Source organism: Akkermansia sp. KLE1798 (genome assembly GCF_001580195.1).
In the GTDB taxonomy this organism is placed as follows: domain Bacteria; phylum Verrucomicrobiota; class Verrucomicrobiia; order Verrucomicrobiales; family Akkermansiaceae; genus Akkermansia; species Akkermansia biwaensis.
This window is the reverse complement of record NZ_KQ971067.1, coordinates 1-57,671: the sequence shown is the minus strand read 5'-3', so window position 1 is coordinate 57,671 and position 57,671 is coordinate 1. Positions and strand designations below refer to the sequence as shown.

At 60.0% G+C, this 57,671-nt stretch carries 46 protein-coding genes and 1 pseudogene (1 of these 47 running past the window's edge); 31 read left to right on the top strand and 16 right to left on the bottom strand.

Annotation, left to right across the window (positions count from 1 at the left end):
* The 15 genes from HMPREF3039_RS01075 to menD form a co-directional block, all read left to right on the top strand.
* Positions 1-497, top strand: the final stretch of a protein-coding gene (locus HMPREF3039_RS01075) for a glycosyltransferase family 4 protein (RefSeq protein ID WP_067573565.1). It extends 634 nt beyond the left edge of the window; 497 of the gene's 1,131 nt are visible here — the last part of the coding sequence; its start codon lies off the left edge, out of view; its stop codon occupies positions 495-497.
* Between the two features lie 10 nt (positions 498-507).
* Positions 508-1,656, top strand: a complete 1,149-nt coding sequence (locus HMPREF3039_RS01070; RefSeq protein WP_067573567.1) for a glycosyltransferase — start codon at positions 508-510, stop codon at positions 1,654-1,656.
* Complete coding sequence (locus HMPREF3039_RS01065) at positions 1,653-2,210, top strand: LbetaH domain-containing protein (RefSeq protein WP_067573569.1); 558 nt, start codon at positions 1,653-1,655, stop codon at positions 2,208-2,210. The genes HMPREF3039_RS01070 and HMPREF3039_RS01065 overlap by 4 nt, the downstream gene beginning before the upstream one ends.
* Entirely contained in the window at positions 2,203-3,105 is a 903-nt protein-coding gene (locus tag HMPREF3039_RS01060; RefSeq protein ID WP_067573571.1) for a glycosyltransferase family 2 protein, read from the top strand. The genes HMPREF3039_RS01065 and HMPREF3039_RS01060 overlap by 8 nt, the downstream gene beginning before the upstream one ends.
* 8 nt (positions 3,106-3,113) lie before the next feature.
* Positions 3,114-4,145, top strand: coding sequence for an acyltransferase (locus tag HMPREF3039_RS01055; RefSeq protein WP_067573573.1), 1,032 nt, complete (start codon positions 3,114-3,116; stop codon positions 4,143-4,145).
* A 123-nt stretch (positions 4,146-4,268) separates the two neighbouring features.
* Positions 4,269-5,327, top strand: a complete 1,059-nt coding sequence (locus tag HMPREF3039_RS01050; protein WP_067573575.1) for a glycosyltransferase family 2 protein — start codon at positions 4,269-4,271, stop codon at positions 5,325-5,327.
* 4 nt (positions 5,328-5,331) lie between these two features.
* On the top strand, positions 5,332-6,330 hold the full coding sequence (locus tag HMPREF3039_RS01045; protein ID WP_067573577.1) for a glycosyltransferase family 2 protein: 999 nt from the start codon (positions 5,332-5,334) through the stop codon (positions 6,328-6,330).
* A 30-nt stretch (positions 6,331-6,360) separates the two neighbouring features.
* Positions 6,361-7,896: a lipopolysaccharide biosynthesis protein gene (locus HMPREF3039_RS01040; protein ID WP_067573579.1), complete on the top strand. Its 1,536-nt coding sequence runs from the start codon at positions 6,361-6,363 to the stop codon at positions 7,894-7,896.
* Entirely contained in the window at positions 7,886-9,139 is a 1,254-nt protein-coding gene (locus HMPREF3039_RS01035) for a polysaccharide pyruvyl transferase family protein (RefSeq protein ID WP_067573582.1), read from the top strand. Before HMPREF3039_RS01040 ends, HMPREF3039_RS01035 begins: the two co-directional genes overlap by 11 nt.
* Positions 9,140-9,405: 266 nt before the next feature.
* Positions 9,406-10,284: a hypothetical protein gene (locus HMPREF3039_RS01030; protein ID WP_067573584.1), complete on the top strand. Its 879-nt coding sequence runs from the start codon at positions 9,406-9,408 to the stop codon at positions 10,282-10,284.
* Positions 10,285-10,362: 78 nt separating this feature from the next.
* A complete protein-coding gene (locus HMPREF3039_RS01025; protein WP_067573586.1) occupies positions 10,363-11,511 on the top strand; it encodes a phosphotransferase enzyme family protein in 1,149 nt (382 codons plus the stop codon).
* Positions 11,512-11,592: 81 nt separating this feature from the next.
* Entirely contained in the window at positions 11,593-12,012 is a 420-nt protein-coding gene (fucU, locus tag HMPREF3039_RS01020) for an L-fucose mutarotase (RefSeq protein ID WP_067573588.1), read from the top strand.
* Between the two features lie 20 nt (positions 12,013-12,032).
* Entirely contained in the window at positions 12,033-13,214 is a 1,182-nt protein-coding gene (locus HMPREF3039_RS01015; protein WP_067573590.1) for a MalY/PatB family protein, read from the top strand.
* Between the two features lie 349 nt (positions 13,215-13,563).
* The gene (gene metG, locus HMPREF3039_RS01005) at positions 13,564-15,177 is read left to right on the top strand and encodes a methionine--tRNA ligase (protein WP_067573594.1); all 1,614 of its coding nucleotides are present in this window, start codon (positions 13,564-13,566) and stop codon (positions 15,175-15,177) included.
* Positions 15,178-15,182: 5 nt separating this feature from the next.
* Positions 15,183-16,781: a 2-succinyl-5-enolpyruvyl-6-hydroxy-3-cyclohexene-1-carboxylic-acid synthase gene (gene menD / locus HMPREF3039_RS01000; protein ID WP_067573596.1), complete on the top strand. Its 1,599-nt coding sequence runs from the start codon at positions 15,183-15,185 to the stop codon at positions 16,779-16,781.
* A gap of 1,350 nt (positions 16,782-18,131) precedes the next feature.
* Here the strand turns inward: menD and HMPREF3039_RS00990 are convergent.
* Positions 18,132-19,442 (bottom strand): malic enzyme-like NAD(P)-binding protein, encoded by a 1,311-nt coding sequence (locus HMPREF3039_RS00990; protein WP_067573598.1) that lies wholly within the window; start codon positions 19,440-19,442, stop codon positions 18,132-18,134.
* A 173-nt stretch (positions 19,443-19,615) separates the two neighbouring features.
* Here HMPREF3039_RS00990 and HMPREF3039_RS00985 point away from each other — a divergent pair, with 173 nt between their 5' ends.
* Positions 19,616-24,007: a DUF6288 domain-containing protein gene (locus HMPREF3039_RS00985; RefSeq protein ID WP_067573600.1), complete on the top strand. Its 4,392-nt coding sequence runs from the start codon at positions 19,616-19,618 to the stop codon at positions 24,005-24,007.
* Positions 24,008-24,326: 319 nt separating this feature from the next.
* Here the strand turns inward: HMPREF3039_RS00985 and pepT are convergent, their stop codons facing one another.
* Positions 24,327-25,559: a peptidase T gene (pepT, locus tag HMPREF3039_RS00980; RefSeq protein WP_067573602.1), complete on the bottom strand. Its 1,233-nt coding sequence runs from the start codon at positions 25,557-25,559 to the stop codon at positions 24,327-24,329.
* A 118-nt stretch (positions 25,560-25,677) separates the two neighbouring features.
* Here pepT and HMPREF3039_RS00975 point away from each other — a divergent pair, with 118 nt between their 5' ends.
* From HMPREF3039_RS00975 to HMPREF3039_RS00930, 10 genes are all read left to right on the top strand, one after another.
* Positions 25,678-28,425, top strand: a complete 2,748-nt coding sequence (locus HMPREF3039_RS00975; protein ID WP_082770131.1) for a tetratricopeptide repeat protein — start codon at positions 25,678-25,680, stop codon at positions 28,423-28,425.
* A 27-nt stretch (positions 28,426-28,452) separates the two neighbouring features.
* Positions 28,453-29,286 carry an NAD(P)-dependent oxidoreductase gene (locus HMPREF3039_RS00970; protein WP_067573606.1) on the top strand — a complete coding sequence of 278 codons (834 nt, stop codon included), beginning with the start codon at positions 28,453-28,455 and terminating at the stop codon, positions 29,284-29,286.
* Between the two features lie 14 nt (positions 29,287-29,300).
* Positions 29,301-30,887 (top strand): hypothetical protein, encoded by a 1,587-nt coding sequence (locus tag HMPREF3039_RS00965; RefSeq protein ID WP_067573608.1) that lies wholly within the window; start codon positions 29,301-29,303, stop codon positions 30,885-30,887.
* 203 nt (positions 30,888-31,090) lie between these two features.
* A complete protein-coding gene (locus HMPREF3039_RS00960) occupies positions 31,091-32,578 on the top strand; it encodes a carbohydrate porin (RefSeq protein WP_067573610.1) in 1,488 nt (495 codons plus the stop codon).
* 87 nt (positions 32,579-32,665) lie between these two features.
* Positions 32,666-33,886 carry a hydrogenase small subunit gene (locus tag HMPREF3039_RS00955; protein WP_231863811.1) on the top strand — a complete coding sequence of 407 codons (1,221 nt, stop codon included), beginning with the start codon at positions 32,666-32,668 and terminating at the stop codon, positions 33,884-33,886.
* 23 nt (positions 33,887-33,909) lie between these two features.
* Positions 33,910-35,667 carry a nickel-dependent hydrogenase large subunit gene (locus tag HMPREF3039_RS00950; protein ID WP_067573612.1) on the top strand — a complete coding sequence of 586 codons (1,758 nt, stop codon included), beginning with the start codon at positions 33,910-33,912 and terminating at the stop codon, positions 35,665-35,667.
* Positions 35,664-36,836 (top strand): cytochrome b/b6 domain-containing protein, encoded by a 1,173-nt coding sequence (locus HMPREF3039_RS00945; RefSeq protein WP_067573614.1) that lies wholly within the window; start codon positions 35,664-35,666, stop codon positions 36,834-36,836. The genes HMPREF3039_RS00950 and HMPREF3039_RS00945 overlap by 4 nt, the downstream gene beginning before the upstream one ends.
* Positions 36,837-36,852: 16 nt before the next feature.
* Positions 36,853-37,398 carry a HyaD/HybD family hydrogenase maturation endopeptidase gene (locus tag HMPREF3039_RS00940; RefSeq protein WP_067951843.1) on the top strand — a complete coding sequence of 182 codons (546 nt, stop codon included), beginning with the start codon at positions 36,853-36,855 and terminating at the stop codon, positions 37,396-37,398.
* The gene (locus tag HMPREF3039_RS00935; RefSeq protein ID WP_067573616.1) at positions 37,391-37,732 is read left to right on the top strand and encodes a hydrogenase maturation nickel metallochaperone HypA/HybF; all 342 of its coding nucleotides are present in this window, start codon (positions 37,391-37,393) and stop codon (positions 37,730-37,732) included. The genes HMPREF3039_RS00940 and HMPREF3039_RS00935 overlap by 8 nt, the downstream gene beginning before the upstream one ends.
* 143 nt (positions 37,733-37,875) lie before the next feature.
* Positions 37,876-38,823, top strand: a complete 948-nt coding sequence (locus HMPREF3039_RS00930) for a hypothetical protein (protein ID WP_067573618.1) — start codon at positions 37,876-37,878, stop codon at positions 38,821-38,823.
* Positions 38,824-39,300: 477 nt separating this feature from the next.
* Here the strand turns inward: HMPREF3039_RS00930 and HMPREF3039_RS13440 are convergent, their stop codons facing one another.
* On the bottom strand, positions 39,301-39,879 hold the full coding sequence (locus HMPREF3039_RS13440) for a DUF4870 domain-containing protein (RefSeq protein WP_147549739.1): 579 nt from the start codon (positions 39,877-39,879) through the stop codon (positions 39,301-39,303).
* 175 nt (positions 39,880-40,054) lie between these two features.
* Between HMPREF3039_RS13440 and HMPREF3039_RS00915 the strand changes: the two genes are divergently transcribed.
* The 3 genes and pseudogenes from HMPREF3039_RS00915 to HMPREF3039_RS13985 all read left to right on the top strand — a co-directional run bounded on the left by HMPREF3039_RS00915 (position 40,055) and on the right by HMPREF3039_RS13985 (position 41,243).
* Entirely contained in the window at positions 40,055-40,813 is a 759-nt protein-coding gene (locus tag HMPREF3039_RS00915) for a hypothetical protein (RefSeq protein ID WP_067573318.1), read from the top strand.
* Between the two features lie 73 nt (positions 40,814-40,886).
* A pseudogene (locus HMPREF3039_RS14560) lies at positions 40,887-41,027 on the top strand (hypothetical protein); the annotation flags it as partial.
* 12 nt (positions 41,028-41,039) lie between these two features.
* A complete protein-coding gene (locus tag HMPREF3039_RS13985; RefSeq protein ID WP_197457143.1) occupies positions 41,040-41,243 on the top strand; it encodes a hypothetical protein in 204 nt (67 codons plus the stop codon).
* 215 nt (positions 41,244-41,458) lie between these two features.
* On the opposite strand, the gene HMPREF3039_RS00905 is transcribed toward HMPREF3039_RS13985, so the two are convergent.
* From HMPREF3039_RS00905 to HMPREF3039_RS00880, 7 genes are all read right to left on the bottom strand, one after another.
* Positions 41,459-41,998, bottom strand: coding sequence for a cysteine hydrolase family protein (locus HMPREF3039_RS00905; RefSeq protein WP_067573314.1), 540 nt, complete (start codon positions 41,996-41,998; stop codon positions 41,459-41,461).
* 93 nt (positions 41,999-42,091) lie between these two features.
* On the bottom strand, positions 42,092-44,362 hold the full coding sequence (locus tag HMPREF3039_RS00900; protein WP_167506755.1) for a beta-hexosaminidase: 2,271 nt from the start codon (positions 44,360-44,362) through the stop codon (positions 42,092-42,094).
* Between the two features lie 227 nt (positions 44,363-44,589).
* Positions 44,590-45,234, bottom strand: a complete 645-nt coding sequence (locus tag HMPREF3039_RS00895) for an NAD(P)H-dependent oxidoreductase (RefSeq protein ID WP_067573310.1) — start codon at positions 45,232-45,234, stop codon at positions 44,590-44,592.
* A 32-nt stretch (positions 45,235-45,266) separates the two neighbouring features.
* Positions 45,267-46,358, bottom strand: a complete 1,092-nt coding sequence (hisC, locus tag HMPREF3039_RS00890) for a histidinol-phosphate transaminase (protein WP_067573307.1) — start codon at positions 46,356-46,358, stop codon at positions 45,267-45,269.
* Positions 46,359-46,500: 142 nt separating this feature from the next.
* Positions 46,501-47,148: a GrpB family protein gene (locus HMPREF3039_RS00885; protein WP_067951838.1), complete on the bottom strand. Its 648-nt coding sequence runs from the start codon at positions 47,146-47,148 to the stop codon at positions 46,501-46,503.
* Positions 47,149-47,242: 94 nt separating this feature from the next.
* Entirely contained in the window at positions 47,243-47,380 is a 138-nt protein-coding gene (locus tag HMPREF3039_RS13435) for a hypothetical protein (protein WP_156469852.1), read from the bottom strand.
* Complete coding sequence (locus HMPREF3039_RS00880) at positions 47,377-47,589, bottom strand: hypothetical protein (RefSeq protein ID WP_067573305.1); 213 nt, start codon at positions 47,587-47,589, stop codon at positions 47,377-47,379. The genes HMPREF3039_RS13435 and HMPREF3039_RS00880 overlap by 4 nt, the downstream gene beginning before the upstream one ends.
* Positions 47,590-47,744: 155 nt before the next feature.
* Between HMPREF3039_RS00880 and HMPREF3039_RS00875 the strand changes: the two genes are divergently transcribed.
* Both HMPREF3039_RS00875 and HMPREF3039_RS00870 read left to right on the top strand, forming a co-directional pair.
* Positions 47,745-48,197, top strand: a complete 453-nt coding sequence (locus HMPREF3039_RS00875) for a helix-turn-helix domain-containing protein (RefSeq protein ID WP_067573303.1) — start codon at positions 47,745-47,747, stop codon at positions 48,195-48,197.
* 253 nt (positions 48,198-48,450) lie between these two features.
* Positions 48,451-50,097: a fumarate hydratase gene (locus HMPREF3039_RS00870; RefSeq protein ID WP_067573301.1), complete on the top strand. Its 1,647-nt coding sequence runs from the start codon at positions 48,451-48,453 to the stop codon at positions 50,095-50,097.
* Positions 50,098-50,465: 368 nt separating this feature from the next.
* On the opposite strand, the gene HMPREF3039_RS00865 is transcribed toward HMPREF3039_RS00870, so the two are convergent.
* The 6 genes from HMPREF3039_RS00865 to HMPREF3039_RS00840 all read right to left on the bottom strand — a co-directional run.
* The gene (locus tag HMPREF3039_RS00865) at positions 50,466-51,302 is read right to left on the bottom strand and encodes a glycosyltransferase family 2 protein (RefSeq protein WP_067573299.1); all 837 of its coding nucleotides are present in this window, start codon (positions 51,300-51,302) and stop codon (positions 50,466-50,468) included.
* 23 nt (positions 51,303-51,325) lie between these two features.
* Positions 51,326-53,482 carry a hypothetical protein gene (locus HMPREF3039_RS00860; protein WP_067573297.1) on the bottom strand — a complete coding sequence of 719 codons (2,157 nt, stop codon included), beginning with the start codon at positions 53,480-53,482 and terminating at the stop codon, positions 51,326-51,328.
* A 21-nt stretch (positions 53,483-53,503) separates the two neighbouring features.
* Positions 53,504-55,975 (bottom strand): coiled-coil domain-containing protein, encoded by a 2,472-nt coding sequence (locus tag HMPREF3039_RS00855; protein WP_067573295.1) that lies wholly within the window; start codon positions 55,973-55,975, stop codon positions 53,504-53,506.
* A 36-nt stretch (positions 55,976-56,011) separates the two neighbouring features.
* Entirely contained in the window at positions 56,012-56,464 is a 453-nt protein-coding gene (locus tag HMPREF3039_RS00850; RefSeq protein ID WP_147549736.1) for a hypothetical protein, read from the bottom strand.
* Between the two features lie 84 nt (positions 56,465-56,548).
* Complete coding sequence (locus HMPREF3039_RS00845) at positions 56,549-56,971, bottom strand: hypothetical protein (RefSeq protein ID WP_067951837.1); 423 nt, start codon at positions 56,969-56,971, stop codon at positions 56,549-56,551.
* A gap of 13 nt (positions 56,972-56,984) precedes the next feature.
* On the bottom strand, positions 56,985-57,671 hold a 687-nt coding region (locus HMPREF3039_RS00840), incomplete at its 5' end, for a hypothetical protein (RefSeq protein ID WP_231863810.1).

Sequence of the window (57,671 nt, the reverse complement as noted above, 5' to 3'; positions counted from 1 at the left end):
GGGACGGTTTTTCCCGCCTGGACATCATCGGTAGAGGGCCTTTGGAAACGGAAGTGGAGCGGCGCGCCTCCGCCTGCGCCCAATTCCATTTCCTTGGCGTAAAAACAAACCGGGAGGTTCAGGAACGGATGCGGGCCGGAGACCTCCTCGTCCTGCCCAGTTTATATGACGGCTGGGGCACCGTCGTGAACGAAGCCCTGCAAAACGGCATGCGGGTTCTATGTTCCGACGCCTGTGGAGCTTCCGTCCTGCTGGACGGCCGCGTCCGGGGAGCCTCCTTCCCCGCCGCCAGCCGTGAAAACATGAGGGAAGCTCTCCGGCACTGGATTGCCGTAGGGAAAATCTCCACTGAAACGCGCCGCTCCATTTCCGAATGGAGCATGGACCATATTTCCGGAGAGGCCGCCTCACGCTATTTTGAACAGATCTGCGGCTTCCTGCGCGAAGAAAGGGAAAAGCGGCCGGAAGCGCCGTGGATGGAAAAGGCAGAGAACTGAAAGACGGAACATGAACATTCTCCATACCATTGCATCACTCAACACCCGTTCCGGAGGGACAAGCACCTGCACCTACGATCTGGTGAAGGCCCTGAACGGAAACGGCTGCCGCACGGACATCCTCACGCTGTCCCCCGCCGACGCGTCAGACGTGATGATCGGGCAGGATTCCTTCATCCACGCCCTTCCGAACGATGCTGTTTCCCCCCTGTCCCTTTCCCGCGGCATGCGCGGCTTTCTGAAGAGGGAAACGGAATACGACCTCTACCATACCAACGGACTGTGGCAGGACGTCAACCATGCCACGGCGGCCATCGCCCGCACCAAAGGAAAGCCTTGCGTCATTTCCCCGCATGGCATGCTTTATCCTGGCGCACTTCTGCGCAGCAAGTGGAAAAAAAGCCTGATGCTGAACCTGGGGCACCGCCGGGACCTGGAGCGGGCCGACTGCATCCACGTGACATGCCGCCGGGAAATGGAACATTGCCGCGCCCTTGGGCTCCTCAACCCCATGGCCGTCATTCCCAATCCCGTGGCCGTTCCCGATTTTCTAGAGGAGCTGAACCGCTCGAACAACCGCTTCAGAATCGGCTTCCTGGGCCGCTTCCACCCCATTAAGAATATTGACCGCCTGATCCGTGCATGGAGCGCAGCCGGAAAGGCCGCGCAGGACGGAGAACTGGTGCTGATGGGAGACGGCCCCCCTGAATACACTTCCTATCTCCAAGACCTCGCCCGCAGCCTGCACCTTGACAACGTACGTTTTACCGGTTTTTTGACAGGACGTGCCAAATTTGAGGCGCTTGCCTCCCTGACAGCCCTGTTCGTCCCCAGCGAATCGGAAAACTTCGGAATGTCCGTTCCGGAAGCCCTGCTGGCGGGGACTCCCGTCATGGCCTCCCACGGGACGCCATGGGAGGACCTGTCCCTGCACAACTGCGGCTGGTGGAGGCCCAACGATACGGACACACTGGCGCAGACAATTGAGGAAGCGGCAGCGCTCAGCGGGGAGGACCTGAAAAACATGGGAGACGCCGGAAGACGGCTCGTGCTTGACCAATACACGGCTCCCCGCGTGGCAAAAAACATGATCCTTCTTTACGAATACCTCCTGCGCCAGCGGCCGGACCAGCCAGATTTTCTCCATTACCAGTCATGAATACTCAGCAAGTGGACCTCTCCAAATACCAAAATAAACTGGGACTGAAAAACAAAATGCAGCGGCTGCTCTGGCGCTGTGCCTGCCTGTTTTTCTTCCGGCCTTTCTTTCCCGGCATCCTGATGCCGTGGCGCCGCCTGGTTTTACGCTTTTTCGGCGCAAAAATGGGAAAAGGGGCGGTAGTCCATGCATCCGTGCGCATCTGGGCTCCCTGGAATCTAGAAATGGGGGAATTCAGCTGTCTGGCCGGAGACGTCGACTGCTACAACGTCGACAAGGTCGTGGTCGGTTCCCATACCACCGTCTCTCAAAAATCCTACATCTGCACGGCTTCCCACGACGTTACCCACCCCCGGCACCCTCTTGTCACGGCGCCCGTTTTCATTGAAGACCAGGCATGGATTGCCGCAGACGCCTTTGTCGGCATGGGAGTCCGCATCGGACAGGGAGCTGTCGTCGGCGCCAGGGCTGCCGTTTTCCGCGACGTCGCCCCGTGGACAATCGTGGGCGGCAACCCGGCCCGCTTCATAAAAAATCGTTCTCTCCATGATTGATCTCTCCGCCATCATCCTGACCAGGAACGAACAGGTGCATATCCGCCGCTGTTTGGAAAACATCCTTCCGCTCGTACGGGAGGTTTTCGTCATCGACTGTTTTTCCACGGATGAAACCGTCCGCATCTGTTCCTCCTATGACCGCGTGCATGTCATCCACCATGAATGGCCCGGCACACAGGCTGCGCAACTGAACTGGGCTCTTGATCATTTGCAGGTCTGGACGGAATGGATTCTGAGGCTGGACGCGGACGAATACCTCCCGCCGGACACCAAAATCCATTTGGAGCGCATGCTTCCCTCCATGGAGGAGGATGTCTCCGCACTCTCTCTGGACCTTTCCCGTTATTTCCTGGGCCGTCCCATCCGGCACGGCACGCCGCCCGTCCGCCTGGTCCGCATTTTCCGGAAAGGAAAAGCCAGGTGCGAGGTGCGCGCCATGGACGAGCACATGGTGGTTCTTAAAGGCCGCGTATGGGACCTGAACGCCAATTTCGTGGACGACAACCTGAACAACCTGAGCTGGTGGACCCAGAAGCACGTCGGCTACGCCATCCGGGAAGCCGCACAATTGCTGGATCAGGAATACGGCCTGAGTTCGCCCAAAGAGCAATGCGGTTACCTGAGCGGGCAAACGCTGAAAAAACGGGCCATGAAACGCACGTACGCCCGGCTTCCCCTTTTCTGGCGCGGATTCGCCTACTTCTGCTACCGCTACATCCTGCGCTTCGGCTTTCTTGACGGAAAGGAAGGATTTCTGTGGCATTTCCTGCAAGGCTGGTGGTACCGGACCCTGGTGGACGCCAAGGTCATGGAAATCAAAAAAGCCTGCGGGGAAGACCCCGGAAAAATGAAAACATTCCTGAAAACGGAATACGATCTGGTTCTCGACTGACCTCCCTCATGAGTACGAAACGCGTTTTTTATCTGGACAACATCAGGTTTTGCGCCAGCTTCCTCGTCATCCTCGGCCACTCCCATCCGGAATATGCGGCGGGCATGTCCCCAGAGGGCCTGACCCAGGCAGGAATATGGCCTTCCCTGTTCGGATTGATGTCCTCACCTTCTTCCGAACTTTTCATGACCATATCGGGTGCTATTCTTCTGCCCGTCAGGATACCCGACAAGGAATTCTTCAAAAAAAGATTTTCCAAGGTTCTGTTTCCCCTTCTCATCTGGTCACTGATTTATCTCGCAGCCGGACTCGGTCCGAAAGACAGAACCGCCGTCGAATCCCTGCTCGCGCTGCCATTTACGCCGGTACTGGACGTATTCTGGTTCATGTACGTCATTTGCGGTCTCTACCTGTTCGCCCCCATCATCTCCAAATGGATCCTTGATGACGACAGAGCGTCCATGAGGTTCTATCTGGGTATTTGGACGTTCATTTCCTTTCTTCCCCTGCTCAACCTCATTTCGCCCGGATTCTACAACTCCCAGGGCAGCCACTATTTTGTTCTCAACAGCTTCGGCGGTTTTTTGGGCTACATGGTATTGGGTACCTATCTGAAGCGCTACCAGACGTCCGTCAGCAAAAGCAGGTTTTTGACATGCTGTGCAGCCGTCCTTTTATTCAGCGCCCTTCTCTTCGTACTCAGGTCTTTCTTGCACATTCTTCCGGCCGGTTTCATTTACGACAACCTCTGCTTCATCTCCATTGTGTACGTTTACACCATATTCACCATCATCCAGTACGCTTCCAGGTTCATCACCCGCGTTCAGCCCGTGTTTACGGAACTGTCCAAACATTCCTTCGGCATTTATCTTTCCCACATCCTCATTATCCATTTCATTACCCAGCCGCTAATATCCTCCCTGGCGCTTCCGCCTTATGCAGCCATCCCGCTGATGGCCGTCATTACCTATCTTTGCTGCTACATTTCCATCAAACTGTTGACTTTCCTTCCGAAAAGCAAGTACATCGTAGGCATATGACAAGTCCGGTCCCCACGACTCCATGTTCCCATCCCTGTCTCCCGGCATTGAACATTCAGCCGTGACAAGGGGAGAAGCCCCCATTATTCATTCCTCCATTCCCTGCCGTTCAATCTCAATACCATGTTCCAGTCCCAGCCGCCGGAATGCCCCTGCATCAGCATCATCATTCCCGTCTACAATGCAGCCCCCTATCTTGGGGAATGCCTGGATTCCCTCCTGTCCCAGACCTTCCAGGACTGGGAGGCCATCTGCATTGACGACGGCTCTTCCGACGAAAGTCCGGCACTGCTGGACAAATACGCGGCCATGGACCCCAGATTCAAGGTCGTCCACCAACAAAACGGAGGCGTCTCCAACGCCAGGAACCGGGGACTGGAACATATCCGCGCGCCTTACCTTCTTCTGGTGGATTCGGACGACTGGCTGGAAGCGGACGCTCTGGAACAGTTATACGGCTCCGTCCGGGAAAATGGAGGAGACCTGGTCATTTTCGGCCACTACTTTCATGAATTCCACCGCCCCGAGCCGCGCACATGCCTGCCGTGGTTTTCCCCGTCCGGACCGGAAAAAAGGAAGGAGCCTCTCGGCTTCCGCTCCATGACCCGCATCACCTCCTACGCATGCGACAAACTGTTCCGCAGTTCCATCATCCGGGAACAGGGCATGCGCTTCCAGGAAGGGGTCGGTATAGGTGAAGACCTGAAATTCATTCTGGAATATCTGGGATACAGCCGGACCATCCTTTTCATCAACAGGCCCTTTTACCATTACCGGTACGGAGCGGGCATCACCGGCTCCCATCAGACGATCTGGAAAAGAATGACTCCTCAGGGCCTGCTGCAATCCCTGGATGCACTGACCCCCCTGTGCGCCTCCCTTCCTCTCAGTTTTTCCGCCGCTGCAAGGCGGCAGGGAATGTCCGCCCTGCTTTACTGGAGTCTGCGCCACCGCAAATACATGCGCTCCATCATCAACTGCATGCCGCGAAAGGAGCGCCGCACCATTCTTTCCCGGTCCCGCCTTCCCTGGTGGCCCCTGCTCCTGAAATCCTCCCCCGTTCACACATCATCCGTCCTCCTGCGCCACTATGCCGTGCAGCCGGTCAGGGCATTCCTGGTCCGTGCAAAGGCGGCCGCCCGCCGTTTGGCGCGCCGAGCCCCAGCCTCCATTCATGAATAAGGCCATGTCAATCCCAACCGTCAGCATCATCATTCCCGTCCATAACGTTGCGCCGTATCTGGAGACCTGCCTGGATTCCCTGCTGTCCCAGACATTCCTAGACTGGGAAGCCGTCTGCATTGACGACGGCTCTTCCGACGAAAGCCCGGCCATGCTGGACAGATACGCAGCCCGGGACGCCAGATTTAAGGTCGTCCACCAGAAAAACGGAGGCGTCTCCAACGCCAGGAATACGGGATTGAAGCTGGCCCGCGGAACCTATATTCAAATGCTGGATCCGGATGACTGGGCGGAACCGGACATGACGGAACGCCTGCTCCGGATGATGGAGTCCACTCATGCAGAACTGGGAGTCTGCGGCTGTTTTTATCACCACACCGCCACGGGGGAAACGGGACGGCGCATGCCGGACAAATTTTCCGCCGGGCCGGACAGCGTCAGCATACACGGACTTGACAGCCGCGTTACCGGAAATATTACGTTCTGCGTCTGGGACAAGATATTCAGGAGAAGCATCATTGAACAATTCCAACTGGCCTTCCAGCCAGGCCTCAAGATAGGGGAAGACATGAAATTCATCATGGAATATCTGTCCTGCTGCCATAACATCGCCTTCCTCGCCCGCCCCCTCTATCATTACAGGTCGGGCGCCGGGGTTACGGGCAAAACGCGGCCCGTGTGGGAAAGGCTTTCTTTTCAGGAATTGCTGGAATCCCTGGATGTCCTTGACAGCGTGGCAGGCTCCACCCCCGGAAAACTGAAAGGACGCCGGAGCCGCGATTTTCACGCAGGCCTCCTTCAAGTTGTGCTTATGCACCGCGCCTACATGAAGGAACTGCTGGAAGGCATGCCCGGCCGGCAATTGCGGAGGCTCCTGCGCCGGTCACACTTTCCCCTGCCGCGCCTTCTGCTCAAGTCATCTTTCCGGCCCAGCATGAAAAGCCTCTTGGAATTTTACATTAAGAACCCTTTGAGAACATTCCTGCGCCAAAAACGCCGCTGATGCTTCCCGATTCTGGATTTTTACCGCACCATGAATGAATTAAAAGCAGGAGCCCTCCTCAACTACATATCGATCGCCACCAGACTTGCGACGCAGTTTTTCCTGACTCCCTTCATCCTGTCCAGCCTGGGACAGGATGAATACGGCATTTTCATGCTGAGCAATTCCGTCATCGTCTGGCTGTCCCTGACGGATTTCGGCCTCAAGGCGACCGTCAACAAATACGTGGCCATGTACCACGCAAGGAATGAAACGTCCCAAATGGCCCATTTCCTCGGGCAGTCCATGGTCCTGTTTTCCTGCCTGGGCATATTCACGGCCATATGCGGCATCGTCTGCTATTTCTACCTCGGCGATTTCTTCCCCAACCTTACGGGGGAAGAGCACAAAACGCTGGAAATACTGTATTTGCTCACTCTGGGCAATCTCATTCTGTCCTTTCCCCTGAGGCCTGTGACCGGCATCGCAAGCGCCTACATGAAATTCGTCACGCCGGGCGTTGTGGAACTGTCCATTTCCCTGCTGAATGCGGGGCTGACAGTTCTCCTGCTCTGCTGGGGATTCAAGGCCATCGCCCTGACCATACTCGGCGTATCCACCGGGATAGGGACCATGCTGTGGGGGCTTTATTACGCCTTCCGCTGCCTGGGGGTACGCCTTGTCTTCAGCAGGCCGGACTGGCCCCTGTACCGGGAAATGTTTCAATTTTCCTTCTGGATACTGCTCAACCAGATCATGGACCTGTTCTATTGGCGCGCAGGCACTCCCATCATCGCGCGGACTTCCGGAGCGGCGGCCGTGACCGTTTTTTCCCTGGGCATCTCTTTCTCCCAGTACTTCATGACGGCGTCAACGGCCATTTCCGGAGTCATTTATCCAAAAATCATGCATATGGTGGCCCAGGAAAGCACGAAGGAACAACTGACGGACCTGATGATCCGCATCGGGCGCATCCAGGCAGCCCTGTTATGCCTCATTCTGGCCGTCTTCCTCTGCTGCGGGCATGATTTTCTGCACTTGTGGGTAGGCAAGACTCTAGGGACGGAAATTTCCACCGTCTGGGCCGGAGCCGCCCTGGTTCTGGTCGTCCTCCTGATCCCCCTGACGCAGAATACGGGCATCGCCATCCTGCAGGCGCTCAATATTCACAAGGGAAGGGCCGTCATCCTGTTTTACTCTTCCGTCGTGTGCGTTATCCTGGGGTATCTGATTTCCCTGCGCTACGGGGCCATCGGGATGTTTGCCGGAACGGCCATTTCCCTGTTCTTCGGCCAGATTTTTTTAATCAACCGCTATTATTCGCGCAAGGCGGGGCTTTCCATCAAACGGTTCTTTGCGCAGGTTTACATCCCCCTGCTGTATTCGGTTCCCCTGCTCCTCCTGGCTGGCATCACCGGCTCCTTCCTGATAAAACTGGACAGCTGGACTTCCCTGATTGCATACTCCTGCTGTTATGCCGTCGCGTTCACGGCCGTTCTCTGGTGCGCCTATCTGAACGAGTCCGAACGGGAACTTTTTTCCGCTCCCCTGAAAAAATTGATCCATTTCCTGAAACATGCACGCTGACCCTCTCCCGAAAAACGCTTCTTCCTCCCCCTCCACCCTCCCCCGCTCCGCTCCGGCTCATTGCGGGGCCGAATGCACAAACATCGGACTGCTGGGGATGTGGATGACCTGCAATTACGGAGCCGTCCTGACCTCCTATGCCCTCTACCGCACGCTGGAACGGATGGGAAAGAAAGTGTCCCTGCTTGATTTTTCCTATACCGACCGGCAAAAGGACGCCTGCACGGTTTTCAGAAAATTTCTGACACAGGAAAAGCTCTCCATCATTCCCATGCACAACCTGGACCATGCGTATTACATGAACGACCATTTCGACACGTTCATGGTGGGATCGGACCAGGTTTGGAATCCGGGATTCCTGGGGTCCCTGTTTTTCCTCGATTTCGCGAAAGGGGAAAAGAGAAAAATCGCCTACGGGCCGTCCATGGCCCGGCACGACAAACCTTCGGAGCGCTACCTCCGGAAAATCTCCAGGCTACTGAAACGGTTCGACGCCATATCCGTCCGGGAACAGGGCATGGTTGACCACCTGCGGAAGCATTTCGGCTGCGACAGCACCTGGGTCATGGACCCCGTATTTCTGCACAGCCGGGAGCAGTGGCTTAAACTGGCGCGGCCGGCGGAAGGCGCCGGAAATTCCGTCGTCTCCTACATCCTGGACCCTACGGAGTCCAAGCGGAAACTGCTTCTGGACATATCTTCCAGGCTGGAAGCCCCGCTGCTGAACATGGTGGACATTCAAAAGAAGGAGATCAACAACCGGGAACTTCTCAATCTGCCCGGCACGATGGAGGAGGCAACGCTGAACGACTGGCTCGGCAACATCTCCCACTGCAAGTATTTCATTACAGATTCCTATCACGGCGTCTGCTTTGCATTGATTTTCAACAGGCCGTTTATCTGCATCGACAATCCCCTGCGGGGTTCCGGCCGCTTCATCTCCCTTCTGGAGCTTCTCCATTTAAGGGACCGCATGCTGCCTGAACATGCGGACAGGATTCCGGACGGGACAAGCCTGGAGATGAATTACGAAGCCGTAAACCAGATCCTTCAGGCCCATATGGAACAATCCGGGCAATGGCTTCTGGACGCGCTTTCCAAAAAACGTCCTGAAGCTCTGGAACACTACAACCGCTCCACAGAGAAAAAATTAACCAGAAAGCCCCCCACGAGGTGGCAGCTCATGAAAAGAAAAGGAAAAAGGCTGCTGGCCAAGGTGTACCACCGTCTTGTCCACCGTTAAGACAGGCAACCCTGAACATAACAACAACACATTAAAAATCAATAATTTATAATTTTATCATTTTAAGTCTGGAGAGGGTTCATTGAATATTTTCCGTTAAAACAGGAACGTTTCTCATGCCGGCCTTCGTTTAAACAAGCATTCATTTTAAATATAAACATATTTTTCTCTTAAAGACTTTCTTTATTGAAGAACATTAATATAATCGCCTCCACAAATCACCAACCATGCAATACAAGAATATTATTACAGCGGCATGTGCCCTCATGGGTTCTCTCTCCGGAATAGCGTCTGCGGACATTAATCCCCCGCTCGGATCTCTGAATTCCGCTGACAAATCCTCCCGTCCGTTCTCCGCCATCGTGGGAACGGGGTATGCCACCAAGTATGTCAGCCGCGGGCTGGCTTTCCAGCAGTCCGGCAGTGACCATGTCGTTCCTGTGGAAGCCATCGGCGCCTATGACCTGAACAGCAAATATTCCATTCTGGCCGGACTGAAATACCAGTGGCTTACCCAAAACAATCTGGACCATGACAGCACAGGCATTTGCGACGAAGGTTCCGCCCTTTTGGGGATCAGCCGCAAAATCAGCAAAGATACGACAGCCGCCCTGAGCTACCAGTTTGTACACGGCGGTCTTCCCGGCACGCTCAACATCCACAAGGGCAATGCCTCCGGCTTCCCGGCCTTCGACCACGGCCGCGCAGAAGAACACAGCTTCGTGCTGGATATCCACCATGACTGCGGCAAGGGGCTGGAAAATTTCTTCTGGGACTGCCGCGTGCAGTACACGTTCCGCTGGATGTCCGGCTGGTGGTTCACCAATACGCTGGGTTATAAATACGACTTCAACCGCTCCACCTCCCTGGTTGTGTCCGGAACCTGGAACGCCACCGCAGGGTATTTTGACCGCAATTCACTCAATGCCAACGGAACGCAGGGCATTTCCCTGACCGTGGCCGTTCCTTTTAGGGCCATGGAGCGTCTCATCGTCACCCCCTTTGCCGGCACAGTCTGGCTGGGCAACGGCGGCATGGCTGCCAATCATCGCGGCGCCTCCGAACGGTTCCCATGGAGAACGCCTTCCAAGGTGTACCGCAATTTCACTTTCGTTGCAGGGGTGGGCGTAGCCTATTCCTTCTAAAGACTCATCCTTAGGTCATTTCCAGCAGGCTCCGGCGGCCCATAAGAAACGCCGGAGCCCGCCATCTCCCCCTTTTCCATGCCCCTGTCCGCCGTCTTTCATACCCATTCCGTGCAGGAACAGGTTGCCGCACTCGGTGACGCATTCGCCATTGCCGGGGAATTTATCCATTGCGACACGATTAACAGCGGCCACATCAACCTGACGTTCCGGGCAACCTACCGCCGGGAGGACGGCACCACGGACCGCTACATTTTCCAGAGGGTGAATGACGCCGTGTTCCCATGCCCCAGGGATGTGATGCATAATGTGGAAAAGGTGACCAACCACATCCGGTGGAAAATGCTCCGGGTGCTGAAAACTCCCTTCCGCCAGACGCTGAACCTGTATTCCGCCCGCGGAGGACGCAAATACCTGAAACTCCACGGATCGGGATACTGGCGCTGCTACAATTGCATCGAAAATACCTACACGTGCGATGTGGCGGAACACCCGCGCCAGGCCTATGAAGCCGCCAAAGCCTTCGGGGCCTTCCAGCAGCTTCTGTGCGACATGAATCCGGAGGACATCCATGAAACCATTCCCTTTTTCCACCACACCCGCAAGCGGTTCGACCGCCTGATGGAAGCGGCGCGGAAGGATTCCTCCGGCCGTCTGGCCTCCTGCCGGAAGGAGCTGGAATTCATCAGGAAACGTGAACGGGAAGTGGACCTTCTTCTGAATCTCCAGGAAAAGGGGGAACTTCCCGTCAGAATCGTGCACAACGACACGAAAATCAACAATGTCATGCTGGATGCGGAAACGGACCGGGCCGTATGCGTCATTGACCTGGATACGGTGATGCCCGGCAGCGTTCTTTACGACTTCGGAGACATGGTGCGCACGATGACCTCCCCCGCGGCGGAGGATGAGGAAGACCTTGAAAAGACCTTCATGCGCATGCCCATGTTCGAGGCGGTCGTGAAAGGCTATCTGGAAACCGCCAAAGATTTCATCACTCCCCTGGAAGTTTCCCTGCTTCCCTTTTCCGGCAAACTGATCACGCTGGAAACCGGCATCCGCTTCCTGACGGACTATCTGGAAGGAGACGTTTATTTCAAGACGGAAAAAGACCGGCACAACCTGCACCGGGCGCGCACCCAGCTCGCGCTGGTAAAAAGCATGGAACGGCAAATGCCGGAAATGGAAAAGCTGTGCGCGGATGTTTTCAAGGCGGTCAGGGTCTGATGTTCAACGGCTGGCGGCAGTCCCCGGCTGGCTGATTTTTATGATGGCTTCCCCCTCTGCGGGTTTGCTATACTGCCGCGCATGTTAAAAAATATTTCCCCCCTGATCAGCCCGTCCCTGCTGAAAATTCTTGCGGAAATGGGCCACGGAGATGAAATCGTCTTTTCAGACGCCCATTTCCCCGGCCACACCTTCAATCACACCGTTCTCAGGGCGGACGGCCTGAACGCGGACGCCCTGCTGGGCGCCGTCATTCCCCTTTTTGAACTGGACGCCTACGCCACCCCGGTGATCATGATGGCCCCGGTTCCCGGCGATTCCCTGGACCCCGCCGTAGAAGCCAGATACCGCAAGGCGCTGGGCTACGACGGCGAGATCGAACAAATGGAACGCTACGCGTTTTACGAACGCGCCAAAAAAGCGTATGCCGTGGTCATCACCGGGGAAACCGCCAAATACGGCAACATTATTCTGAAAAAAGGCGTGACTCCTGTTGCCTGAGAGCCTTGAGCGCTATTCCCATGCAGTACGATTTTGACGAAATCATCGACCGCCGCGGCACCGGCGCACTGAAATACGAAGCCCTGCTGCCGCGCTGGGGCCGGGATGACCTGCTGCCCCTGTGGGTGGCGGACATGGATTTCAAAACGCCTCCGTTCATCATGGAGGCCCTGCGCCGCCGCTGTGAACACGAATTGCTGGGCTACACGGTGAAGCCCCCCGCCTTTTTCGAGGCCATCCGGGGCTGGGTGGGCCGCCGCCACGGCTGGCAGGTGGAAACAGACCAGATCGGGTTCGCCCCCGGCATTGTTCCGGGCATTTCCAGCGCCATTCAGTGCTTCACCCGTCCGGGGGACAGGATCATGATCCAGCCTCCGGTGTACCATCCCTTTGCGATGATTATCCGCGAAAACGGGCGGGAAATCGTGAACAATCCGCTGGTGCTGGAAAACGGGCGCTACCGGATGGATTTCGAGCATATGCGGGAGGCCGTGCGCGGATGCGGCATGTTCATCCTGTGCAATCCCCACAATCCGGGAGGCCGGGTCTGGAGTCCGGAGGAATTGGAGCAGGTGGCGGAGATTTGCGCGGAAAACGGAACCCTGGTCATTTCCGATGAAATTCATGCAGACCTCACCCTGCCCGGCCGCAGGCACACCGTTTTTGCCACCGTCTCGGAGAAAGCCCGCGACAATTCCGTCACGTACATGGCGGCCAGCAAGGCGTTCAATGTGCCGGGCCTGGCCAGTTCCTACCTGATCTGCCAGAATCCGGCCCTGTTGGAGAAGTACCAGAATTTCGTGAACGGACGGGAAATGGCGGAAGGCCACGTTTTTGCGTATGCGGGGCTCATCAGCGCCTATACGGAGCCGGAAGGAGAGGAATGGCTGCGCCAGGCGCTGGACTACATCCAGGAAAACATCCTCTACCTTGCCGCGGAATTGCGCCGCCGCATGCCCAGGATCAAGGCCCTTCTTCCGGACGCCTCCTATCTGGTGTTCCTGGACTGCCGGGAATTGAACCTGTCCCGGCAAGAACTGGAGGATTTCTTCGTGAACGGCGCCCGTCTGGCCCTGAACAACGGCGCCATCTTCGGCAAGGAAGGGGAGGGTTTCATGCGCCTGAATGCGGGCTGCCCCCGTTCCGTGCTGGCCCGGGCCCTCAACCAGCTGGAGGAAGCGTACCTGTCGCGCGGTTTCTGATCCGCGAATCCGGTCGGCGTCATGTGAACGGCATTTCCTTACCAGCCGGGAGTGCCGTGAATTTCCTCATCCCAGTTTCCGGACGGCAGGGCCTCCATCAAGAGGGAGCCATGAAACCGACCCGCAGCCGTCCGGCTTTTTGCCGGGGAATCAGGGCTTCCGGGCCTTTCCCGGTCCAATTCCGGGCGGAAGGCGGGGCGGAGCCTCTCTTTTCCGGACACCGCCGGAAAATTCCCGTCCCCGTTCCGGCGCCTTTCCCGCGCTTTCCTCTTCCGGAGATGCACGAACACCGCTCCGGTAAAACGTTACTTTGCTTGCAAAATGGACGGAAAGGGGTATCTTTTGCCGCATGTACTATATCACCACGGCCATTGATTACACCAACGGACCGCCCCACATCGGGCACGCTTATGAAAAAGTCCTTGCGGACGTTCTCGCGCGCTGGCACCGGATGAAGGGGGAGGAAGTTTATTTCCTGACCGGGGTGGACCAGCACGGCCAGAAAGTACAGCAGACGGCGGAGAAACTGGGCATTACGCCGCAGGAGCATGTGGACAATATCACGGCCAGGTTCCTGGCGCTCTGGGAACGGCTGGGCATCAGCTACGACGGCTGGGCCGCCACCACGGACCCGCGCCACAAGGCGTGCGTGCAGAAGATTCTCACCAGCCTGAAGGACAAGGGACAGCTTTACAAAAAATCCTACAGGGGCTTTTATTCCGTCCGGCAGGAGCAGTTCCTTACGGACAAGGAACGGGATGAAAACGGCAATTTCGGCCCGGAATGGGGGGAAGTGGTGGAATTGGAGGAAGAGAACTGGTATTTCCGCCTGGCCGACCAGGCGGAATGGATGAAGCAGTTTGTGGAAAAGAGCGGTTCCTTTGTCCTTCCCGCCTTCCGCAAGGCGGAGGTGCTCAACGCGATCGAACGCTCCTTCGACGCGGACCTCTGCATTTCCCGCCCCAAGGAACGCCTTTCCTGGGGCATCGAATTGCCTTTTGACCCGGATTTCGTCACCTACGTCTGGTTTGACGCCCTGATCAATTACGTTTCCTTCGCCGGCTATCTGGCGGAACCGGGAAGCGGACTGCCGGAATTTTCCAAACTCTGGCCCGCCGACTGCGAGGTGATCGGCAAGGATATCCTGGTGCCCGCCCACGGCGTGTACTGGCCCGCCATGCTGCACGCCATGGGCTTTTCCGACGAGGAGATGCCCACCCTGCTCGTGCACGGCTGGTGGAATATCAACGGGGAGAAGATGTCCAAATCCATCGGCAATGTGGTGGACCCCAACCTGCTGGTGGAGGAATTCGGCCCGGAACCCGTGCGCTATTACCTGGTGCGCGACATCACCACCGGAAAGGACGCTAATTTTGACGCGGACCGCCTGGTCATGCTGTACAATACGGAACTGGCCAACGACCTGGGCAACCTGTGCAACCGCTCCATCAACATGACCCGCCGTTACTGCGAGTCCGTGCTGCCCGCCCCCGGCGAATACGACGACGACGCTTCCAAGGCCCTGCGCGCAACCATGGACCAGGCGGTAGTCCAGTTTTCCAGATTCATGGACGAGAACATGGTCTCCGACGCGCTGGCGGCCCTGAACGCCCAGGTTTCCGCCTGCAACGCCTACATTGAACAGCAGCAGCCGTGGCAGCTTGCCAAGGACGAGGCCAGCGCGCCGCGGCTGGGCTGCGTGCTCCGCCACCTGCTGGAATGCTGCGCCCAGACGGGCTACCTCATCGGCTGCGTGCTTCCCGGCGCTTCTTCCCGCATTCTGGAGCAACTGAACGCGGATTCCCTGTTCCAGGGGCTGACGCCGTCCGTGCTCTCCTGGGGGGTTCTTCCCGCAGGCCACCGCATCAACGATCCCGCTCCCGTTTTCCCGCGCATCCTTTCCGAAGAGGAGAAGGCCAAGCTGGCGGAAAAAGCGGCCAAGGCGGCCAACAAACAAGGCTAGGTCCCGTGAACGCCTCCACGTCCTTCGTCAAGTCCCTGCTGGCCCAGTGCTGCCTGGGCGGCATTTGTGAATGGGTGGTCTGCCCCGGCGCGCGCAACATGGCGCTGCTGCAGGTGCTGGCCGCCGCGGAGGATTTGGTGAAATGGACCCATTTTGACGAACGTTCGGCCGCGTTTTTCGCGCTGGGGCGCATTCAGGACATGGGGCTGCCCGCAGCCGTGGTGACCACGTCCGGCACGGCGGCGGCGGAATTGCTCCCCGCCGTGGTGGAAGCGTACTACCAGCGCAGGCCCCTGCTCCTGCTCACGGCGGACCGTCCGGCGGACTACCGCGGTTCCGCCGCCCCGCAGGCTATCGAGCAGGCGGACATGTTCGGCATTTACGCTCCCACGATTGATCTTCAAACGCCGGACGACCTGCCGGAAGATATCCTGGAAGATTGGGATTACGCGTCCCCCCTCCATATCAACGTGTGCCTGCCGGACCCGGACCCCGCGTGGAATCCGGGCCATTGCGACCTTTACCCGGCGGAACCGCCGGAAGAGAACGAGTTCCGAGGCTCCCTGTCCGGCCTGGCCCAGGCTCTGCGCTTCAAGGCCCGCCGCGGCCTCGTCCTGATGATCGGCGGCCTGGACCCCACGGAACAGGCCCCCGCCCTGTGGCTGGCCAATGAATTGAAAGCTCCCGTCGTGGCGGACGCCACTTCCGGGCTCCGGGAGGAATTGGACCATCTGGCCCTGACGGATGCGGACCGGCTGCTGAAACAGAATCCGCCCGCCGTCCTGCTGAGAGTCGGGGACGTTCCCGTGTCCCGCTTCTGGCGGGACCTGGAGGATATTCCCACCACGGAGGTGTTTTCCATCACCCGCACCGGCTTTTCCGGACTGGCGCGGCCTTCCTCCGTGGTGACGGGGGATCTGGACGCCGTCCTGCGCGCCCTGGGGGATGTGGATTCCGTCGGCGACGTCAACGGCCTGCGCGCCATGAACAAGCGCCGCAAGGCCCAATTGGAGGAGCTGCTCATCACCTGCCCGGACAGCGAACAGGCCATGGTGCGCGCCTTTTCCTGCTTTGCCGCGGACGGCGACTGCATTTACCTGGGCAATTCCATGCCCGTGCGCTACTGGAACAGCTTCGCCCAGACGGCGGTGCCCACGGAAAACGTGCGCGCCAACCGCGGCGCCAACGGCATTGACGGCCAGATTTCCACGTTTCTGGGCGCTTCCGCCCGGTGCGCCCGCGCCTGGGCCCTGCTGGGGGACCTGACCGCCCTGTATGATTCCAATGCCCTGGCCATGCTCCCGCAACTGGATTCCGGAACGCGCGTCCTGGGCATCGTCAACAACGGCGGCGGCGGCATTTTCCGCATCCTTCCCAGAGGGGACAAGCATCCGGAAGCCCTGGAAAGATTGCTCATCCAGCCGCATGCCCGTTCCTTCAAGGCCATTGCGGAACAGTGGGGCATGCGCTACGTGTGCATCCGCACGGCGGATGAATTCGACCAGCTTGAAGCGCTTGAAAAAGGCGCCGCCATCCTTGCGGAGCTTGTTCCGGACCCGGCACAGACGGAACAGGTGCGGAACGCCCTGGCCCAGGGTTCATGAACCGGACCGCCGCCGGCTTCCGCTGAAGCGGGGACGGCCGTTCCCGGTTTTGCCGCCCCCTGCGCCCCTTCCGCATACGGAGCGAAACGGTAGAGATACTTTATCAGGCGCCTTTCTTCGTCACTTCCCGCTTTTTTTTCCTTTTCCGCCACGGCCCGGGCATCCATGCGCGGCTGTAAGAACCAGGACTGTTTTTTGTCCAGATTCCCGTTCCGGTACACCAGTAGGGCCGTTCCATGCCCGGAGGCGTCGTAATAAAGGCACCTGACTTCCTTTTTTTCCATGTCTTCCATGATTTTGCGGGAAGGATGGGAACTTTCCCCTCCCGGGAAATACATGGTGGCTGCATACACGGCGGCATTTTCCAGAACAGGGTCAGCCACGTCTCCATGCCAGTCCAGGGTCCGCCTTGTTTCGTTCTCCTTTTCAGGGGCGGGAATTTCCTCATTTTTCCACCAGAGCAGCCGGTCATTCTCCACTTTCCAGGAATGCAGGATATAATTCGGACTGCCCGCCAGAACCCGGTTGTCATTCCTGAACCTGAACGGTCCGTCCGGATGATGGGAAAGCGACCAGTCAACAAAGTCTCTCCCATTGGGGAAAGAGAGGTGCCTCATTTCCCTCATCAATTCTCCGCGGGGGTCAAACAAGTAGGACATTTCAGAAAGAACCTTGGTTTTTCCCGTCTTCCAGTTCTCATATTCCTGGATATAAACCGTCATGAAACCGTGATTCACCTTTACCCGGCCGAATCCCAGTTCCCCATCTTCCGGCGTTCCCGTGCCGTCAAAGGAAACCCACGCTACGGAACCGTCCAGATAGACTTTCAGGGCCTTCCATCTCCATCCCTCTTCCACCTTCCACGCGGCGTCAGGCACCATATCCAGGCCGTCCCTCGCCGTTTTCAGAATGCACGGGTCCCGGGACAAAAGGCCAGATGCGAGGTAACGGTCACAGGCCTCCCGGGAAGAAGGAAGGTTTTTTCCCACCGGAGCCGGTCCCTCCAGCATCTTTTTCATGGGCAAATGTTCCGCGGGTATCGCTTCCGGGATGACAGGGGCCTCCCCGCATGCCGCCGTCGCACACGCGGCAAGGATCATTCCATGCCGAACAATTCCATAGGGGTTCATCTTGATGCCGCATACATCATGATCAGCTCCCGTTCAAGCTTTTTAAAAGTCCGGCCTCCTGCGCACACCTCAAAAATTTTTCCCTTCCCCTGCCGGACTGGAATGAGGGAATGAAGGAACAGCGAACGGAAACCTGCCCAAAAAACCGGAAGGAACACCTGGTTCCTCCCGGTTGGGGATATGTTTGCCGTCACGAGCCCGCGGGGGCGTCATTCCGGCCTTACAGATAACTGCGCACGACGCCGGAGGCGCGTTCCCGAACGGCGGCAATGCGCTTGCTCAATTCCATTCGGTACGCTTCCATGTCGCGGATGGGTGCCTGCGCCACGCCGGAGATCATGGCCGCCTGGGCCACGGCCGGGCATTCCCATTCGATGATGCGGGGATCAATGGGCTTGGGAATGACGTAGTCGATGCCGAAGCTGAGGGGTTCGCCGCCGTACATGTCCACCACTTCGTGGGGAACGGGTTCTTTCGCCAGGTCCGCAAGGGCGCGCGCGGCGGCGATTTTCATCTGCTCGTTGATGACGGAGGCGCGCACGTCCAGCGCGGCGCGGAAAATGAAGGGGAAGCAGGAGACGTTGTTCACCTGGTTGGGCCAGTCGGAACGGCCGGAGCCCATGATGCAGTCCGGCCGCGCCTTTTTGGCGTCCTGGTAGGTGATTTCCGGGTCCGGATTCGCACAGGCGAAGATGATGGGAGAGGGGGCCATCAGCTTTACCATGTCCTGGGTCAGCAGCCCCTTGGTGGAGAGGCCCAGGAAGACGTCCGCCCCGGTCAGGGCTTCTTCCAGCGTGCAGTCTTCCGACTGGGAGAATTGCGCCTTCGTGGCGTGCAGGTCGATGCGGCCCGTATGGATCAGCCCCTTGGAGTCGAACATGTAGATATGCTCGCGGCGCACGCCCAGGGTCATGTAGAATTTGGCGCAGGAAATGCCCGCGGCTCCGGCCCCTACGACGACGACTTTCAGGTCTTCCAGCTTGCGCCCCGTCAATTCCGCGGCGTTGAGCAGGGCCGCGCCGGAGATCACGGCCGTGCCGTGCTGGTCGTCATGGAATACGGGGATGTCCATTTCTTCGCGGAGGCGTTCCTCCACCATGAAGCATTCCGGCGCCTTGATGTCTTCCAGGTTGATCGCGCCGAAGGTGGGCTCCATGGTCTTGATGACTTCGATCAGTTTTTCAGGCTCCTTGATGTTCAGCTCGATATCGAAAACGTCGATATCCGCGAACACTTTGAATAAAAGCCCCTTGCCTTCCATCACCGGCTTGGCGGCGTCCGGGCCTATGTTGCCCAGGCCGAGCACGGCCGTGCCGTTGGTGATCACGCCCACCAGGTTGGAACGGCCGGTGTACAGGGCGCTCTGGGAGGGGTCTTCCTTAATGCGGAGGCAGGGTTCAGCAACGCCCGGGGAATAGGCGAGCGTCAAATCCCGTTGCGAAAAGCAGGGCTTGCAGGGCAGCGTCTCCATTTTTCCGGGACGGGGCTGGGAGTGGTACTGCAAGGCGTCTAGTCTGATATCGGAACTCATGGTCGTAGGGGAACGGAAAATCGAGCCTTGCTTGCACCACATAATCAGCGTGCATTCAAGCAAATAATCTTTTAATCGCGTCACAAGGCCCATGTCCGGACGGCGTTTCTTTTAAATTGAAAGGGACGCGGAAATATGGTAAAGGGTTTACGGAATATCAACCGTCTTCGTTCATGGAAACAACCCCTCCCCTTCCCTCGGGATTCAATATCAACGGCTATCTTATCCAGTCTCTGAAGCAGACGGATCCCCTCTGCCACGTTTATTTTGCGGCGGATCCCAGCCATGTCCAGTACCTGGTCCGGGAGTTCTGCCCGCAGGGCCTGGCCGTGCGCGATCCGGAAAGCGGCAAGCTGCGCTATCCGGAAAGCACCGACATCGAGCAGGAGGTGATTCCGCTCAAAAACGATTTTGAAGCCCAGTTCCGCACCGGCGCCCTGGCGGAGATTCCGGCCCAAGGCACGCTGTATCTGGTTTACGCCATGCCCGGCGTCCATCCGGCGGCCGGGACGGAGGAGCCCCAGGCCCAGCCCGTTTCCCTCCAGCGCGACCAGCGGGCCCTGGCCACGCCTGGTGCGGGAGCACCCATTTCCCCGGCCGCCATTCCCCAGCCGCGCCGGAAGAAGAGCTCCCTGGGAATATGGATTCTGCTTCTGGTTCTGCTGGGGGGAGGCTATGGAGCGTACCATTATTCTACCCACAGCCGCAGTGAGGAAGCCGCTCCTGCCCAGGAACCGGCCAAGCCTCAGGAAAAGAGGAAGGCCCCCAAGCCGGAAGCCGGGAACAAGGACGCACAGCCTGCCCCGGAAATGGCAGCCCCCTTTGAACAGGAAACCGCAGCCGCGGAAGAACAGCCTCCGCAGGAACCATCCCCCGCAGCCGACCAGCCTGCCGAAGACAAGGCGGACGCTCCCGAAACGGCAGGGGACGAGGAAACCGTTTCCGAACCAGCGGCGGAAGAGCCTGAAACCGCTCCTGCAGAAACGGATGATGCCGCCGATGCCAAGGAAGCGGCTCCGGTGGAAAAGGAAAAACCGTCTTCCGCTCCCGCCGGAGCGGCCACTCCTTCCCGCAATGCACCTGCCGCCGCAACCGCCTCCGCAGGCAGGCCCCGCGCAACGGCGCACCGGCAAACCACCAACATGGGAGACGTCAACGCGTACATCAAGAAGTACGCCAAGGCGCTTCCCCTGAACCAGTGGAAGAAGCAGTATTCCCAGCTTTATACAAGCTGGTTCGGCAACAAGGAAGAGATAGCCGAAGGCTGGATCACCACCTTCGGCCCCCTCGGGTTTCGCGCCCGCGGGCTGGACACGTCCTGGCCCAATCCCAATTTCAGGGGCATGTTCCCCAAGTCCCTGCTGGACCCCAACGGCGACCCCGTGGCGAACGTGTACGTGGTCACCCAGGTGATCGAAGGCTCCCCCGCTGAAAAATATGTGAACAAGGGGGATGTGATCCTCGGCATCGACGGCCATCCCTTCAAGACTTCCCTGAGCCTGGATGTTCCGTACGGGCCCTACCAGTTCCAGGATTCCCGCGGCCTGGACATGCATGCGGGCCTGCTGGTGGACAAGGCGGAAGGCGCCGGAAAGATCACCCTGAACCTGATTCCGGCGGAGAACGTGGAAAAAATCCAGGGCCTCCAGCCCCTCTGGAAAGAAGTGTTCAGGGAGGAAAAGGCGAAGAAGCCCGTCAATCTTTCCATCTCCGTCCAGGGCGGCCAGCAGATCCGGCTGCACGTTGACGACGGCGGCAACGGCATCGGCAGCGACGGTTTCGAATGGTCGGACCTGAGGCTGGAAGGGGCCGGAGGCCCCATTCCGTTGACAAAGCTCAGGCCCTTGCAGTACAGCGTGGGCTACGGCGCCGCCAAGTACGACCCCGAACGCAAGGTCTGGCTGGCGCACGCCGTCTCCTCCATCGTTTTCGACATCCCCAAAGGCAACTGGAAGCTGAAAGGGACCGGCACCCCCGGAGGGGCCGCAAGCGTAGGGGTCACCGTGTACACGGGAGGGGCCTCCACCCTGCCGGACGCCGTCAAGAAGTACGTGAAGAACGTCACGTTCAAGATTCCCCAGCTGGGGTCCTATGCGCCCGGATTCCCGAAAAATTGCGCCAAGAGCAAGGCCGTGGTCCACATGATGAGCGAATGGCTCGCCGCCCAGCAGCGCGAGGACGGCTCCTGGGAACGCCCCGGCGGCTACTGCGGCAACCATTACGATACCGCCTGGGCCGGACTGGCCCTGATGGCTACCGGCAATCCCAAGTATGATCCGGTCATCAAGAAGGCCGCTTATTACATCGCTTTTTCCGGCTCCCAGTGCTGGTGGGCGGTTCCCCAGGCTTCTGCGGGCATCTTCCTGTGCGAGTACTGGCTGCGCTACCGGGACAATTCGGTGCTGCCCGCCATCCGCAACGGCGTGCAGCGCATGAAGAACGAAGTGCTTTACGGGGACTTCGTCACCGGGCACGGCATCCATCCCGGCTATGCGGGCACGGGGGTCAGCATCGGCGGCTCCCACATGTGCCTGTTCCTGGCGCTGGCCAGCAAGACCCCGGCGCGGGTGGAAGACGGCGTGCTGGACAAGATGATGGACCGCGCCCAGGAACTCTGCCCCACGGGCATGGGGCCCTACGGACGCATGACGGAATCCTTTTCCTTTGAACCCAACCGCAATTGCGGCGGCACTTATTCGGGCCGCCACGGTCCCTATTTCATCGCCTCCCTCATCTGCGGAGGGCCGGAATTGTACACCAAAAACAGCCGCATCATGTACAGTGAAGGCCCCATCGGCGGCTGCGACCAGGGCCACTCCTCCGAAACGCTCTCCATCATGTGGGCCCTCCCCTCCTACTGGCGCGTCAATCCGGAAGTTTATTACAAGAACATGGAGGCTTTCCGCTGGAAGCTCACCCTGCTGCGCCCGTTTGACGGAGGCATGATGCAGAATCCCAACAGGCTGGAGCTGATGACGGCGGACCCCGTGATAGGCACTTACATCCGCACCGGCGTGTGGATCACGGCGCTGTGCGCGGAACGGCAGAACCTGGCCATCACCGGGAAGCCCGAGTTCCAGGCCAAGACCTTCCGCAAGGTTCCCCCCATCAATGATACGGAATCCCGCTTCCTGAATACCTACATCCGCAACTGGAGCATGGTCAGCGCGGCGCTGGGTTCCAAGGCCCCCACCTCCCTCAAGTCCGCCATCCGGGACATGAAGAAGATCCCCGTGGAACAGGGCTGCCGCTTCAAGCTCATGGACCTGGTCAATTCACGGGCCCTTCCCATTTCCAAGGCCATCATGGCCCTTCCCGGCGTGGACCAGCTCACCAAGGCCACCTGTGCGGAAATGCTCCTGGGCATGGACGTGCGCATTTTCTTTGAACCCAAGCGCAAGGACGACAAGCTCCAGCCCGGAGAATATTCCCTGAACCTGGACATCCAGCAGCCTCTGGGGGGCCGTGCCCTGGGCCTGCAACGCAACAAGGAACTGGAGAGCAAGGCTAACGAAGCCTACAAGTACGACTTTGCCGGCACCGTGCAGTTCAGCGACACCACCACCTTTTCCCCGATGGAAACCGTCTCCTGGACGCCCAGCACCAAATTCGGCGGCCAATGGAACGTTTACAATTACAACAAGGACCTCAGCGGCCCCACCCAGCCGGGCGTGCCCAAAATGACGGCCAAGATCAAATGGCGCGTGAACGATCTGGACGTGGAGTACGACCGCCCCATCGCCGTCGGCGGCTTTGAAGTGGGCAGCGGCGAAAAGGCGCGCCCCGTCACCAACTGCAACCATCTGTGGGTGCCGGGCATCCTGATCCGGGACCACGGGAACTGGGGCTGTTCCTTCCACCTGCCGGACGGCACCTATATTTCCGCGGCCTCGCAGGGCAACCAGATCGAGGTGTACGACGAAACGGACAAGAAGAATAAGAAGACGTGGGTTTCCCCGAACGATTCCTGCCTGACCCAGGGTTCCCGCTGCCTGTTCCGCGTTTCCACGGACTGGCACGGCCTGGAATGCCGCGTGCGCGAACTCAAGCTGCTGAGCAACGGCTCCGAGGAAGTCGCGGATTACAAGCTGAAGGCTTCCTCCGGCGGCAGCGTGGACACGGCCAAACTTCTGGACCGCGACGTCACCACCGTGGAAAAACTGGATATGCCGAACGGGGAAGACAATCCCCTGGTGCTGGAACTCACCCTGAAGTCGCCCGCCTCCCTGCGGGCGGTGGACCTCAAGCTGGACAAGGGGAATTCCCGCATCGTCATTGAAGCCTACAAGAGCGGCAAATGGATTCCCGTCCACTGGGGTTCCGTAGGTCCGGCCACCGCCGGAGTAAGCGACGCCCAGAAGGCGATGTACGCCGACGAGCCGGAAGTCCTGCGCATGCTCCAGGCCCCCGGCAACGGCTTCATCAAGTGCATGAGGACGTTCGACCCGGTCACCACGAACAGGCTGCGCGTCAAATTTTCACAGAAGGGCGGCAAGGTCCGCCTGGCGGAATTGCACGTGTACAAGGAGAACGCTCCCAAAACGGCAGTAGCGGCGGCCAAATAGAGGCTTTCCGTTACGGACCGTCCATTTCCGGGGCCGGCTCGCCATGAGTCCGGCCCCTCTTTTTTCAAGGACCGGAAGAAAGAAGAGGGCGCCCGGCATCCCACTGTCATGAACAACAGGGGGAATGCCCCGGTTTTCCGGGGATTCACAGTCCCGGAACCGGGAGAAAGAGGACTGCCGCCCTCCCCGGTTAAAAAGTTTCCGGAGCCACGCGGAAGGCTCCTTCCCCGCCCGTGAAAGAATACCGCACGGGAAGGAACGCCTCTGCGGCATTCCCGGCGAAAACAGCTCCGGGCCGTCTTTGTCCATCAGCGGACGCTCATTCCCCGCGGGCGTATCCGGAAACGATTTCCTGAAGGATGGCGGAGATTTTCTCCATGGACTGCACGGGGACATACTCGTATCTTCCATGGAAGTTGTGGCCGCCCGCGCACAGATTGGGACAGGGCAGCCCCATGAAGGAAAGGCGCGCGCCGTCCGTGCCGCCGCGCACGGGGACGATTTCCGGCCGCACGCCCACCGCTTCCATGGCCCGGCGGGCATGGTCCACCAGATGCATGTGCGGTAGGATTTTTTCCCGCATGTTGTAGTAGGAATCCTGGATTTCCACCACGACGGAGCCCTCCCCGTATTTCCGGTTCAGCAGGGCGGCGCAGTCGTGCATGAATTCCTTTTTGCGCTCGAATTCCGCGGAGCCGTGGTCCCGGATCAGGTATTCCGCCGCGGCCTGTTCCACATCCCCGCGGAACGAGTCCAGATGGTAAAATCCTTCGTAGCCTTCCGTACACGCCGGATTCTGGAACGCGGGCAGCATGGCCTGGAATTCCATGAGCAGGAGGGAGGCGTTCACCATCCTGCCCTTGGCGCTTCCGGGATGAATGCTTTTGCCGTGCGCCGTCACCACGGCGGAAGCGGCGTTGAAGTTTTCATACTCGATTTCTCCCAGCCGCCCTCCGTCCACCGTGTAGGCAAAGTCCGCGCCGAAGCGCGCCACGTCGAAGTTATCCGCGCCGCGCCCTATTTCCTCATCCGGGGTGAAAGCGATCCTGATGTCTCCGTGGGGGCGTTCCGGATGCAGCAGGAAGGAGGCGGCCATGTCCATGATTTCCGCAATGCCCGCCTTGTCGTCCGCGCCAAGCAGGGTTTTCCCGTCCGTCACCACCAGGTCTTGGCCGGCATATTCCTTCAATTCCGGAAAGACGGACGGGGAAAGCACGACGCCCCGCTCCCCGTCCAGCACAATGTCACCCCCGTCATAGGAATGCACGACGGAAGGGTTTACGCCGCTGCCCGGCACGCCGGGAGCCGTGTCCACATGCGCCACCCAGCCGATGGCGGGAACCTTTTTCCGGATGTTGGAAGGGATGGAGGCGTACACGATGCCGGAAGCTTCATCAAGCTCCGCCTGCGCCCCCATTTCCCGCAGTTCTGCGGCCAGCATCCGGGCCAGTACGGTCTGGCCGGGGGTGGACGGCACGGTTCCGGAGTCCGGGGACGATTGCGTACCCACGCCCGCATACCTCAAAAAACGGTCTAAAACAGATATATTCATCAGGAAAATCAAGGATTGCCGCAAAGTCTAGCACTCCGTATTCCGAACACAAGCACAAGGACACGGTTTATCCTTGCAGTTTAGTCCGGGTTGAAGTATGTAAACAGAGCTTCTCCCCATGATGACTCCTCTCCCCCTTGGCGTTACCCTTGCTATGGCCCTTTCCTGCGGCGCCCTGCCGCTCATGGCCGAGGGTATCTATGTGCCGCCCCCCATGCCCCCAGCCTCCGGAACGTGGCAGGATCCCTCGGACATGTACGTGGAGGCGCTCAGCCTGGTCAACAAGTCCGCCGGACTGGCGGAGAAGCGGGATTACGTGGGAGCCATCCGCCTCACCCAGCAGGCGGAGGAACAACTGGCGCGCCTGGTCAAGGCCTATCCGCAATGGAGGCCCAACCTGCTCGCACAGCGCCGCCAGATCAACAGGGAAAACCTGGACCAATGGCAAAAACTGGCGCAGCAGCAGGCGGCAGCGCGCCCGGCAGGGCCCGCTCTGGCCGTGGAACAGCCGGCCGCCGTCCCTTCCGCAAACCGTCCCAGACCCAAACCCAACATTGCCCTGCCACCCGGGTACAAGGGCGTGGAATTCCCGGCAACGCCAGGGGAACCTCTCATCAATCCTGTTCCGGGGCTGTCCGTGTCTCCCGGCGCCCCTCCGGCAATCGTGGAAAGCAGCTATGACCGCATCCGCAACGCCCTGGACAAGTCCAGAATGGAAAACAAGGCCCTGATTGATGCTCTCAAGCGCACCCGCAGGCAATTGGAAAAAGCGCTGTCAGACTTGGCCGTGTCCGCCACGGGAGAGTCCGTTTATCGCGACGAGCTGATCAAGGTCAGGAAACAGATGGAAGACGAAAGGGCTGAGAATAACAAGCTTCTCCAGACCCTGATTCCGCGCGTGCGGGAACTGGAACAGACCGTCGCCACGCTGACGAAGGAAAGAGATCAGCATCTGGAACTGATAGCTTCCCTCCAGCAGCAGGTTCAGGATTATGAAGATGCCCTGAAGAAGATGACGGACGACAGAGACGCTCTGAAGAATGAACGCGACCAGCTGGCGGCTCTGGTGGCACTGAACAATCCGGACAAGACCAGGAACCTGCTGGACCGCAACATGACCCTGACGGCCCAGCTCAAGGATGCGCAGGACAGGATCGCCGCGCTGGAAACGGCCAATTCCGATTCCGAGGAGCAGCGTAAGGCCAACCTGAAGGCTCTGGAAGAAGCCCGTACAGAGTCCGCCGGGCTCAAGCAGAAGCTGATCGCCCTCCGCGACGAGAATATCGGCTACCGCAAGCGCATCACGGAGATGATGACCAAGCTGATCAATGCGGATGTGGAACTTTCCAAATTGTCCGAGCATCCGGAAAAAAGCCCCCTGCTTATGGAAGAAGTTACGCTGATGCGCTCCATCATCGCCAAGCAGAACCGCATTCTCTCCATCCAGGACCAGAGCCGCACCCTGCTCATCAACACTTACATGAGGGAGTTCCAGCAAAACCCGGCGACAAAGGACATTGCGGCCCTGCTGAATAACACGGACATCATCAAGCTGACGCCCGCCGAACAGCAGATCGTCAACGCCCTTGAGGGGGACAGCAAGTTAAAACTTTTCCTGACTGACCGGCAGAGGGAAGAAATGGACAAGCTGGCCAGGGACCTTTCCGCGGAACGGGAAAAGGCCGCCCAGCTTTCCAAGGAGCTGGAACTGGCGCGCAGCAAAATGAAGAATGACGCGTCCAAGAACAGCAAGGCGAACAAGGCCCAGGCGCAAGCCCTGGCAAAAGCCAGGGACGCGGTGGAACAGAAAAACCGCCAGGTGGAGGAACTCAACCGGAAACTGGAGGATTTGACGCGCCAGTTCAATGAGCAGGCGAAACTGGCCGCTCTTTCAGCTTCCTCCGCCGTTCCGGACCAGGCAGACCGAGGCATAAAAACCGCCGTGCGCGAACAACTCAAGGTAGAGGCCCTGGGCCAGGGAGCCGCGGAAGCCTTTGCCCAAAAGCGCTACGTGGCGGCCGAACAGCTCTACCGCACCCTTCTGGATTTGCAGCCCAACCACGTCCCCGCCCTGGTGAACCTGGGAACCATTCTGCTCCAGCGCAACAAGGCGGAGAAGGCTATAGAATATCTTAAGAAGGCCACCGACCTGGATGCCCGCTCCTCCCCCGCATGGTTCATGATGGGGGTGGCGCAGTACCGCGCCGGGCTCGACCAGCAGGCTCTGGCTTCCCTGACGGAGACCGTCAGGCTGGACCCCGCCAACGCCCCGGCCATGCTTTACCTGGGCAATCTGGAAACCAGCGCCGGGAATTACGAGAAGGCGGTGGGCCATTTTGAAAACGCGCTGAAGATCCTTCCTGAATCCTCCGAAGCCCACTTCAACCTGGCATGGACCTATTCCCGGCTGGGCCGTACCGCGCAGGCCCGCAAGAGCTATGACGCCGCCATCCGCTGCGGAGGATTGCCGGATTCCGACCTGGAATTGGCCATCACCGGCACCAGCACGCTGCCGCGCCGCAAGCAGGCGGAGAAGGAAGCCGCACCGGCTCCGGACGTTCCCGACACCCACATGGCCGTTGCGGTAAGCGACCCGAAAGCCATTCCGCACGAAGCCGGGGAAGTTCCCGCCAGCATTGCGGAAGATCCGAACGCCCAGGAACGCCCCGCTCCGGCATCCCGGCACATCGCCGTGAGCCTCCGTACGGAACCGGAATCCGCTTCCCTGGCGTCCCAGGTGAAGGAGGCAGGCCCCGTGCCTACTGCCGCCGGCCAGCAGGCGGAGGCCGCGCCCGCCAAGGCACAGGCACAGGCGGAAGCCACGGAAAAACCGCGCAGAAGAAGCCGTTTCCGCATCGGTTCCTGATCCCTCTTTTCATTCCCGAATCCCGTTATGCATCAAGTTTCCATCCTCGGCCTGGGGATCATCGGCTCGCGCATTGCCCGCCACATGATCTCCCTGGGAGACGACGTGACCGTCTGGAACCGCACGCCCCGTGAAGGTTACCCCCGCGCGGCCGCAAGCCCGGCGGACGCCGTCCGCGCCTCCCGAATCATCCAGATTTACCTCAAGGACAGGGACGCCTGCCTGGAGGTGTTTGAACAGATGAGGGGAGCCCTCACCCCGGAACATGTGATCCTGAACCATTCCACGATCGACCTGGCCACGGTGGACAAGCTTTCCCTGATGTGCTCCGGGATCGGCTGCACGTATGTGGACTGCCCGTTTACCGGTTCCCGCATGCCCGCGGAAAAGGGAGAACTGGTTTATTACGCGGGAACGGATTCCTCCACGCTGGACCGCATGCGCCCCGTTCTGGAACACAGCTCGAAGGATATTCTCCATGCGGGCGGCGTGGGCGCCGGCACCGTCGTGAAGCTGGTCACCAACATGATTTCCGCCACGATGGTCCAGAGCCTCAGCGAAGCCCTGGCCATCACCCAGGCCTACGGCATTTCCCCGCAACTGCTGGGGCAGGCCATTTCCCGGAACGTCATCGCCTCCCCGCTGGCGGCGTTCAAGCTTCCCCTGATGGCGGAGCGCGATTTTTCCACCCACTTTTCCCTGGACAATATGAGGAAAGACAGCGTTTACGCCCAGGAACTGGCGGCGGAAAAGGGCATCCAGCCTCCCGCGGCGGCGCTCGTCTCCTCCATCATGGACCGCCTGTGCCGCGAAGGTCATGCGGAAGAGGATTTCGGCTGCCTGGCGGAACAATTCGATTAACCCGATCCCGACCGATGATTCCCGGAGGAACATGCACCAGCTTTCTTCTGCCCCTCCTGCTCCTTGTTCCCTGCGTTTGCGGACAGGAGGCGGAACGGGAAGAAAGCGCGCCGCCTGCCGCCGCGCATGAAGAAACAGTCCCCCTGCCCGTTCCGAACACGGACCATCTGGACGATTCCTCCGACCGCCCCGTTCTGCAGGGCCGGTCCAACGTTGCGCCCGTTGCCGAACCCGTTCCCGCTCCTGCGGCTCCGTCCGGAGAAATGGCAACCCCGCCCGCGGCGGCTCCCGCCACGGAAGCCCCGGTACAGCGACAGCCCTTCACCAGCATTTCCTCTTCCAAGCAGTTCCACGTGATTGGTCAGGACGCCCTGCTGGCCGGCGCCATCGCCTCCCGCGCGGATTCCATGCGTACGGCGCTGCTGAAAATCCTCAAGCAGCCGAACGAGTGGAAGAACCGGATCATCATCCGCCTGCTGGGGGAACCGGGCACCCCGGTTCCGCCCAATCCCATCCGCATGCAGACCACTATCCTGGGGGACGCCATCACGTACAATATTTACATCCACCTGGGCCGCGGCATCAACCAGGACAGGCTCCGGAACGCGGTCATTTCCACCCTGCTTTATGAAATGATGCTGCGGAACATCGATCCGGAGGGCCTGCCGGAACAGGTCAGCCTTCCTGCCTGGCTCATTACCGGGCTGGAACAGGCCGTTCTGTGGCAGACCAATGAAGCGGACCGCGCGCTGTATTCCACCCTGTTCCAGCAGGACGGCATCATGAGCCCGGACGATATTCTGAAAAGCCGGGAGCCAGAGAAGGAGCTGGACGCCACCTCCTACGCCGCCTACCAGACTTCCTGCGGTGCCCTGATGCTCTGCCTGCTGAACCAGAAAAACGGCCCGGAAGGGATGAAACAACTGCTGGACCAGGCGATTCTGGGGGGGGACGATCCCAAAAACCTCATCAAGCGCCATTTTCCCCAGCTCAATCTGACGCCCTCCTCCCTGCACAAATGGTGGACGCTCCAGCTTTCCCGCATGGCTACCCCACCCGTGACGGAAACCCTCACGATCATGGAGACGGAGAGGCATTTGCAGGAAGCCCTCACCCTGGTCAAGTACGATCCGGACACGCGGACCACCTCCACTTTTCCCGTGGACAATCTGGAGGAGGCCGCCTCCCTGACCGACCTGAAGAGGCAGCTTTCCAACATATCCGGCAACCTGTTCAACCTCAGCAGGCGCTCGTTCCCTTCCTACCGTCCCGTCATCGTGGAATACGCCAAGCTCGTCGCCCTGATGCAGACGGACAGGCTGGACCGCAGGAAAGCCGCTCCGAAAATCAGCCAGCTCCGGGAAATACGGGAACTTTCCATGAAAACGGCCCGGCGCGTACGGGATTATATGGACTGGTATGAAATCAACACCCGGACCGGTTCCGGAAAGACGTTTGATTCCTACGCGGCAACCATGAAGCTGATCCGGGAGCAGGAGGCTCCGGCCAACACGCCCATCGCCAGGTACCTGGACGATATTGAAAAATTGTACACGCTTCCGGCAAAGGCTCCCGTTCCCCCCCTGTACGGGAACGACTGACCCCGGAATTACGGGATTTCCGCACGGACAGCCCGGTCCGGCAGTCCCGGCGGAACGCCGCAGAAGAAACCGCTCCGGGATTCACCGGCTTTTACGGGAGGCGCCCGGCCCTCCGCCCCTTTTTGCGAGGGTCTGCCGGGTATTCGTGTCAGCATGCTATCCGCGTTATGACAATTCCGGGTACGGCCTTGTCTGACTGTCATATGAAACATGTATTGCTTCCTCCTTTTTTTGCCGTCGCCGCCCTTGTTTCCTGTGATCCCGTGCTGGCCCAGCAGGTTCTCCAGCCCCAGCCGTCCCCGGAAGGCGTTTACCTGAATACGGAACGCGGCCTGCGCGTCAGGCCGCTGGAAGGCAGGGAAATAAGCCCCAGCTTGATCAAGGGGCTGAAGCCGGAGGAACAGATCACCAAGCGCACGCCTGGCGTGCCCACCAAGCCGAGCATTCTTCTCCAGCACCTTTCCCGCCCGTCCAAGCCCGGCATTGAGTTTTTTGCGCCCAAGCCCCTCAAGATGATGCCGTATCTGGACAGTTCCTACGTTTTCGGCAATACCTGCGTGGAACCGAACGCCTGGATCCGCGAGGACATGATTTCCACAGGAGCGCAAAAAATTAAAACAGCCCTGTCCAGATACGGCATCACCTATTCCGCCCAGTACGGTTTCAATTACACGGGCCTGACGGGCGGCGGCCTGAACGGCAGAAAGGATTTCGCCTCCCACAACGGTTCCCTGCTGACCAACATCACCCTGTTCCGCAACAATTCCACGGGCAGCGGCATGTACCTGGCTTCCGAGTTCGACTTCGGCAACGGTTTTCATTTCAATGAGGGGAATGCGGGCCCCCAGACCACGCTGGGCTCCCTCCAGAATCCCACCAGTTCCTTCCAGGGGCCGGATCCGCACCTGAGCAACCTGAGCCTGGCCTGGGTGGGCGCGGGCGGCAAGCTCCTGCTGATGGCGGGACAATTGGACACCACCAATTACATGGACCACAACGCATACGCCAATTCCCACAACAATAACCTGACCAACAGCGTTTTCGGCAACAATCCCATGCTTCCGCTCACGGATAATTCCCTGGGTTTCCATTTTGCCTGGCAGCCCACCACCTCCTTTTACGTGATGGGCGCCACCGCCGCCAACAACATGACAGCCAACCACAATCCGTTCAAGAATATGAACTCGGACAACTGGACCAACGTGCTTGAGTTCGGCTACGTGGCGGAGGATTTCTGCGGATGGGGGCCGGGCGTGTACCGCCTCCAGCCCTTTTTCACCACCAGCGACAGCGAAAACGGGGGCGGCGTGGGCGTCAACTTCCAGCAGCAGCTCGGCCGCCACAGCCATCTGGGCTGGTTTTTCCGGGGCGGCTGGGCCAGTGACGACGCGGCCACGCTGACCGGCGTACGCTGCGCGGCCACCACGGGGCTGGTGCTTCTTTCCCCCTTTTACGGGAAGGGCGCGTCCAATGACGGCTACCTGGGCCTGGGCTTCCTCTGGCAGCAGGGGGCCAGGAAGAACGGACCGTACGTGAATAAGAATGAATACGGCATTGAACTGACCTACGTGATGCAGGTAACGCCCACCATGACGCTTCAGCCCGACATTCAGCTCGTGAAGAATCCCGTCAACGGCCGCCGGGGCCAGACCGCCGTGGTTTTCCAGATCCAGAACGTGTGGTCCTGGTAAGGGGACGCACCGGAAATATTGGAAAATATTGATCGCATTTCCCGGAAATCGTGTCTAAATGGAAACATATTTACCCGGACCACGCACATGAAGCGCACTGAGCTATCTTCCCTGAAGGAGGCGGAACAGGCCTCCCTGAACCATGAGATTCTAACCACCTGGCGACCCGGGGAAACCTTGGGGGAACACATGGAGCGGCGCGGCGTCAGCCGCCGGGAATTCAATAAATGGTGCTTGAAAATGATCGCCCTGATGGGCGTGGCCTCCGTGAGCGGCGGCGTTTCCAACGCCCAGGAAATCGCGGACAAGATGGCGAATCTCAAACGTCCCGTGGTTATCTGGCTCCAGCTTCAGGAATGCACCGGGTGCCTGGAAAGCACCATCCGCAGCTATAATGAGGAGATCGGGGACATGGTGCTTTCCGCCGTGTCCATGCCGTATGTGGAATTGCTCATGGCCCCCTCCGGGGAGGCGGCCAACCAGGCGCTGGAAGAGGCGATCAAGGAACCCCACATCCTGGTCATCAACGGGTCCGTTCCGGTCAACGACGGCGGCATTTACTGCACCGTGGCCGGGGAAACGGTGGAACACCTGCTGCGCCGCTGCGCGGAGAACGCCTCCTATATCCTGGCCGTGGGCTCCTGCGCCTACTTCGGCTCCATCCAGGCAGCACGCCCCAATCCCACGGGGGCCGTGGGCGTGCGGGACATCCTGACGGACCGCACGGTCATCAACGTGCCAGGCTGCCCCCCCATCGGGGACGTGATCACGGCCGTGATCATGTACATTCTCACTTTTGACCGCGCACCGGAGTGCGACCTGGAAACGCGCCCCCTGATGGCGTACGGCACGCGCATCCACAACAATTGCCCGCGCCGCGCCCATTTTGACGCCGGCCAGTTCGTGAACGTGTTTGACGACGAGAACGCGCGCGAATGTTTCTGCCTGTACAAGGTGGGCTGCAAGGGGCCGGATACTTTCTCTCCCTGCCCCATCGTCAAGTGGAACGGCGGGGTCAGCTTCCCCATCCAGTCCGGGCACCCGTGCATCGGCTGCACGGAGCTGTATTTCTTCGACCGCATGACTCCCTTCTACAAGACGCTGCCCAACGTGAACGGTTTCGGCGTGGAGGCCTCCGCCAACGTGATCGGCGCCGTGGGCGTAGCCGCCGCGGGCACGGCCATCGCCGCCCATGCGGTGGGGTCCGCCATTCACTACAGGCGGCAGCACATGAAGGAGGAGGCGAACGTCTCCCTGCCCGCCTTCGGGGACGCGCCCGGCTCCCCCGACAAGGAAACTGAAGAATAAGAAGCCTTTTACACCAGATTACCATGAGCAATTACACATCAGCGGCCGTTCCGGAATCCAGCCGCGTGGTCATCGACCCCGTGACGCGCATCGAAGGCCACCTGCGGGTGGAGATGGAGGCCGGAGACGGCGTGATCAAGAACGCCTGGACGTCCACCACCCAGTACCGCGGCATTGAAGTGATCGCCTGCAAGCGCGATCCGCGGGACGTGTGGGCCTTCGTGGAACGCATCTGCGGCGTCTGCACGGGCACCCACGCCATTGCGGCGCTGGCCGCGGTGGAAGACGCCCTGCAATACCCCGTGCCCATCCAGGCCAAACTTATGCGGGACCTGGTCAGCGGCGCGCTGGGCATTCAGGACCACGTGATCCATTTCTACCAGCTCCAGGCCATGGACTGGGTGGATGTGGTTTCCGCCCTGAAGGCGGACCCGAATGAGACCGCCGCGATTGCCAAGTCCCTTTCCGACTGGCCCCTTTCCTCCGCCACGTATTTTGCCGGGGTGCAGAAGAAGCTGAAGGATTCCATCGCCCACGGACAGTATTCCATTTTCACGAACGGGTACTGGGGCCACCCCGCCTACAAGCTCCCGCCGGCGGTGAACCTGCTGGGCGTGGCGCATTACCTCCAGGCCCTCGTCTGGCAGAGGGACATGATCAAGATCCACACCATCCTGGGCGGCAAGAACCCGCACCCCAATTTCCTGGTGGGCGGCATGGCCTGCGCCATCAACATGAACAACGACCAGGCCATCAACCAGTTTTCCCTGAGCTACCTGAAGCAGCTCGTGGATACCTGCCACGATTTCATCCACAAGGTGTACTACCCGGACATCGTGGCCATTGCCGGTTTTTACAAGGATTACGCCCACATCGGCGCGTCCAATCCCAACCTGTTCTGCACCGGGGACCCGTCTGAGATCAATACCGGGGCCCCCGCCGGAAAGGGCATGATCAAGCCGGGCGTGCTGCTGAACGGGGATTACAAGAATGTCCTTCCCTTTGACCAGGACAAGATCAAGGAGTTCGTCACCAGCGCGTGGTACAAGTACACGGAGGGCCGGGACGCGGGGCTGGCCCCGTACGACGGCCAGACGGACGCGGATTACAACGGGCCCAGGCCTCCCTACAAATGGCTTTCCGACCGGCCCCAGTACACCTGGGTGAAGGCTCCGCGCTACGACGGCCACGCCATGGCCGTGGGCCCGAACGCCCGCATGATGATCGGCTACGCCCAGGGTGTTCCCGCCATCGTGGAACGGGTGGACGCCGCCTGCGACAAGCTGGGGCTGCCGCGCGACAACGCCTTCATGAATTCCACGCTGGGCCGCGTGTACGGCCGCGCCCTGGACGCCATGATCAATGTGGACATGATGGTGGACCAGCTCCAGGAAATGACGAACCGCATCAAGAACGGGGAAACCGCCACCTTCAACCCGGAGAAATGGGAGCCCGAGACATGGCCCTCCTCCTGCAAGGGTGTGGGCTGGGTGGAAGCCCCCCGCGGCAGCCTCAGCCACTGGGTAAGGATTGAAAACGGCCAGACGGTGAATTACCAGGCCGTGGTTCCCAGCACCTGGAACAGTTCCGGACGGGACGCGGAAGGCCAGATGGGGCCGTACGAGTATTCCCTGGCCCACACCGGAACGCATCCGCTGGTGGACCCGTCCCGCCCCGTGGAGCCCCTGCGCACCATTCACAGCTATGACCCGTGCCAATCCTGCGCCGTCCATCTGTTTGACGAAGAGGGAGAGGCCATTCTGACCAGACAGGACCCGTGAAAACGACCCTCATCAATGAAGACCTCACCCTGGTGGTGGAGGATGCCATTCCGGCCAGTACCGTTTACTCTCCGGAGGAAATCCTGGCGCTGGCCGTGTGCGCCTCCCCCAACGGGAGCACGGACCCGGGGGACCTGGCCCTGCTGCACGCGGCACGGGAACGCGGCATCCAGCTGAATTACGCCCAGCAGGCGGATTCCTGGGAGGCCCCGTCCGGAGAACGCCATTACAGCACCGCCATCCTGAAGGCCGCGGACAAGGAAGACGCCGTCCCCTTCATGGTGGCCCGCGGCAACCTGAACGCCCTGGAAAAACTGTGCGAGGTCAGCAATCTGGAAAAGGAACGCATGAACAAGGCTTTTGAAGCCTACGATCCGTCCGGCTTCCAGCCCGTGGGAATTGCCGTGCACCGCTCCGGCGCCCCGTGGCGCCTGCTGGGCGTGGTGCCCATGCACGCCATGCGGGACGTGCGCCATCTTTCCAAGGCCAAGGCCAATTTCCGCTACTTCCACGTCTGGGACTGGCCGCTGCGGGTGCTGCACTGGACATGGGTGTTCTGCATCATCGGCCTGGCCGCCACGGGCATCTGCATCGCGGAAGGCTGGTTCCTGAAAATGGGGGACCTGCACGGCGCTTTCCAATTCGGCACGCTCCGCTTCGTCCATTACGCCCTGGGCTGGACGCTGGTGGTGGTGATGATGCTCCGCTTTTCCTGCTTTTTCATGGCCTCCAACAAGTACCAGAGCTTCCGGGCGCTGTTCCCCGTCTCCAGACAACAGTGGAAGGACCTGTACACCACGGCGGTGGACTACGTTTTTGCGCGGAGCTATGACGGCCCGCGCTACATCGGCCACAATCCCCTCCAGCAGTGGACATACACGGGCGTGTACGTCCTGTTCACCACCATGATCGTCACCGGGCTGGCCCTGTACGCGCTGTATGAGCCGCGCCACTGGTTCTACCACTGGTTCATGCCGCTAAACGACCTGATCGGGGTTCCGTACGTGCGCCTGATCCACCTGATCGGGATGTGGTGCTTCATCATCTTCGCCATGATCCACGTGTACCTGTCCATTCTTTCCGGGAACGTGGACCGGGACGGCACCATTTCCTCCATGTTCAGCGGCGGCCGCTGGCTGCGCAAGGGTGTGAAATTCAGGGATGAATAATACCGGATCAACGTTCATGGAAGCTGAAGAATATATGGAAGCCCTGCGCGGCTGCCCCGTGAAGGGGAACGCCTATCCCGTGCTCGTGCTGTGCGTGGGCAATCCGCTCATGGGGGACGACGGAGTGGGCGTGGAGCTGGCGAAACGGCTCCAGGAACGGGACTACGGTCCGCTGGTGCATGTGGAGGAGGGGGGCACCCTGGGCATGACGCTGCTGCCCCTGCTGGAAGACGCGGACACGGTCATCCTGGTGGACGCCGTGAAGACGGGGGCCGCACCGGGCACGCTCGTCACGCGCAGCAAGGAGGAGCTCCCCCGCCATTTCTCCCGCGTCATTTCCCCGCACCAGATAGGCATGAAAGAGGTGCTGGGCGCCGCCCAGCTCTGCGGCACCCTGCCGCGCGCCATCACGCTGGTGGGGGTGGAGGCCGCGCACACGGAGTTCTGCCAGCCCATGTCCGCAGAGGTGCGGGCGGCCATGCCGCAGGCTCTGGAGCTGATTGAAAACCTCATTGCCCGGGCGGTGGAGGACTGCGCGGACCGGGAAAACTCCCATGCATGAAGTAGGCATCATGGAAGGGGCGCTGGACATGGCGCGCCGCCTCATGGAAGAAAACGGCGGCTCCCGGCTGGTGCGCGTGCACATGACCATCGGCAGCCTGAGCGGCGTGGTGCCGGACGCCCTGCAATCCGCCTTTCTGGCCCTGAAAGACGCCTACGCGGCGGAGAACGCCGCCCTGGAAGTCACCTGGGTGGAGGCCCTCTGCCGCTGCGACGACTGCCAAGAGGATTTTCTCTTCACGTACCACGGCTACATCTGCCCCGGCTGCGGGGAGCCCGCCCTGGCCATCCTCCGGGGGCGGGAGCTGGAGCTTACCCGCGTGGAATGGGAATGACCCCCGATCCTCCTTTCACCGTTCCGCTCCCACCCGGAAAAAATCAGGAAATTTACCCGAACATTTTTCACTTCCGGACGGTCAAACATATTGGCGTACTATTACTACGCCGCAAATTCCAACCCAGCTGTAGAACCAATACCATGAGCAATATCAACCCATTCATCCTGACGGGAATGATGCCGCTTTCAGCGTCATCCATGAACCGCGTTTCCTATATGTGCCCGGTGACCATCACCAATGACGTGGTCCAGGGACAGACGGATGTTCAGGATTCCCTGACCATTGACGCCGGAGGCAGCCTTTACATCATCAACGCCCCCGTCTATGTGGGCGGCCCCAACCAGCCGGACCACGGCCACGGCACCGCCCACCTGGCCGTGCGCAACGGGGGTACCCTGACGCTCATCGGCAACCTGCCGGACCACATGACCATGTTCCTGGGGGACAAGGCCAACGGGAGCCTGGAGATCAACGGCGGCCGCGTGCTGATGGGACAGGGGCGCATCCAGGGCGCCAGGGAGCACGAAGGGCGCATCACGATGACGGACGGCTGGCTTTTTGCCTCGGAGATAGACCTGCCCTGCGACGGCTCGGAGTTCATTATCAGGCACGGACTGGCCCGCATTAAAAAACTGACGGGCAGCGTTTCCACCCACATTTACGGAGGCGTGCTTCACGTGAAGGAATACGCCCATTGCGACCGCATCCATTTGGTGGACAACGGGGTGCTGCTGCTCGGCAGCATCACCAGCCAGCCTTCCGCGGACGTCATGGCCGGCGCGGGCATCAATTTCCGCGGGGACGGAGGCGCCCTGGTCATCCGCGTGCCGCACCCGGAAAAGGCGCTGACCCGCACACGGGAGGCGGAACACGTCTTTGACGAATTGCTGAGAAGGGGCAAGCTGTACCACGACAACGAGCCCATGACCAATTTCCAGGGATTCCACATGAGGGAATTTACCGGGCACGACAGCCTGACGTATGCCGCCCTGCGCCCCGCCGCACAGCTTCATTCCGACCAGAACCAAGTCACGCGCCTGCTGCATACCTTCATGTACGGCGGCAGCGACCGGGAAATACCCATCTGAACACAGACGCTCAGGAGGGACTGGCCGGCCAATAACCCCTGGCCGGAAGGCAGGCAGGGGAATTCCCCTCCTCCGGGTGCCGCATCTTCCTTTAACCGGGAAAGGCGGAAGCTTTCCTTTTTTCTAGTCCTCCGCCGCAATCCCGCGGCAGCCCGGCCTCCGGCCATGCCCCCTTCACGGCCGGATTCCCCGAAGACAAGAGTTTCCGGTCCGATGATACTTATGGCCCTGTTCTCCCGGAATGAGGCGGAAATTTTCTTTCCCGGAGCCAGGTTTTCATCGGCCCGCGGCAGGAAAAAGAGCCTGTTTTGCCTTTCCCGGACAAGCCGGGACCGGAAACAGCTTCCCCGGACGGCGGCAGATTTTCAGGGGACGGAACACGCACCTATCCGACAGAATAACCGGATTCAAAAAAGGAGGCCGCCCCGCTTGTTGCGCAGGACGGCCCCTGTTGAATGTTCTCGGTCAATCCGGAGATTATTTGATGAACGTGATCGTGAAGGGCATCTGGTACGTGTATTCCCTGTTGGATATCTTGATCGTGTACACGACGGACAGGATGATCCACACCAAAGGAAGGATCCAAATGAACAGGAAACCAATGAAGATCAGGGTCAGAACTCCGAAGAACGCCCAGGACACCAGCAGGTAAATTCCCCAGGAAATCTGGGCATTGATAACGTTCTTGCCTATCTGGTCCACCAGGGGGTAGTCCTGCTTCCAGATCAGCCAGCAGATGAGCGGGCCAACGACGTTCGGTCCGGGAATAGCCATCGTAAACAGGGAGAGCAGAGGAGAAATCGCCGTAACGAGCGCAAAATTATCACTGTTGGACTGCGGTGAAACACCCGGTTCGGGAGATGGAGGCGGTCCGGGATGGGGAGGCGGACCTGAAGCGGCGGAAGGGGGAGGAACCGGCGTGGGAGACGGCGGCGGAACAGGAGTGGGGGCGGGAACAGGAGTGGGGGCGGGAACGGGAGTTGGGGGTGGAACAGAAGCAGGAATCACGGGTTCCTGGGTCGTTTCAGGTTCGGATGATTGATTGGTTTCGTTCATAATGGTGTTTGATACGGGGTTAAATTGCTATGGCGGATGCAGGAAAATTCCCTCACTCCGCCACTATCGGCACTTTCTCATACCCTTTCTTGCCAAGTCAATATTTTAAACCGCTGCAAGGGACATGCGCTCCGGAGCTTGACAAGGCTCCGCCGGATGCCATAAACACTACCCCATGAATGTCCGCACCGCAGGCGTGCTTCTTTCCGCAGCCCTTTTTTCCTGTTCTCCGCCCGTGCCGGATATTCCGCCAGCCGCGCCCACGGTCACCAGGACGGAGGCCCTTCGCACCAGCCGCGCGTATACAAACCTGGCCTGGAGGGGGACCCGCCACAACGTCCGGCACGGAACGGATCCCGACGGGATCAGGATAGACACTCCGGACGTGTCCGCATCCGGCACCCATGCGGGAGCCTGGTGGAAGCCCGGCGCACGGTCCGCGGGCATGCCGTACAAGTGGGGAGGGTTCGATACCCCGCGGCAATTCGTCAGCCGCCTGAACCGCGACCCGGAAAACGGAGGCCGCCCCGCCGCTGCCGGAGACATGGGCACCCCGGAAAAGCAGGCGGCGGGAGACGACGCGGTCAGCAGGTTTGCCGCCGGAGTGGATTGTTCCGGTTTCGTCTCACGGTGCTGGCGCCTGTCCCGGCCCTGGTCCACGCGCGAACTTCCTTCCCTGTGCACGCCGCTGGACTGGGAAGAGTTGAGAACGGGGGACATCCTGATCGTACCGGGGCGGCATGTGCTCATGTTCATTGAGTGGCACGGAGACGGCAGGGACGCTTTTCTGGGCAGTGAAGCCGGCCCCCTGCCGGTCTGGAAATGTGCGGAACATTTCTTCAGCCGGACCGTACTGGAACGCAGCGGCTACCGTCCCATGAGGTACAAGGGCATGCGGGAACCGGAGACGGATCCCGGAACGGCTAAGCCGTAAATAATGCCGCAGCAGCCCGGTTTTTCCGGAAAAAGGAACCCAAACGAACAATACGAACACGAAGTATCAGGTAATCAAAAGGCACCAAAGCGAGTTCCCGAATCCCGTCATTATTTCCAGGGGCGAGAGACTTGTCATTGGAGAGAAGTACGGGGAGAACGAAGCCTGGAACGACTGGTATTTCTGCGAGACGGAAGACCGGAACAAGGGCTGGGTTCCCAAACAGGTGTTCCAATGGCTGGGCGGCAGCGTGGGAGAAGCGCTGGAAGATTATTCCGCCAGGGAATTGAATGCGGAGGAGGGGGTAGTCCTGACCGGTTCCCAGGCGCTCAACGGCTGGATATGGTGCCGGAATCCCGCTTCCGGGGAAGAAGGATGGGTGCCCGTTGAAAACCTCCTCCCCATGGGAGCGGATACGGAGGGACGATAAGCCGTTCCGGGCGTCCGGTTCGCAAACTGCCGCGATCAGTTTTTTCGGAACGCCGGGGGCACGGCTCCGGCGGGATGGAGGGAAATCCGCCGGGGGAATTATCCGAACACATGGGCCATACGCCGGCAGGGAGATGCCTGCACATTTATCCCGGTTATTCCGGCATGTGCGCTGCGGGGACGGCCCTTCCCCGTCCCGGCGAAGGAGTTCCGGGGCTAGATTTCCAGTTCTCCGGCAGTCAGGACGCGTGCAAATATTCCGTCCAGTCCCGCCATGTAGGCGTTGTGCACGGTTTTGGCCGGCAGGGTCTCTCCCATGACGGACAGGTCCTTCGTGGCGCACGCATCGTACAGCAAGGTCACGGGAATTTGGTGATCCCAGGCCGCACGGACCGTGGTATCTATGCACATGTGGGTCATCATGCCGCACACGACCAGTTCGTCCACCTTTTTCGCACGAAGCAGGTCCGCAAGGCCCGTCCGGTAAAAGCTGTTGGGAGCGTGCTTGACGAGCACATCCTCACCCGGCAGAAGCGTCAATCCGGCGTGGATTTTTACGCCGTCCGTCCCCGGCAGGAAGAAGGACGCATCCGGCCGGGTGTTGACGTGCTGGACATGGATGACGGGCAGTCCGGCCTTCCTGAAGAGCCGTAAAACGGAGACAATATTCTCCAGAGCCTCTCCCGGGCCGGAAAGCTCACACTTCCCGCCGGGAAAATAGTCATTCTGAACGTCAATAATGAGGAGAGCCTTCATTCTGCATTACCTGTTTTTCCAGAATACCGTGCATCCGCGCCGCGGGCGGGCGTGCCGCCTTTTTACAGGCACGGACGTACGGGACGGAATGAGTTACAAGGGCTGGACGTTGAAGTTATACACTTTCCCCTGGAAAGATTCACCCAGGGTTTTCAGCGGCAGAACGAAGGTGGAACGGTGCACCTTGGGACGGTGCTTGAAGTTTTCAACAAAGTCCTTGGATTTGTCAGAAAAACTTTTCAGCACGGCAGTTCCGGCAGGCTGCCCGTCCAGGAACAGGCTGGTTTTTTCCGGTTCACCCACAATTTCCACCTTGACCTTTTTGCCTACGGGCAGCTTGGCGCCGAAGGAGAATTCCAGGGTGTCGTCACGACGAAAGCCGACGGTGCCGTCCTTCATGACCGCTAGCAGTTCGCCCTCCGGCGCGGAAAGCAGCACCTGTTCCCTGCCTTCCGGAGCGGCGTTAAGTTCCAGTTCCGCGGTCAGGCGGTAATTCGGTCCCAGCGAGGGCTTGTCCAGCTTCTGGGGCAGAGAGGAAGGAGTGACCGCAAAGGGCTGGGCGTCCTTCCATTTATGAAGGGGGTTGGTGCGCGGAGCGTTGCCGATGGCCGCCACCAGCTCGCGATGCTCTTCAAACGTGTCCGGCGCCTTGGCCTTGCCCCACAGCTTCTGGCTGAGGACATCCATGGAACCGGAAAGCATTCCCCAAATATCGTACGGGCCGTATCCCGTGTGCATGATATCCGTTTCATCGTTCCAGATGGCAAAGGTGCCCCCCAGGAGCTGGGGATGCCCGGCGGGAAGCGTTTCATTGCCGATGCGGTTGGGAATCCAGTTGTTGTAGAGCCCCTTGTGGTTCCTGTCCATGCGGTAGTAGTTGGCAAAGGGCACGATGTAGAGGGCGCCGTCATTCGTGTTGATGACATCGTAGCCCAGATTGACGGCTTCCCACGCCTTCATCCAGCCGGCGCTCCAGAGATTCATTTGAACGCCTTTGCTCACCACGGGGGTCTTGCCGGGCTTGGCGCTGAGGCTGCCCCAGATGCGGGGGGTGTAGCCGCGCTTGAGGGCGTGGCTGAGCACGCCGTCCGCAAAGTGGCGGTAGTCTTCCTTGTCTCCGTAGAATTCATCCGCTCCCACGTGGAACACCTTGCAGCCGGCAAATACCGGGCGGCCCAGCTTGGGGTCTTTCAGCAGGTATTCGTCAAAGACTCTGGTCACGAAGCTGATCGTTTCCGGGTTGCCGGCATCCAGCATCTCGCAGCGGCGTTTTTCATGGTTCATGGGGCCTTTGTAGATCAGGTCCGGACGCACCCGGGTGAAGGAGAGCGCGTGGCCGGGGGTGTCGAATTCCGGCACGATGTTGACGCCGTGGCGTCTGGCGTAACCGATCAGGTCCGCAAATTCCTTTTTGGTGTAGGAGAGGTCTTTGGCGGTGAGCGGCGTGCCGTCCTTCCCCTTCACGTTGGATTCCAGGCGGAAGGCGGAGTAGGATTCCTTGAACGGGTCATGCCCGTTGTCCACGTAGTGCTCGTGGAAAATGTAGTTGTTGTTGATGACCAGGTGAAGGTCGTTCAACTTGTACCAGGACATGGTGCGTATCAGGTCCTTGAGGTAGCTGAGGGGATAGGGCGTGCGCGCAATGTCCAGCATGAAGCCGCGCACCGGGTAGCGGGGGAAGTCCACGGCGGTGCCGCAGGGCACGCCGTCCGGGTTCTGGCGCAGCATTTGAAGCAGGGTGCGGGTGCCCCAGTACAGCCCGGTGGGGGTAAGGGCGCCGATACGGATGCCGCCGGCATTGACGGCGAGGCTGTATCCCTCCTTCCCTATGTTGCTTTCCTTGAACAGGGAGAAGGAGATGTCCGCCTTACCTCCGGGGGAAACGAGCCTGACCTTGCGGCCCAGCACGTCTTCCAGGTCGGCGGCAAAGGTACGGGCCAGCTCCTTGTCCGGGCAGGCGACGGTGATGGTGGAACCCAGCTTGTATTCCCCCTTGCCGCCCTTCCATTGCAGGATTTCCGGGATAACCCGGGGCTTGGGGTTGCCCTGCGCGGCCGCGGGAGCCTTCAGGGTGATTTCATAGTCCTTGCTGACGGCCTCCTGGCCGCCCTTGGTCACCTTGAAGCTGACGTTTACCGGAGTGTCCGAGATGACGGGGGCTATTTTCCCCTTGCTGTTGATGAGTTCCTCGTAGTCGGCCCCCAGGAGTTTGATTTGGGCGCCGGAGGCGCTGGGCATCGGCAGTTGTCTGGTCCCGGCCTTGATTTCCGGGATGGAGAGGGAGTCGGCAATCTGCCGGGCATCCTGACCCATCAGCGGCCCCGCCGCAAATGCGGCCATCATTAAAAGTATGTTCCTGTTCATGTTCGTGTGTCGTTCCGGGAAGAATGGCATGCCCGATTTGCTGTAAGAATTACGCAACATCCGTCCCTTTCTTGCAAGGAAATAAAAAAGCGGCCGAAAGCCCGCCCGGCATTCCGGCAAAGACGGTTCGCGGATGAAGAGACGTTTTCCGATTTTACGGATTTTACGGAAAGAAAAGGGCCGGACCGTCTTCAGGCGGCCCGGCCCCGGATGGGGGGAAACCCGGTTTAGGCGCGGATGTCGATCACTTCCCCGGCGGGGAAGCGCACCTTCGCTTCACGGGCGTAGGCGTCGTCCTGGGCTCGGTAGCCCAGGGCTACGCCCACCACGGAACGGTACGGCGTGCCGTCCAGCCCTAAAATTTCATCGTATTTCCGGCGGTCCATGCCGCCGATGGTGCAGGAGTCCACCCGCAGGGCCGCAGCCGCGCTGAGCAGGAACCCGGCGGCGATGTACACCTGGCAGTCCAGCCACGTGTCCATTTTTTCCGGAGTCAGGGCCTTCACGTAGCCGCCGTAGAAGTCCGCGGAGGAGGCCAGTTTTTCCGCGGACGGATGGCGTGTGAATTCAATCTGGGCCAGGTAGCGGTCCACATCCTTCTGGGTGGCGTCCCGCCGGGCGCACAGCACCACGTAATGGGAGCAGTCCTCCACCTGGGACTGGTTCCAGGAAACCTCCCGCAGGCGTTCCTTCAGCTCCCGGTTCGTGACGACCACGAATTTCCAGAGCTGGAGCCCCAGGGAAGACGGGCTGAGCCGCAGGCTTTCCGCCAGCGCGTGCCAGACGGGTTCCTCAATGCGGGCCTGGGGATCAAACTTCTTGCAGGCGTAGCGCCATTCAAGACCGTCAATGTATTGTTGCGGTGAAATCATAAAAGGTATGACAGGTTCAGCGGTAAAATTGTTTAAAGAACTTCCTTCAGGACTTCCACGCAGCGGGCGTTTTCCGCGGGGGTGCCGATGCTGATGCGAATCCACTCCGGCAGGCCGTAGCCGTCCTGCGCGCGGACGATCACCCCTTTGGCAAGCATGTCGTTGAACACCTTTTTGCCCTGCCCCACCTTCACCAGGATGAAGTTCCCCTGGCTGGGAATCCATTCCAGCCCCATGTCCCTGAACGCCTGTTCGTAGAAGCGCATGCCCGCGGCATTGTTTTCCACCGTGCGGCGCACATGTTCCTGGTCTTCCAGGGCGGCCAGGGCCGCTTCCTGCGCCAGAACGTGCAGGTTGAACGGCGCGCGCGCCTTGTGCAGCATGCCGGCCACGGCTTCCGGGGCAATGCCGTAGCCCACACGCAGGCCCGCCAGGCCGTAAGCCTTGGAAAAGGTGCGCAGGACGATCACGTTGCGCCCTTCCCTCACGAATTTGAGGGTGTCCGGCGGGTTGTCGGAAAATTCCCGGTACGCCTCGTCAAAGCACACCAGCACATGGTCCGGCACCTTCGCCATGAAATCGTCGATTTCCCGCTGGCCGACGACGGTGCCGACCGGGTTGGTGGGGTTGGTGATGAATACGATGCGCGTGCGGTCCGTGACGGCGTCCAGGAAGCCGTTCAGGTCATGGGTCCAGTCCGGCTTGTTGGGAACTTCCACGTACGCCGCGCCAAACAGCCTGGCCATGATGGGGTACATGGAAAAGGCGTGCCTGGCGGCCACCACCTCGGCCTGCGGGTTCAGCAGGGCGTGGCAAATGAGTTCGATTACCTCGCTGCTGCCCGTGCCCACCACCGTCTGGCCAAAGTCCACGCCGCAGAATTCCGCAATGGCGGAACGCAGCCGGAAAGCCGCGCCGTCCGGATAAATGTTTACTCCGGCAGCCGCCCGGGAGATGGCCTCCACCGCCCGGGGGGACGGTCCCAGGGGATTTTCATTGGAGGCCAGTTTCACAATGTCACGGGGGTCCAGGCCCAGTTCCCGGGCCGTTTCCTCAATCGGCTTGCCCGGCTGATAAGCCACCAGCTCCAGCACATGCTGGTTTGCGAAACTTTCAATACTCATAGCGGCGGAATGTTACTCCCGCTTCCAGTCCTTGACAATACGGATTTTTCCGCCGGAACAAAAGGCCCGCATGCGGGAAGGCTCCCCATGTGCCCCGCCCGCAGGGCGGAACTTCCCCGCAGGAAAGGAACGAGGCGGCCGCCTATTCCGCCCTGCCCTCCTCCCCGGCGGGCGCATCATTCCGGCAAACGCATCCCGACGCATATCTGCCGCCCATTTCCTCCCGTGCCCGGCGCGTCATGGCGGCAATCAATTCCGCTTTTCCGTCCGTATAGGCATCCCGGTTGAATTCGAATTCCCTTTTTAAAGAGTGCTTGAGGGAGGCGTATTTTTCCGCCTCATCCGGATGCGCGGCGAGGTAATCCCGGAAATACAGTTCATCCCAGTCCCGGAAGGGACGCACATGCACGTGGAACGCCTGCCCCCTGAACCCCTCCGCCGTATAGCCTTTTGCCATGACCAGCCACATGCGCTCCTCGTCACGGTGCGTCTCCATGTAGCCGCATTTCCGCAGCAAGGAGGGAGTTTCAAAAACGAACGAATCCGGAGAAACCTCCATCAGAATGTCAATGGTGGGCTTGGCGTCCAAGCCGGGCACCGCCGTGCTCCCGATATGGGAGATGCGGGCGATGTGCGTGCGGTCCACGGCCTCCGCCAGCAGGTCCCTTTCCCGGCGGTAAAGTCCCGCCCATTCCTCTCTGGAACCACTCAGGATGATGGGAAACAGGCGCCAGAGTTCCTCATGGCTCATGCGGGACAAAACGGCTTCATCCGGGAGGCTGCTGGACATTCCCGGAAGATAGGGGATATGCCTCCGGAGGTCAATTCCGCAGATGATTCCGCAACCTTCCCCGCGGAAAGCACGGCTTTCCGCACATTCCCCCCTACCTTTTCCGTTTGCGGTCCGTCCTTTTCCGGCACCGCATGGCCTGGTACGCGGCCACGGTAAAGGCAAATGCCGTTACACCCATAAAGGAGCGGAACAGCCAGATCAGCAGCTCCCAGTATATGTCCTGAGTCATGCGGATGGCTTTTGACCGGACGCGGATTCCCCGGCCTGTTCTTCCCGCAGGCGTTTCACGGCACAGGCCAGCAGGGTGGCCCTGTCCAGCTGGCAGCGCTGCACGTGGAGGGCTTCCGCTTCAGCATCCCGGAAAAACTGGATGGACAGCGGCATTTTTACCTTGATCTGTATTTTTTTCTGGATTTTTTTCTTGTTTCCCGTCTTCATAAAATATCTTTTCAGGTACGATTTTGAACTATTGGATGCCTTTACAGAGGAATATTGCAACGTAAATGGTACTTTCGTCAAGAATAATATACCATTTTAGGGACTTATTCATAAAAAAGGTTGAATTCACGCACCGATAGCGTTACAAAGTATGCATGAGTGAGAACCAGGACGAACTCAAAGCCCAAATCAAGGTTTGGTTGAAACAGCAGAAAATGACCCGTGAAGAGTTTGCGGCGGAATGTTTCGTTTCGCCCAACACGGTTCGCAACTGGCTGGCCAGAGTATCCATTCCCAAGGACAAGGAGGCTCTTATCAGGCTGATGATGGAGAAGACGGAGCGGGAAAAGGAACTCAAGGAAGCGGCCAGGGCCCATTGGAAGCCGTTTGCCGTCATGGTGAATACCGACGATTACAAGCTCATTGAAAAAGCTGCCCGAAAGGACAATATGACCGTGGAGGAATGGGCTGAAGGAATCCTGATCCGCGACGCCCAGGAACGCATGGAGCACGTTTACCCGGAATCCCTCCGCGTTGCGGAAGAACCCAAAGGATACGGCATCCCGCGTACCTCCGGACCAGATTCCGCTCCGAACAAGCCGCGCTGATAAATTATAAGTTTACATTTAGAACCATCAAAAAGCCGCAGTGGGATAGAACACCCATTGCGGCTTTTCAAAATTCTTTATTTTACTCAATTACTTTTTGGCATGAGGGAGAGGAGCACTCTTCCTTGCATGCATCATCCTGCTCCGGCTACAGACACAACAGCCGAAGCTTTTTCCGCCTTCTCACGCCAGGGAACCGCCCCGATTTTTTTGCTCGAACCCGTGGGCGGGCTCCGCTATATTTCCCCCCGTTATGGCAACACCGGATTTTCATTATCAGGACCCTTTTCCTCTGGAAAAGGACGACACCCAGTACCGCCTCATCACCTCCGACTACGTAAGCGTAGGGGAATTTGAAGGGCACCCCATGCTCAAAGTGGAACCGGAGGGCCTGCGCCTTCTGGCCGCGGAAGCCTTCCACGACGTGGCTTTCTTCCTGCGCCCCGCCCACTTGAAGCAGGTGGCCGCCATCCTGGACGATCCGGAAGCCAGCGCCAACGACAAGAGCGTGGCCCTGACGATGCTCCGCAACGCGGAAGTGGCCGCCGCCGGCATCCTTCCCTTCTGCCAGGACACGGGCACCGCCACCATCGTCGGCAAGAAGGGCCAGCAGGTCTGGACCGGCTGCGACGACTGCGAATTTCTTTCCCACGGCGTGTACGACGCCTACACCCAGAACAACCTGCGCTACTCCCAGACCGTGGCGCTGGACATGTACACGGAGAAGAACACCGGAACCAACCTGCCCGCCCAGATAGACATTGAAGCCGTGGAAGGCATGAAGTATTCCTTCCTCTTCGTCGCCAAGGGCGGCGGCTCCGCCAACAAGACCTATCTTTACCAGGAAACCAAGGCCCTGCTCAACCCCGCCACGCTCAAGAAGTTCCTGGTGGAAAAAATGAGCACGCTGGGCACGGCGGCCTGCCCGCCCTACCACATCGCCTTCGTCATCGGCGGCACCTCCGCGGAGAAGTGCCTGAAGACCGTGAAGATGGCTTCCACCAAGTATTACGACAACCTTCCCACCACCGGCAACGAGTACGGCCGCGCCTTCCGCGACGTGGAACTGGAAAAGGAGCTGCATGCGGAAGCCTGCAAGCTGGGCCTGGGCGCCCAGTTCGGCGGCAAGTGGTATGCGCTGGACGTACGCGTGATCCGTCTGCCCCGCCACGGCGCCTCCTGCCCGGTGGGATTGGGCGTTTCCTGTTCCGCGGACCGCAATGCCAAAGCCAAGATCACGCCGGAAGGCATCTTTATTGAACAATTGGAAACCAACCCCGGCCAGTATATTCCGGAAGCCCTGCGCATGACCTCCAGCGAGGCCGTCTCCATCGACTTGAACCGCCCGATGAAGGAAGTGCTGGCGGATTTGAGCAAGTACCCCGTCACCACGCGCCTGAGCCTGAACGGCACCATCGTCGTGGCGAGGGACATCGCCCATGCCAAGCTCAAGGAACGCCTGGAACGCGGAGAAGGGTTGCCCCAGTATATCAAGGACCACCCCGTTTACTACGCCGGACCGGCCAAGACCCCGGAAGGCTACCCCTCCGGCTCCTTCGGGCCGACCACCGCGGGCCGCATGGATTCCTACGTGGACCTGTTCCAGGAGAACGGCGGCTCCATGATCATGATCGCCAAGGGCAACCGCAGCCAGCAGGTGACGGACGCCTGCCACAAGCACGGCGGCTTCTACCTGGGTTCCATCGGCGGCCCCGCCGCCATTCTTGCCAAGAACAACATCAAAAAGGTGGAACTGCTGGAATACCCGGAACTGGGCATGGAAGCCATCTGGAAAATTGAAGTGGAAGACTTCCCCGCCTTCATCCTGGTGGACGACAAGGGCAACGACTTCTTCGCCAAAATCCGCGAAGGCTGGGCCTGCGCCGACTGCGCCCATTAACCCCTCCCCCCTTATACCGCAAGCGCCGGTCCCCTCTCTGTGGGAACCGGCGCTTTTTCATGGCCTGAACGTCATCGAAAGCCTTTCAGCCAAAAGGAATCATCATAAGAAAACATCGCAACATGCGTTCATGATGGATTCTATCAGTCGCACCCGTGAAGGTGCGACAAATACTAAAGATGAAAGACTAAAGGTCATTCGGGCTTCATCCACGCACCCGTGAGGGTGCGACAGTTCGGTACTTGGCGCGATACAACGTTTACCATGTTTCAATCCACGCACCCGTGAGGGTGCGACGAAAGGTGTGTAACGCGCCATGACATCTGATCAATTGACGACAGGTATCTGATCAATTTAGCCGTCCCTGCCTACTCCGGGCAGGGGGTGTGCAGGGCTCCTGCATCGCCTCTGCAAGCGGCCATCAGGCCGCCCCAATCCACCGCCTCGTCATCCTCCCTGGTCACACCGTCCTGCAGCATGGCCGCCCTGGCGTCGGCCAGCAGGTGCATCACCCTGGCCCGCTCGCTGGCCGGCTGGTGATCCTGGCGAGGGCTGCCGGTGGTTACCATTGCAAACCTGGCCGCATAACTCTCGGCGCTCGCTGTCCGGCTGGGCCAGCACCAGGCCGTCCACTCGCTCCAGGGGCTGCGCTGCCTCCACGGCTCCTCGATGCGGCACACTGTTGCCGGCACCCTGGCCAGCACCTCACGGCCGATGGTCACATCCTCCGGCGCTAAATCATCCAGCAGCGTCCAATCCATCTCCCGGTAGAGCCGTCTGGCCATCCATCCCCTCAATGCGTACAGGCAGCCATAAATCCGCCACGCTCCTGCCACAAAATCCCCGGAGGCATACATCGGGCATGCCGGATGGGCATCCATCCAGCGCAGCCAGCCGTCATCCAGGAGGGCCGTATCGCAATCAATCTTGACGACGATGTCGTCGTCCTCCGCCTCTCGGCACATCTCCGAGAGCATACCCCGGATGCAGGCAGGCCCGCGCAGGTTACCCTGTCGATCCCATGATGACTGCACGTAATCCGCGCCTATGCTCCGGAGAGCAGCGGCGGTATCCTCCTGCACCGGACTGGCCGCATCGTCCACTACCGTGACGCTGGCGTAGGGTACGGCCATCCGGACACAGCGCACGCAGGCCACTGCCTCGGCGGCGTCTCCGGAATATGAAAAAACAAAAATCCTGATCATACTGTTATATATAGAGTGAAAAATTAAACAGCCGGCCCGTAGGGGTAAAAAGTGCCGTAATTGACCGGTATCTGAATAGTGCCCAGCATATGCTGGTACACTACCTTGTCCTGCACCGTCGCAACGTGGAAGGAGTAAAAAAACTCCTCCGACTCGTCCGGCTCCTCGTCCTGGAGCCGGAGGGGGTTGACCGGCCCCTGCTCATAGGCGATAGACGTGCCGGTCAGCTTGCCCTTGGCGTTAAATTTGACGTCCAGCCATATCTCGCCGGCCGTAAAGCCGGTCATCGTGTACCAGCCGCTGTTATCTCCCGGCGTCTGGCTGATGTAGACGCCCTGCAGCATCAGCTTGCCCCGGCGCATCCGCGCGCCGGTCACATTGGCGTTATCGTCATCCCAGTCAAGGATTACCTGCAGACCATAAATCGGAGGCTGCTCCGGGGCTGCCGACCACACGATCTCCCCCTCCGGTCCCAGGGTGGGCGCGGGCGGAGACTTGTAAGCCTCGCTGTCGTACTGCAGCGTCTGGACCGGGCCGTCCACTTGGTCCTGGTCGTCCAGCGCCTGCTGGTCGTCGGCTATCTGCCGCATGCGATCAATCATGTCCTGCAGAGACAAATGCGCCGGCACGCCAGTGGTGACCGCCGTGCTCTCTCCGTCCAGATCAACGCTGACGCTCTGCACGACGGTGGCCATGTCGCGGTACTCGCGCCGGGATCCGGTGATGGCCAGCCTGCTGCCCACCAGGATGGCGGGCGACACGGCCCGCAGGGCGGTGACGCTGCCCTCTACGGGGACGTCGCGGGTGACCTCGTAATAATCCCGCAGGATGGAGGTGTAATCCGGCCACGCCTGACCGGCCGGCGGCGTACCGCCTCCGCTGATGGGCGGCTCTCCTCCCCCGTCAGCCCCGGCATCCCCTGACTTGCTGGCCCGGTACTTGCGGTGCATGGTGTTGATGGTGCGCCCCCTCCATGTCATCCAATGGTAGTATCTGGTCACACCGTTGACTTGCTTGGTGTGCGGGAACAGCATCTCGCAGCCCTTGGGGGGCTTGGCGTCCATGTATACATATTGCTTGAGCTCCACATAACACCACTTGATGGTATTGCAGCTCTCGCTCAGCTGACCGCTCACATGCTCGTAACGCTGAGCGGAGTCGTCAGTGGAATAATTGCTCTGGGTGGATCCGTCAACGCCGGCTATTACGGATTTCTTGATCCTCCCATACCGCGCGGCCGTCAAGGTGGCAAGCTGGGGTATCTTGCGCCGCCAGTAGATGGCTCCCTCCACATCGTTGGTGGGCAGTTTGTGCCCTGTCACCTCGACAACAGGCTTGGTAAAATCCCACACCGGGGACTCGGAACCTTGCGGCTCGTCATCATCCGGGCTGTCCGGACTGACGGCCACCTGAACAGTTACGCATCCCTCCTGGTGCAGGGACGCCCCGCGTGGCCAGACCTGGGACTGGTAAGCCTGATTGCCGGCAGTCAGCACGACGCCCACGGCCGGGGGGACCAGGTCCGGCCGGGGGGTGAGCTTGATACTGGAGAGCCTGTCTCTCACTCGGTCCAGGGTGGTCACGGGCAGATCGGCCCCGTCGGCCACCCTGATCACGGGGGCGTCTCCCGTATAATCCACCCGGCACACCATGCCGGGACGGCTGGCCAACACCTTGCGCAGCACGCCGGCATACATGTCGCAGGAGAGCGCCGTATCCCACATCCAGGCGGAGGCGGACACGGACACGTCGATGCCCACGTCGGCAGAGAGGAGGCCGTGCTTGCGGGCATCCTCCAGCACCGCCTTGAGGGTGGCGGCAATGCCCACCCGGCGGGGCACGCTCTCGGCGCTGCCTCCGGATATGTTGGCATTAAGCGCCCCCCTCAACCCTCCGGATGGGCTGAAACACAGCGCCCCCTCCAGGGGCTGGAGGATGTCGCACGCCTCAATGGACCACCGCCAGGCATTGCCGGACTGCTCCAGGGCGCACTTGCGGATGGTCCCCTCCATCACCGTCACGGCGTCCCACACCACGCGCACTTGATCCATGTAGGCATAGGGTGCCGGCTCGTCCTGGTCGCGCGCCAGCTGTTGCCAGGTGAATTTGAGCGGGCCAAAATTGCTCCAGTTGCAGGAGGCACCCTTGATGGCCTTGCCCGTGATCTCAATGACTCTCATGGCGGTGATGCGACAGATGGGTTAGCGGTGGCGGCTGTAGCGCTCGCGGGACAATAAGCCGGAGACCTCCTGCTCAATCTTGCTGAGGCGCTCATTGTGCCGTGCCGACTTGTCCGCCGCCTGCCGGGCGACGGCAAGAAACTGCTGCATCACATCCAGGATGCGGCCCGTGGCGTTGCCCTGCCCAAGCATCTGCCGGGTAAACTCGCTGACCATGGCGCTGGCGTCCTGGCCTGCCGCAGGGACAGGCTGTGGAGGAGGCTGCGGAGCCTGTGCGCCGGCGCGGATGCGCGCGCGCATCTCCTCCTCGGCGTCCAGGTCGCGGCCCTCCGGAGTGACGCGCCGGGGCCGTGCCGGCCTGGCGGGATTGGCCGGCTGAGGCCGGGACATGGCCGTCAGAATGCGGCCCAGCTCTCCATGGACCAGCTCCTTGACCAGCCTGACCACGCGCATGCCCGCCTCGTCGTCCTGGTCGATACGCATCGTCAGGGACTGGAGCTGCTTGATCGTAGCGTCGTTGAGTACGCCATACTTGGCGACATCCTTGAGGATGTCCACAATCTTGGCGGCGGCTCCATCCTTGGGGAGACTGGGGAGGATGTCGGACAATCCGTCCAGCTTGCCCTTGTATCGCTGAGCCTCCAGATCCTTGCGCTCCAGGGGAGTCATCAGGTTGCGCTCTCCGGCCGCCGCCTTGGAGTAACCCTTGATCATGTCGTCCATCATCCACTTGACCTTGGCGGCCAGCTCCTTGGGCAGGCCCTTGAGCGCCTCGTCGCGCAACTGGCTCAGGCGTGCGGAGTCCTGCTCGGACATGTAGCCGGCATCGGCCATGTGCTGCCCCTCCTTAAGCAACCGCTTGAGTCCGGGCGTCTCATGATCCTTGTAATCCTGGCCGTCAGTGAGTTGATCGTAGCGCCTGCGCCAGCGCTCCTGGACGCCCTTGCGCTGGCTGGCCAGCTCGGCGAGGTCCTTTTGCCGACGCTCATCTGCAGCCACGGCGCTGGCCTGGTCCGCCTTGGCGGCGGCGATGACAGCCTCCCTGGCGTTGATCTCCCGCTGGTACTGCAGGAGCTGCTGTTGGGTGGAGACGTTGGCCTCGTCCAGCTTGAGCTGGTCCTCGGCAGTTTTGAGGCGCTCCTTGCGGGTCGTCTCACTCTTATCTTGGTCCTTGATGGCATTGGAGATGTCCTCAGTCATCTGCATACTGCCGGCGTTGTCCTGATCGTAGTGGACCAGAGGATTACTGCTGCGGTAGTAAGCCTCTATAGCCTCTACCTTAGCGTCTGCGTCGGCAATGTATTGAGCAAGGTCCTTATACTGCTGGAGACGCTCCATTGTCTTATCTATCTTATCCTGAGTATCTCTGGCTACACGGGGATCGCTGAGTCCCTTGCTGGTGCGCAGGGCTATGGCATCTTGCAGCTCCTGCTCAAGCCTTGCAATGTCTTGCATCCTCTGTTGGGTGCGCTCCCGATGGTGATAATCCTCTACATCCCTCTTGTATTGGCGATACTCCTCCGGAGTGACCCCAGCATAAGGCGACTTGGCCGCCTGTTCTTGTTCGGCCTTGATCCGGGCCACCTGCCTGGCGGTCTCGTCGCGGGCCTGGATAGCCGCCTCCAGCATGATCTGCTGGCGGTCCTCGCGGGACTTGGCCGCACCCCTGGCCTCGGAGGCATCCAGGTCGGCCATCAGGGCGGCGGCCGTCTCCTGGGTGATCTCACCCCTGATCTCGCGGGTACGCACGATCGTGCGTTGCAGCTCCAGCTCCTTGAGCCGGAGAGCCTCCACGTGGTCCACCTCCGCCGTGCGGTTGGCGGCCAGCTGGCCGATGAGCTGGATGCGCTGGGAGTAGAGCTCGTTAATGGCCGTGATCCTGCGCTGCTCCTCGTCGTAGATGCGCTCGCGCTTGGCGTTGGTCAGCGCATCGGTATAGGCCTGCTCGCGCTCGGCGGCCTCGGTAGCCAGACGGTCCTTGAGCTCCCGCGCCCGCTTGACGGCGGCCTTGTCCACGCCCTCGATTACCTTGTCCCAAGAGTCCAGGATCCACTGGCCGATGGCCTTGCCACGGTTGTAGAAAGACTCCAGCTCATTAACGACGTTGAACGTCGCCATCATCCTGCCGCGCAGGGCCACCAGGGACGACTGCGTCTGCCTGGCGCTGCGCCCCATCTTGTTGAGAGACGCCGCCCCCTTGTCCCCGGCCTGGGCGACGTCGTTGCCGGTGGTCCTGGCCTGCTGTCCGACCTGGCTGACGGCCCCCTGCAGACCCTCTGCAGAGTCGGTTGTCTTGTCGATAGCCTCAGCGGTATCCTCGGCGGCATCCGCCACCTCCTCCAGGTTGTCGATTGTCTCCTCCCGGCCTAGCTCGTCGTTGACCTGCCGGGCCGTCTGGCGCAGGCTATCCAGCCCCTTGTTGACCTTGTCCAGCGCTCCCGTGTTGGCCGTAGCCTCCACGCCTACCTGTACCTTGTAATCCTTGTCTGCCATGTTAGTTAATAGTGATGAGTTAAGAGTTAATAGTGGTTAAGATATCTCTCCCGTCAGGGTGAGGGATAACTGGACGGCCGCCCATGCCTTGCCCTCGGTGTCCGGCAGCCGGATATCCTCCGGGCGGCGGCCGAGGCGCGGTCCGTCCGGTCCCAAGTCGTGATCGCTGGTGAGCGGCAGAGGCTGGACGAGATCCACCGTGGCGTGGTAGGTCCTGGTGCGTGACGGCCGCCGCTGGTGGTAGCAGGACAACCAGGTAACCGTACCCTCCGGGTGGAGGGTGAGAGTCTCCTGCAGGTCCAACCCCCATGCCTGGGCGCGGGCAAACGTCGCCCAGGCCCTGACCACCGTCAGGGTCATCTGCAGGGAGGCGTTGCCGCGCGCGGCCTGGTGCATCCAGGGGCTGCCAATCACACCCTCTCGCTGGATCTGGATGGAGGGCTTGACGCTCACCAGCTCCGCCATGACGTCGTCGTACTGGCACAGCACGATGTCCTGCAGGCCGGCCGGGCGGTAGATGACCGTGTCGAGGGAGAGGTAGTGCATGGCGTGATGAGAGTGGAGGGTTGAGAGTTAAGAGTGGAGAACATCAGAAGTGAAGTGCTTGAAAAACGCCACAGCCTCGTCATCCGTGATGATAAAATCCGGGTAGTCATAAACCGTAAATATCCTGCGCCCTCCGGTTTCCGCATGGACGGCCTCGACATCAAGCGCAACCTCGTCCCGTTGCCCGGTGGGGGTGTAAGGATCATCCTCACTGTAGATCGTCGCCGTCATCAGATGCGCCCACACCTGGGACGCCTGCCAAGGCTCGGCCAGCCCTACCAGCGCGGCCACCACGGATTGTAATGCCGGGGCCTGATCGGCGGGTATGTCGTCCTGCGTATAGCGTCGGGACTGCACAAATCCATCCTTATCGGGAAACACGGCCGTCATCGTGAACTCCTCCCACGCCCCGGGCGAAGGAAACTGTATCTGTATTTGGGTATTATCCATAACTGTTAATCGGTTAATTTATTTGTATCAAATCGCACCATTCGCCTAGGACAGTTCCTCCATAATAATTGGGTGCATGAACCCCGACAGAACAATGTCCCGCTGTCTTTGCCAGTGACAGCCTGCTGGACATCGCTCTGTTATAAGAATCCAACGTAAATGTCTCCGGTAGAATCTTGTAGGAAACAAGACGCCCGGCGCTTTTATCAAACCCAACCAGCCAGACACCAGAATGCTTACTGGTCATGGACAAAGCCACTCCCCGCAAGGCAAGGCTGTCGGGCACGGAACACTGGTGGGTGGTATTGACGGCAGTACTGGACGCATTATCCCACCGGGACATGCGGACAGACACGGCACATTGGCCATTGGCCGGACGGCCAATCTGTATATCGACCCAGTATCGCATGTAACCTGCGGGCGTGGCAAAGGGATCATCATCCAGGCTCGCGTAATCCGCATTGAAAGAAGTATTGCCTATGGCGATGGAATCAAAGCACCGGCCATATCCCAGACCGCAGGACATTGGGAAATAACAACTGGTCAAGCCGTCGTAAGCTGAATTGTTATTGTCGAGATTGATCATATTAAAATCAGCCGTGACCACAGTCCATGCCGGCATGTTGTCTCGCCCGGCAGCCCACCAAAACCGGTCCACAAGTATTCCCCAGGAAAAAGGATTGGAAGAATTGAAATAGGT

Coding starts and splice junctions, on each gene's coding strand:
- HMPREF3039_RS00960 (WP_067573610.1), top strand. CDS start 31,091: ATGAAACATGTATTGCTTCCTCCTTTTTTTGCCGTCGCCGCCCTTGTT.
- hisC (WP_067573307.1), bottom strand. CDS start 46,358: ATGAGTATTGAAAGTTTCGCAAACCAGCATGTGCTGGAGCTGGTGGCT.
- HMPREF3039_RS00875 (WP_067573303.1), top strand. CDS start 47,745: ATGAGTGAGAACCAGGACGAACTCAAAGCCCAAATCAAGGTTTGGTTG.
- fucU (WP_067573588.1), top strand. CDS start 11,593: ATGTTAAAAAATATTTCCCCCCTGATCAGCCCGTCCCTGCTGAAAATT.
- HMPREF3039_RS00985 (WP_067573600.1), top strand. CDS start 19,616: ATGGAAACAACCCCTCCCCTTCCCTCGGGATTCAATATCAACGGCTAT.
- HMPREF3039_RS00940 (WP_067951843.1), top strand. CDS start 36,853: ATGGAAGCTGAAGAATATATGGAAGCCCTGCGCGGCTGCCCCGTGAAG.
- HMPREF3039_RS01015 (WP_067573590.1), top strand. CDS start 12,033: ATGCAGTACGATTTTGACGAAATCATCGACCGCCGCGGCACCGGCGCA.
- HMPREF3039_RS00965 (WP_067573608.1), top strand. CDS start 29,301: ATGATTCCCGGAGGAACATGCACCAGCTTTCTTCTGCCCCTCCTGCTC.
- HMPREF3039_RS00905 (WP_067573314.1), bottom strand. CDS start 41,998: ATGAAGGCTCTCCTCATTATTGACGTTCAGAATGACTATTTTCCCGGC.
- HMPREF3039_RS00955 (WP_231863811.1), top strand. CDS start 32,666: ATGAAGCGCACTGAGCTATCTTCCCTGAAGGAGGCGGAACAGGCCTCC.
- HMPREF3039_RS00950 (WP_067573612.1), top strand. CDS start 33,910: ATGAGCAATTACACATCAGCGGCCGTTCCGGAATCCAGCCGCGTGGTC.
- HMPREF3039_RS00970 (WP_067573606.1), top strand. CDS start 28,453: ATGCATCAAGTTTCCATCCTCGGCCTGGGGATCATCGGCTCGCGCATT.
- HMPREF3039_RS13435 (WP_156469852.1), bottom strand. CDS start 47,380: ATGACTCAGGACATATACTGGGAGCTGCTGATCTGGCTGTTCCGCTCC.
- HMPREF3039_RS00900 (WP_167506755.1), bottom strand. CDS start 44,362: ATGAACAGGAACATACTTTTAATGATGGCCGCATTTGCGGCGGGGCCG.
- HMPREF3039_RS00870 (WP_067573301.1), top strand. CDS start 48,451: ATGGCAACACCGGATTTTCATTATCAGGACCCTTTTCCTCTGGAAAAG.
- metG (WP_067573594.1), top strand. CDS start 13,564: ATGTACTATATCACCACGGCCATTGATTACACCAACGGACCGCCCCAC.
- HMPREF3039_RS01040 (WP_067573579.1), top strand. CDS start 6,361: ATGAATGAATTAAAAGCAGGAGCCCTCCTCAACTACATATCGATCGCC.
- HMPREF3039_RS00935 (WP_067573616.1), top strand. CDS start 37,391: ATGCATGAAGTAGGCATCATGGAAGGGGCGCTGGACATGGCGCGCCGC.
- HMPREF3039_RS01025 (WP_067573586.1), top strand. CDS start 10,363: ATGCCCCTGTCCGCCGTCTTTCATACCCATTCCGTGCAGGAACAGGTT.
- pepT (WP_067573602.1), bottom strand. CDS start 25,559: ATGAATATATCTGTTTTAGACCGTTTTTTGAGGTATGCGGGCGTGGGT.
- HMPREF3039_RS01060 (WP_067573571.1), top strand. CDS start 2,203: ATGATTGATCTCTCCGCCATCATCCTGACCAGGAACGAACAGGTGCAT.
- HMPREF3039_RS00990 (WP_067573598.1), bottom strand. CDS start 19,442: ATGAGTTCCGATATCAGACTAGACGCCTTGCAGTACCACTCCCAGCCC.
- HMPREF3039_RS01030 (WP_067573584.1), top strand. CDS start 9,406: ATGGGTTCTCTCTCCGGAATAGCGTCTGCGGACATTAATCCCCCGCTC.
- HMPREF3039_RS00845 (WP_067951837.1), bottom strand. CDS start 56,971: ATGGATAATACCCAAATACAGATACAGTTTCCTTCGCCCGGGGCGTGG.
- HMPREF3039_RS13440 (WP_147549739.1), bottom strand. CDS start 39,879: ATGAACGAAACCAATCAATCATCCGAACCTGAAACGACCCAGGAACCC.
- HMPREF3039_RS01045 (WP_067573577.1), top strand. CDS start 5,332: ATGTCAATCCCAACCGTCAGCATCATCATTCCCGTCCATAACGTTGCG.
- HMPREF3039_RS01035 (WP_067573582.1), top strand. CDS start 7,886: ATGCACGCTGACCCTCTCCCGAAAAACGCTTCTTCCTCCCCCTCCACC.
- HMPREF3039_RS00975 (WP_082770131.1), top strand. CDS start 25,678: ATGATGACTCCTCTCCCCCTTGGCGTTACCCTTGCTATGGCCCTTTCC.
- HMPREF3039_RS00885 (WP_067951838.1), bottom strand. CDS start 47,148: ATGTCCAGCAGCCTCCCGGATGAAGCCGTTTTGTCCCGCATGAGCCAT.
- HMPREF3039_RS00865 (WP_067573299.1), bottom strand. CDS start 51,302: ATGATCAGGATTTTTGTTTTTTCATATTCCGGAGACGCCGCCGAGGCA.
- HMPREF3039_RS00855 (WP_067573295.1), bottom strand. CDS start 55,975: ATGGCAGACAAGGATTACAAGGTACAGGTAGGCGTGGAGGCTACGGCC.
- HMPREF3039_RS00895 (WP_067573310.1), bottom strand. CDS start 45,234: ATGATTTCACCGCAACAATACATTGACGGTCTTGAATGGCGCTACGCC.
- HMPREF3039_RS01055 (WP_067573573.1), top strand. CDS start 3,114: ATGAGTACGAAACGCGTTTTTTATCTGGACAACATCAGGTTTTGCGCC.
- HMPREF3039_RS00915 (WP_067573318.1), top strand. CDS start 40,055: ATGAATGTCCGCACCGCAGGCGTGCTTCTTTCCGCAGCCCTTTTTTCC.
- HMPREF3039_RS01050 (WP_067573575.1), top strand. CDS start 4,269: ATGTTCCAGTCCCAGCCGCCGGAATGCCCCTGCATCAGCATCATCATT.
- HMPREF3039_RS01065 (WP_067573569.1), top strand. CDS start 1,653: ATGAATACTCAGCAAGTGGACCTCTCCAAATACCAAAATAAACTGGGA.
- HMPREF3039_RS00880 (WP_067573305.1), bottom strand. CDS start 47,589: ATGAAGACGGGAAACAAGAAAAAAATCCAGAAAAAAATACAGATCAAG.
- HMPREF3039_RS01070 (WP_067573567.1), top strand. CDS start 508: ATGAACATTCTCCATACCATTGCATCACTCAACACCCGTTCCGGAGGG.
- HMPREF3039_RS00930 (WP_067573618.1), top strand. CDS start 37,876: ATGAGCAATATCAACCCATTCATCCTGACGGGAATGATGCCGCTTTCA.
- HMPREF3039_RS00860 (WP_067573297.1), bottom strand. CDS start 53,482: ATGAGAGTCATTGAGATCACGGGCAAGGCCATCAAGGGTGCCTCCTGC.